The sequence below is a fragment of the Bariatricus sp. HCP28S3_A4 genome, from assembly GCF_052066395.1.
GTDB lineage: Bacteria > Bacillota > Clostridia > Lachnospirales > Lachnospiraceae > Allocoprococcus.
Map to the genome: position 1 here is coordinate 1 of NZ_JBQHSE010000025.1, position 53,435 is coordinate 53,435.

General features: G+C 42.1%; 56 protein-coding genes and 1 pseudogene. 39 read left to right on the plus strand and 18 right to left on the minus strand.

Annotation, left to right across the window (positions count from 1 at the left end; translation table 11 throughout):
• The first annotated feature begins 540 nt into the window (after window positions 1–540).
• The 8 genes from ACTNBF_RS12080 to ACTNBF_RS12115 all read left to right on the plus strand — a co-directional run bounded on the left by ACTNBF_RS12080 (window position 541) and on the right by ACTNBF_RS12115 (window position 7,167).
• Window positions 541–1,098, plus strand: coding sequence for a CDP-alcohol phosphatidyltransferase family protein (locus ACTNBF_RS12080; protein ID WP_441029902.1), 558 nt, complete (start codon window positions 541–543; stop codon window positions 1,096–1,098).
• Between the two features lie 54 nt (window positions 1,099–1,152).
• Window positions 1,153–1,551, plus strand: a complete 399-nt coding sequence (locus tag ACTNBF_RS12085) for a hypothetical protein (RefSeq protein ID WP_441089341.1) — start codon at window positions 1,153–1,155, stop codon at window positions 1,549–1,551.
• Between the two features lie 15 nt (window positions 1,552–1,566).
• Complete coding sequence (locus tag ACTNBF_RS12090) at window positions 1,567–1,989, plus strand: hypothetical protein (protein WP_441025516.1); 423 nt, start codon at window positions 1,567–1,569, stop codon at window positions 1,987–1,989.
• Window positions 1,990–2,070: 81 nt separating this feature from the next.
• A complete protein-coding gene (locus ACTNBF_RS12095; protein WP_427806907.1) occupies window positions 2,071–2,259 on the plus strand; it encodes a DUF2871 family protein in 189 nt (62 codons plus the stop codon).
• A 137-nt stretch (window positions 2,260–2,396) separates the two neighbouring features.
• On the plus strand, window positions 2,397–3,977 hold the full coding sequence (locus ACTNBF_RS12100) for a glucose-6-phosphate isomerase (RefSeq protein WP_441029901.1): 1,581 nt from the start codon (window positions 2,397–2,399) through the stop codon (window positions 3,975–3,977).
• Window positions 3,978–4,172: 195 nt separating this feature from the next.
• Entirely contained in the window at window positions 4,173–5,450 is a 1,278-nt protein-coding gene (locus tag ACTNBF_RS12105) for a sugar ABC transporter substrate-binding protein (protein WP_427806903.1), read from the plus strand.
• A 53-nt stretch (window positions 5,451–5,503) separates the two neighbouring features.
• Window positions 5,504–6,331 carry a carbohydrate ABC transporter permease gene (locus ACTNBF_RS12110; RefSeq protein WP_427806901.1) on the plus strand — a complete coding sequence of 276 codons (828 nt, stop codon included), beginning with the start codon at window positions 5,504–5,506 and terminating at the stop codon, window positions 6,329–6,331.
• Window positions 6,331–7,167, plus strand: a complete 837-nt coding sequence (locus tag ACTNBF_RS12115; RefSeq protein ID WP_441025505.1) for a carbohydrate ABC transporter permease — start codon at window positions 6,331–6,333, stop codon at window positions 7,165–7,167. The genes ACTNBF_RS12110 and ACTNBF_RS12115 overlap by 1 nt, the downstream gene beginning before the upstream one ends.
• 45 nt (window positions 7,168–7,212) lie before the next feature.
• On the opposite strand, the gene ACTNBF_RS12120 is transcribed toward ACTNBF_RS12115, so the two are convergent.
• From ACTNBF_RS12120 to ACTNBF_RS12165, 10 genes are all read right to left on the minus strand, one after another.
• On the minus strand, window positions 7,213–8,565 hold the full coding sequence (locus ACTNBF_RS12120; protein ID WP_427819945.1) for a putative ABC transporter permease: 1,353 nt from the start codon (window positions 8,563–8,565) through the stop codon (window positions 7,213–7,215).
• A gap of 65 nt (window positions 8,566–8,630) precedes the next feature.
• The gene (locus ACTNBF_RS12125) at window positions 8,631–8,927 is read right to left on the minus strand and encodes a hypothetical protein (RefSeq protein ID WP_427806896.1); all 297 of its coding nucleotides are present in this window, start codon (window positions 8,925–8,927) and stop codon (window positions 8,631–8,633) included.
• A gap of 83 nt (window positions 8,928–9,010) precedes the next feature.
• Window positions 9,011–9,268: an alpha-E domain-containing protein gene (locus ACTNBF_RS12130; RefSeq protein ID WP_441089342.1), complete on the minus strand. Its 258-nt coding sequence runs from the start codon at window positions 9,266–9,268 to the stop codon at window positions 9,011–9,013.
• Between the two features lie 252 nt (window positions 9,269–9,520).
• Window positions 9,521–10,462: a hypothetical protein gene (locus ACTNBF_RS12135; protein ID WP_441089343.1), complete on the minus strand. Its 942-nt coding sequence runs from the start codon at window positions 10,460–10,462 to the stop codon at window positions 9,521–9,523.
• 45 nt (window positions 10,463–10,507) lie between these two features.
• A complete protein-coding gene (locus ACTNBF_RS12140) occupies window positions 10,508–11,029 on the minus strand; it encodes a hypothetical protein (RefSeq protein WP_441089344.1) in 522 nt (173 codons plus the stop codon).
• A 152-nt stretch (window positions 11,030–11,181) separates the two neighbouring features.
• On the minus strand, window positions 11,182–13,440 hold the full coding sequence (locus tag ACTNBF_RS12145; RefSeq protein WP_441018218.1) for a glycogen/starch/alpha-glucan phosphorylase: 2,259 nt from the start codon (window positions 13,438–13,440) through the stop codon (window positions 11,182–11,184).
• A gap of 95 nt (window positions 13,441–13,535) precedes the next feature.
• Window positions 13,536–14,426 carry an AraC family transcriptional regulator gene (locus ACTNBF_RS12150; protein ID WP_427806890.1) on the minus strand — a complete coding sequence of 297 codons (891 nt, stop codon included), beginning with the start codon at window positions 14,424–14,426 and terminating at the stop codon, window positions 13,536–13,538.
• Entirely contained in the window at window positions 14,399–15,328 is a 930-nt protein-coding gene (locus ACTNBF_RS12155; protein ID WP_441018214.1) for an AraC family transcriptional regulator, read from the minus strand. The genes ACTNBF_RS12150 and ACTNBF_RS12155 overlap by 28 nt, the downstream gene beginning before the upstream one ends.
• A gap of 90 nt (window positions 15,329–15,418) precedes the next feature.
• A complete protein-coding gene (locus tag ACTNBF_RS12160; protein ID WP_427806888.1) occupies window positions 15,419–16,279 on the minus strand; it encodes a phosphoribosylaminoimidazolesuccinocarboxamide synthase in 861 nt (286 codons plus the stop codon).
• A gap of 102 nt (window positions 16,280–16,381) precedes the next feature.
• Window positions 16,382–17,698: a Na+/H+ antiporter NhaC family protein gene (locus ACTNBF_RS12165; RefSeq protein ID WP_441089345.1), complete on the minus strand. Its 1,317-nt coding sequence runs from the start codon at window positions 17,696–17,698 to the stop codon at window positions 16,382–16,384.
• Window positions 17,699–17,921: 223 nt separating this feature from the next.
• Between ACTNBF_RS12165 and ACTNBF_RS12170 the strand changes: the two genes are divergently transcribed.
• The 6 genes from ACTNBF_RS12170 to rpsR all read left to right on the plus strand — a co-directional run bounded on the left by ACTNBF_RS12170 (window position 17,922) and on the right by rpsR (window position 20,943).
• Window positions 17,922–18,338 (plus strand): hypothetical protein, encoded by a 417-nt coding sequence (locus ACTNBF_RS12170; protein WP_427806885.1) that lies wholly within the window; start codon window positions 17,922–17,924, stop codon window positions 18,336–18,338.
• A 144-nt stretch (window positions 18,339–18,482) separates the two neighbouring features.
• Window positions 18,483–19,601 (plus strand): class B sortase, encoded by a 1,119-nt coding sequence (gene srtB, locus ACTNBF_RS12175; RefSeq protein WP_441089346.1) that lies wholly within the window; start codon window positions 18,483–18,485, stop codon window positions 19,599–19,601.
• 29 nt (window positions 19,602–19,630) lie between these two features.
• Window positions 19,631–19,825, plus strand: coding sequence for a DUF951 domain-containing protein (locus ACTNBF_RS12180; RefSeq protein WP_427806882.1), 195 nt, complete (start codon window positions 19,631–19,633; stop codon window positions 19,823–19,825).
• A 101-nt stretch (window positions 19,826–19,926) separates the two neighbouring features.
• A complete protein-coding gene (gene rpsF, locus ACTNBF_RS12185; RefSeq protein ID WP_427806881.1) occupies window positions 19,927–20,214 on the plus strand; it encodes a 30S ribosomal protein S6 in 288 nt (95 codons plus the stop codon).
• Window positions 20,215–20,227: 13 nt separating this feature from the next.
• On the plus strand, window positions 20,228–20,662 hold the full coding sequence (locus ACTNBF_RS12190) for a single-stranded DNA-binding protein (RefSeq protein WP_427806880.1): 435 nt from the start codon (window positions 20,228–20,230) through the stop codon (window positions 20,660–20,662).
• A gap of 17 nt (window positions 20,663–20,679) precedes the next feature.
• A complete protein-coding gene (rpsR, locus tag ACTNBF_RS12195) occupies window positions 20,680–20,943 on the plus strand; it encodes a 30S ribosomal protein S18 (RefSeq protein ID WP_441089347.1) in 264 nt (87 codons plus the stop codon).
• Between the two features lie 69 nt (window positions 20,944–21,012).
• Here the strand turns inward: rpsR and ACTNBF_RS12200 are convergent, their stop codons facing one another.
• Window positions 21,013–21,930, minus strand: a complete 918-nt coding sequence (locus tag ACTNBF_RS12200) for an AraC family transcriptional regulator (RefSeq protein WP_427806879.1) — start codon at window positions 21,928–21,930, stop codon at window positions 21,013–21,015.
• Between the two features lie 311 nt (window positions 21,931–22,241).
• Between ACTNBF_RS12200 and ACTNBF_RS12205 the strand changes: the two genes are divergently transcribed.
• The 7 genes from ACTNBF_RS12205 (at window position 22,242) to dnaB (ending at window position 30,020) form a co-directional block, all read left to right on the plus strand.
• Window positions 22,242–23,168: a nucleotidyltransferase family protein gene (locus ACTNBF_RS12205; protein ID WP_427806878.1), complete on the plus strand. Its 927-nt coding sequence runs from the start codon at window positions 22,242–22,244 to the stop codon at window positions 23,166–23,168.
• Window positions 23,168–24,271 (plus strand): phosphotransferase enzyme family protein, encoded by a 1,104-nt coding sequence (locus ACTNBF_RS12210; protein ID WP_427819951.1) that lies wholly within the window; start codon window positions 23,168–23,170, stop codon window positions 24,269–24,271. Before ACTNBF_RS12205 ends, ACTNBF_RS12210 begins: the two co-directional genes overlap by 1 nt.
• Window positions 24,272–24,457: 186 nt before the next feature.
• Window positions 24,458–25,477, plus strand: coding sequence for a UDP-glucose 4-epimerase GalE (gene galE / locus ACTNBF_RS12215; RefSeq protein WP_427806876.1), 1,020 nt, complete (start codon window positions 24,458–24,460; stop codon window positions 25,475–25,477).
• A gap of 504 nt (window positions 25,478–25,981) precedes the next feature.
• Window positions 25,982–26,269: a hypothetical protein gene (locus ACTNBF_RS12220; protein ID WP_427819953.1), complete on the plus strand. Its 288-nt coding sequence runs from the start codon at window positions 25,982–25,984 to the stop codon at window positions 26,267–26,269.
• A complete protein-coding gene (locus tag ACTNBF_RS12225) occupies window positions 26,160–28,208 on the plus strand; it encodes a DHH family phosphoesterase (RefSeq protein WP_427806874.1) in 2,049 nt (682 codons plus the stop codon). The genes ACTNBF_RS12220 and ACTNBF_RS12225 overlap by 110 nt, the downstream gene beginning before the upstream one ends.
• On the plus strand, window positions 28,209–28,655 hold the full coding sequence (gene rplI / locus ACTNBF_RS12230) for a 50S ribosomal protein L9 (protein WP_427819954.1): 447 nt from the start codon (window positions 28,209–28,211) through the stop codon (window positions 28,653–28,655).
• A gap of 12 nt (window positions 28,656–28,667) precedes the next feature.
• The gene (gene dnaB / locus ACTNBF_RS12235; protein ID WP_427806872.1) at window positions 28,668–30,020 is read left to right on the plus strand and encodes a replicative DNA helicase; all 1,353 of its coding nucleotides are present in this window, start codon (window positions 28,668–28,670) and stop codon (window positions 30,018–30,020) included.
• 56 nt (window positions 30,021–30,076) lie between these two features.
• Here dnaB and ACTNBF_RS12240 read toward each other — a convergent pair whose 3' ends face one another.
• On the minus strand, window positions 30,077–30,673 hold the full coding sequence (locus tag ACTNBF_RS12240) for a helix-turn-helix domain-containing protein (protein WP_441089348.1): 597 nt from the start codon (window positions 30,671–30,673) through the stop codon (window positions 30,077–30,079).
• Between the two features lie 193 nt (window positions 30,674–30,866).
• A complete protein-coding gene (locus tag ACTNBF_RS12245; protein ID WP_427806869.1) occupies window positions 30,867–31,037 on the minus strand; it encodes a DUF362 domain-containing protein in 171 nt (56 codons plus the stop codon).
• 304 nt (window positions 31,038–31,341) lie between these two features.
• Between ACTNBF_RS12245 and ACTNBF_RS12250 the strand changes: the two genes are divergently transcribed.
• Complete coding sequence (locus tag ACTNBF_RS12250; protein ID WP_427806868.1) at window positions 31,342–32,565, plus strand: substrate-binding domain-containing protein; 1,224 nt, start codon at window positions 31,342–31,344, stop codon at window positions 32,563–32,565.
• 92 nt (window positions 32,566–32,657) lie between these two features.
• On the opposite strand, the gene ACTNBF_RS12255 is transcribed toward ACTNBF_RS12250, so the two are convergent.
• From ACTNBF_RS12255 to ACTNBF_RS12265, 3 genes are read right to left on the minus strand one after another with little or no spacing between them, the layout of a single operon-like run.
• Complete coding sequence (locus tag ACTNBF_RS12255; RefSeq protein ID WP_441089349.1) at window positions 32,658–34,064, minus strand: sensor histidine kinase; 1,407 nt, start codon at window positions 34,062–34,064, stop codon at window positions 32,658–32,660.
• Complete coding sequence (locus ACTNBF_RS12260; protein WP_427806866.1) at window positions 34,061–34,765, minus strand: response regulator; 705 nt, start codon at window positions 34,763–34,765, stop codon at window positions 34,061–34,063. The genes ACTNBF_RS12255 and ACTNBF_RS12260 overlap by 4 nt, the downstream gene beginning before the upstream one ends.
• A 54-nt stretch (window positions 34,766–34,819) precedes the next feature.
• Window positions 34,820–37,195 carry an endonuclease MutS2 gene (locus ACTNBF_RS12265; protein ID WP_441089350.1) on the minus strand — a complete coding sequence of 792 codons (2,376 nt, stop codon included), beginning with the start codon at window positions 37,193–37,195 and terminating at the stop codon, window positions 34,820–34,822.
• 158 nt (window positions 37,196–37,353) lie between these two features.
• Here ACTNBF_RS12265 and ACTNBF_RS12270 point away from each other — a divergent pair, with 158 nt between their 5' ends.
• The 17 genes and pseudogenes from ACTNBF_RS12270 to ACTNBF_RS12350 all read left to right on the plus strand — a co-directional run bounded on the left by ACTNBF_RS12270 (window position 37,354) and on the right by ACTNBF_RS12350 (window position 52,667).
• Window positions 37,354–38,688 carry a S1C family serine protease gene (locus ACTNBF_RS12270; RefSeq protein ID WP_441089351.1) on the plus strand — a complete coding sequence of 445 codons (1,335 nt, stop codon included), beginning with the start codon at window positions 37,354–37,356 and terminating at the stop codon, window positions 38,686–38,688.
• A 19-nt stretch (window positions 38,689–38,707) separates the two neighbouring features.
• Window positions 38,708–39,649, plus strand: coding sequence for a 3'-5' exoribonuclease YhaM family protein (locus ACTNBF_RS12275; protein ID WP_441049843.1), 942 nt, complete (start codon window positions 38,708–38,710; stop codon window positions 39,647–39,649).
• 64 nt (window positions 39,650–39,713) lie between these two features.
• A complete protein-coding gene (gene rlmD, locus ACTNBF_RS12280) occupies window positions 39,714–41,108 on the plus strand; it encodes a 23S rRNA (uracil(1939)-C(5))-methyltransferase RlmD (RefSeq protein WP_441089352.1) in 1,395 nt (464 codons plus the stop codon).
• 461 nt (window positions 41,109–41,569) lie between these two features.
• The gene (locus ACTNBF_RS12285) at window positions 41,570–41,761 is read left to right on the plus strand and encodes a SymE family type I addiction module toxin (protein WP_441089353.1); all 192 of its coding nucleotides are present in this window, start codon (window positions 41,570–41,572) and stop codon (window positions 41,759–41,761) included.
• Window positions 41,762–41,903: 142 nt separating this feature from the next.
• Window positions 41,904–43,853, plus strand: coding sequence for an AIPR family protein (locus ACTNBF_RS12290; protein ID WP_441089354.1), 1,950 nt, complete (start codon window positions 41,904–41,906; stop codon window positions 43,851–43,853).
• Window positions 43,854–43,968: 115 nt separating this feature from the next.
• A pseudogene (locus ACTNBF_RS12295) lies at window positions 43,969–44,082 on the plus strand (phage holin family protein); the annotation flags it as partial.
• On the plus strand, window positions 44,082–44,525 hold the full coding sequence (locus ACTNBF_RS12300) for an N-acetylmuramoyl-L-alanine amidase (protein WP_441089355.1): 444 nt from the start codon (window positions 44,082–44,084) through the stop codon (window positions 44,523–44,525). The pseudogene ACTNBF_RS12295 and the gene ACTNBF_RS12300, both read left to right, overlap by 1 nt.
• A gap of 92 nt (window positions 44,526–44,617) precedes the next feature.
• Complete coding sequence (locus tag ACTNBF_RS12305; RefSeq protein WP_441089356.1) at window positions 44,618–44,797, plus strand: hypothetical protein; 180 nt, start codon at window positions 44,618–44,620, stop codon at window positions 44,795–44,797.
• 143 nt (window positions 44,798–44,940) lie between these two features.
• Window positions 44,941–45,423: a helix-turn-helix transcriptional regulator gene (locus ACTNBF_RS12310; protein WP_441089357.1), complete on the plus strand. Its 483-nt coding sequence runs from the start codon at window positions 44,941–44,943 to the stop codon at window positions 45,421–45,423.
• Window positions 45,424–45,455: 32 nt separating this feature from the next.
• On the plus strand, window positions 45,456–45,680 hold the full coding sequence (locus ACTNBF_RS12315; protein ID WP_441089358.1) for a hypothetical protein: 225 nt from the start codon (window positions 45,456–45,458) through the stop codon (window positions 45,678–45,680).
• Between the two features lie 12 nt (window positions 45,681–45,692).
• Window positions 45,693–45,950, plus strand: a complete 258-nt coding sequence (locus ACTNBF_RS12320; RefSeq protein ID WP_441089359.1) for a hypothetical protein — start codon at window positions 45,693–45,695, stop codon at window positions 45,948–45,950.
• On the plus strand, window positions 45,951–46,181 hold the full coding sequence (locus tag ACTNBF_RS12325) for an HNH endonuclease (protein ID WP_441089360.1): 231 nt from the start codon (window positions 45,951–45,953) through the stop codon (window positions 46,179–46,181).
• Window positions 46,182–46,217: 36 nt separating this feature from the next.
• Window positions 46,218–47,654, plus strand: coding sequence for a hypothetical protein (locus tag ACTNBF_RS12330; RefSeq protein ID WP_441089361.1), 1,437 nt, complete (start codon window positions 46,218–46,220; stop codon window positions 47,652–47,654).
• Between the two features lie 37 nt (window positions 47,655–47,691).
• The gene (locus ACTNBF_RS12335) at window positions 47,692–48,015 is read left to right on the plus strand and encodes a hypothetical protein (protein ID WP_441089362.1); all 324 of its coding nucleotides are present in this window, start codon (window positions 47,692–47,694) and stop codon (window positions 48,013–48,015) included.
• A complete protein-coding gene (locus ACTNBF_RS12340) occupies window positions 47,999–49,126 on the plus strand; it encodes a hypothetical protein (RefSeq protein ID WP_441089363.1) in 1,128 nt (375 codons plus the stop codon). The genes ACTNBF_RS12335 and ACTNBF_RS12340 overlap by 17 nt, the downstream gene beginning before the upstream one ends.
• Before the next feature lie 516 nt (window positions 49,127–49,642).
• Window positions 49,643–51,592, plus strand: coding sequence for an HsdM family class I SAM-dependent methyltransferase (locus ACTNBF_RS12345; protein WP_441089364.1), 1,950 nt, complete (start codon window positions 49,643–49,645; stop codon window positions 51,590–51,592).
• On the plus strand, window positions 51,579–52,667 hold the full coding sequence (locus tag ACTNBF_RS12350; RefSeq protein WP_441089365.1) for a hypothetical protein: 1,089 nt from the start codon (window positions 51,579–51,581) through the stop codon (window positions 52,665–52,667). The genes ACTNBF_RS12345 and ACTNBF_RS12350 overlap by 14 nt, the downstream gene beginning before the upstream one ends.
• A gap of 288 nt (window positions 52,668–52,955) precedes the next feature.
• Here ACTNBF_RS12350 and ACTNBF_RS12355 read toward each other — a convergent pair whose 3' ends face one another.
• Both ACTNBF_RS12355 and ACTNBF_RS12360 read right to left on the minus strand, forming a co-directional pair.
• Window positions 52,956–53,153, minus strand: coding sequence for a phage major capsid protein (locus ACTNBF_RS12355; protein ID WP_441089366.1), 198 nt, complete (start codon window positions 53,151–53,153; stop codon window positions 52,956–52,958).
• The coding region (locus ACTNBF_RS12360) for an ATP-binding protein (protein WP_441089367.1) at window positions 53,069–53,435 on the minus strand (367 nt) is incomplete at its 5' end. The genes ACTNBF_RS12355 and ACTNBF_RS12360, both read right to left, overlap by 85 nt.

The window sequence follows — 53,435 nt, forward strand, 5'->3', positions numbered from 1 at the left end:
CCATACATTGCAATAAAATACAATACAATAAAACCAAAAAGTTGACACAAAAAAAGCAGGTTTTATGCGGCCTGCAAGTGCTTTTCCTATTGTTTAACTGTCAAACTCCCGGGAAAAATATATAAGAGGGAAAAGTGTTTCTTGCCAAAAAATGTGGAGGTCTTAGTAGTTTCAAAATACTTCGTGAAACAACCCTGACCTGGACTTTCCTTCATATTTACTTTTTTCGCCTAAATGCTATAATATAAGTGAAACTCATTAGCTCATAACATGAACATATTTCTAAACACACAAAACATCTATAATGTTTTTAACAACATTATAGATACAAAATTAGAGTGACCAGGGAACCCGTCCCCCTAGTACACCGAATAATAAGTAACTGACACCTTGACTTGTCTGATTTTTCATCTGCAGCGTTGTCGTCAATCGACGTAGCCACCGCTACGCCTCATTCTTCCGCCTTGCATATGAAACAATCATCCTGCGTCAATGTATCAGAAACTTATTTTTCGGTGTACTAGTCACTAGGAGGATACGATGATGAAAGAAAGGAAAAAAGAACTATTTTCAATACCAAATATGCTCGGATATTTTCGTATACTGATGCTGCCGGTGTTTTTGATATGCTATTACCGGGCTAAAACAAGGGAAGAATTTACTATAACGTTTGTGATTCTGGGACTGATCTTTTTGTCAGATGCTCTGGATGGCTTTATCGCGAGAAGATTTAACATGATTACAAATTTTGGAAAAATTTTGGATCCAGTGGCGGACAAATTGGTTCAGGGAACACTTGCCCTTGCGGTTGCGCTCAGACATCCATGGATGAAAGTGTTTTTTATTGTGTTTTTGGTCAAAGAAATCTATATGGCGGTCATGGGGATTTATTTGCTGAAGGTGAAAAAAACGTTAAATGGTGCACAGTGGTACGGAAAAGTGTGTACTGCAGTGGTGGACGTTTGCATTCTGGTTCTCCTGTTTATACCGAATATTCCGGATGCGGTAGGCAATGCGATGATTGTTCTGATGATCGGGCTGGAAGTATTTGCAATCATGATGTACTTGAAATTTCATTCGCAGTTACTTTGTAAGTAAATTTGTTGTGAATCGAGCCCGCGTTTATAGACATGGAAGCAAAATAGTGGCATTATGAACATTGTTCATGTTGGAGGTAAGTGGAATGAATACGAGCATCACATCGAAGGAAGCGATTTTTCGTTTTCCGGATATGTTAGGTATTTGTTTGAATGCGTACAGAAGGGAGTCGGGGAATACCCGGATTTTTTTGCCACCCATTCAATCAGCCTTGCGAATTCGGAAAAAGGGAAAGCAAAACGCACTATGCAGCGTTATTTCACGCATATGAATGCGGGACTTTTGAATGTACTGCACGCAGATCAGGCAGTTGCCAAAGGCGCATTTTCGGAGTCATTTACTGAGGAGACGTTTGTTGGATTTGTGCTCGACAATATATTGCTTCTTCTTATACAAGGAAACGGAAACTGTGACACACTTGTTGAGATCATAAGCAGAGTTCTTTACCGGTAACATAATTCCCGCCAGATGGCGGTCATTCTGGGGTGTGGCGATGCGTTTCACCTCGTACCGAGAGCGATTGCACTTTGCACGACGGGGCTGGAAAATTATACGACAGCGCTCGGCAGAATTGTGTTGTGTCTCATGCCGCAAAATGAATGGACCAGTGCCGAGGCACCACTGTCCTGGGGGATTTACCGGAATATTCCGTTTACCATTCTTGGTATATTAATTGTGATTTTGTTCTGTCAAAGTGCAGAGAAGACGAAGGATGAAGCGTTCCGGTTTTTGTATCTTGCTGTGATCTTTAGTTTCGCTTGTTATATTCCGGTTGTGCTGTTTGCGGATACAGTGCCGCCTGTAGGGATGCTGATGATTCCGAAGACATGCGCCTATGTCTGGGTTGTTCTGATTGGTTACAAAGCGATGAAAGGAAGCGAGAATTATTGAAAAAATATTTGAATTTTTCACTGGGATACGCGATTGCTGCTATGGCAGGAGCTGCAGAAAGTGAAAAGTTTCCGGGTATTTATGTGGATTTATAATATCGGAGTTCCGCTCACAGCGGTAATGATGTTGGTGCGCGGTGTGACACAGGTACTCGGTTTGTCACTTTCATCTGCGCTTAGCGCCTCCATTTCAGGGATTGCTGGAATTGGGCATATTTTGACCGGAGTGGGAATTGTTTTATTATTGATTTCGTTAAAGAAGACAGTATAAGGGGGAATAATATATGCATCTTGTACCTGTTAAGAAACTTGCGGCCCGCAGTCTTGAATTCAGAGCCTATTAATAGTATAATTATAAGAGTTCATGAGAATTTATAAGTCAATATCTTTATTAAGGAGGAAACTATTATGGTTACCTGGAAGAACTTAGATACCCTTGCTTCCTATCAGGAATTGGAAAATGTGGATCGTGTGAATCTGGCGGAAGTGATGAGCGGTGAAAATGGTGCAGAACGTGTAAGAAATTATAGTATACCGATGGCTGCAGGGCTTACTTATAATTATGCGGCGAAGCAGGTAGATGATGATGTATTAAACGCTCTTGCTAAACTGGCCAAGGAGGCACAGCTTACGGAGAAATTCAAAGCTCTTTATAATGGTGAAGTGATCAATACAGGGGAAAAACGTCTTGTGCTTCATCAGTTGACACGCGGACAGTTGGGTGATCCGGTAGTGGCAGACGGCGTTGACAAACGTGCATTTTATGTAGAGCAGCAGGATAAGATTGCTGATTTTGCAAATAAAGTACATGCGGGAGAGATTACGAACGCAGCAGGAGAAAAATTTACAACGGTTGTACAGATTGGTATCGGCGGAAGTGACCTTGGTCCGCGTGCGATGTACCTGGCACTTGAGAACTGGGCAAAGAAGAACGGCAAGTTCAAGATGGAAGCGAAATTCATCAGCAACGTAGACCCGGACGACGCGGCAGCAGTTCTGAATTCTATTGATGTTGCACATTCTATTTTCGTACTGGTTTCTAAGTCAGGTACAACTCTTGAAACTCTGACAAATGAATCCTTTGTGAAGGATGCTCTGAAAAATGCAGGACTGGATGCTTCAAAGCATATGATTGCTGTTACCAGTGAAACATCTCCGCTTGCAAAGAGTGATGATTACCTCGCAGCATTCTTTATGGATGACTATATCGGCGGACGTTTTTCTTCTACATCCGCAGTTGGTGGCGCTGTATTATCTTTGGCATTTGGACCGGAAGTATTTGCAGAGTTCCTGGAAGGCGCGGCAGAAGAAGACAAGCTTTCTATGAATGAAGATGTATTGAAGAATCCGGAAATGCTGGATGCACTTATTGGTGTTTATGAGCGTAATGTTCTTGGATATCCGGCAACAACTGTCCTTCCATACTCTCAGGCACTGAGCCGTTTCCCGGCACATCTGCAGCAGCTTGATATGGAATCCAACGGTAAATCCGTAAACCGTTTTGGAGAACCTGTAAACTATCCGACCGGTCCGGTGATCTTCGGCGAACCGGGAACGAACGGACAGCATTCTTTCTATCAGCTCCTTCATCAGGGAACTGATATTGTACCGCTTCAGTTCGTGGGATTTAAGAACAGCCAGATCGGCACAGATGTTGTGATCCAGGACAGCACAAGCCAGCAGAAGCTCTGCGCTAACGTAGTGGCTCAGATCGTTGCATTTGCATGTGGAAAAGCAGATGAGAACCGTAATAAGAACTTTGAAGGCGGCCGTCCGTCAAGCATTATCATCGGTGATCAGCTTGACCCGAAGGCGTTGGGCGCACTTCTGGCACACTTTGAAAATAAGATCATGTTCCAGGGATTCGTATGGAATGTGAACAGCTTCGACCAGGAAGGCGTACAGCTTGGTAAAGTGCTGGCGAAGAGAGTTCTGGCACATGATACAGATGGTGCATTGAAGGAATATAGTGATCTGCTGAATATTTAAGCATATTTTACAAAGACTTATACATAGAAGGGGGCTTTCTTAATGAAGGCTCCCTTTTGGTATTTTGCTCATTCTGATGGGAATTATGAATAGATAAAATCTATAAATAATTGGTATATAGATTTTATCTATTTGATATACGGTAAATGTATTGATAGTATATATAAAAGAGATAGTCTATGGGAGGATGAAATTATGAAAAAAAGACTAATGAGCATACTGTTGATCACTTCGATGATTGGTGTCATGCTTACCGGATGTGGCGGAAAGAGCGGAAGTGGTGACAGTGAACAAAAAGAAGAGGAAGGAACAGCCAAAGAAACGATTACCTTTATGGCACCGGATTGGGCAATCCCGACGGACGATCAGCTTGCGGCTTTCACAGAGGAAACCGGAATTGAAGTTGAGATTTCTGAAGTGGGATGGGATGATATCCGCGAAAAACTGGCGACTGCATCATCAGCAGGACAATGCGCAGCGGATGTAGTAGAGGTTGATTGGTCCTGGGTAGGAGAGTTCTATGCGGCAGACTGGCTGGAACCATTGGAAGTATCAGATGCGGACAAAGCAGACATGCCTACTCTTGAGACATTTACAAAAGACGGACAAGTCCTGGCGATACCATATGCAAATGACTATCGTCTTTCATACTACAACACGAAACAGTTTGAAGAGGCCGGTATCACTGAGGAGCCGCAGACATGGGATGACGTATTGGAAGCCTGCAGAACTTTGAAATCTACCGGAACGGCAGAGTATCCGTTTGCAATCGCTTTAAATGCGGAAGAAAAGACATCAACATGCCTGATGTGGCTTGCCTATACCATGAACGGCGTTGTATGGAACGAAGACGGAACCTTCAACGAAGAATCCGTAATGGAAGCTCTTAAGTATATGGAAACGCTTGTAAAGGAAGAACTGGTAGCACCGGAAGACAAGACATCTTCAGGAATGGATGCTTACAAACGTATTTGCTCCGGAAGCGCAAGCTTTCTGACCGGACCGACTTCTTTTGTATCCAGAACAAATAATGAAGAAGAGTGCAGCGTTGTCGGTGAGATCGCGCCGATTCTTGTCCCGGGAAAAGATGCAAAAGCAACGCAGACAATGGCATTGCCGGAGGCTATTGGTGTAACAAAAACTTCAGAACACAAAGAAGCTGCAAAGAAATTTGTGGAATGGTATACCTCTGCTGATATGCAGAAGCAGTTAAATGAAACAAATAGTGCAATTCCAACACGTAATTCGGTTTTGGAAGAACTGATCAATGACGGAACGATTCAGAATGCGGGAGCAATGCTGGAACAGGCACAGTTGATCGCTTCTCCGTTCCCGAACGGTGTACCTTCTTACTATGCAGAAATGAGCAGTGCAATGTATAATGCAATCAACAAAATGGCACTCGGCGAACTTACAGCAGAAGAAGCTTTCAATGAAATGGAAACAGCGCTGGAAAAGTTAATTAACGAATAGTTAGGAAATAAATAATGAAAAAAAAGATATTACCTTATCTTTTACTAACACCCATGATTCTCATCATGGGTGTATTAGTATTTTATCCGATTATTGCGACATTTTCATATAGTTTAAAGAAATGGAAACTGACGGCCCCGGGAGATATCCATTTTGTGGGAATCAAGAATTATCTTGATATAATTCAGTCGGACTCATTCTGGTACAGTATGCAGAATACAATATTTATTCTGGTCTTTGTTGTGGTCTTTACTACTTTGATCGGATATCTTGTGGCATCATTTTTGAATGTAGATGTGAAATGGTCAGGTATTTTGCTATCATTGTCTATATTGCCATGGGCGTTGCCGCCGTATGTAAATGGAGTATTGTGGAAGTTTGTATTTTTCTCCGGATATGGATTCTTGAATAAACTTTTGATAGGCCTTGGGACCACTAGTAAACCAATCGAATTTCTTGGATCGAGATGGACGCTTCTGCTGGTGATTTCCATTGTGGTGGTCTGGAGGAGCATTCCTTTTATGGCCTTGGTTTGTCTGGCGGGAAGACAGTCGATTCCGGTGGACTTTTATGAGGCGGCTAAGATGGACGGCGGAACACCGGGAATGATTTTCAGATATATTACTATGCCTCTCATGAGACCGTTTATTGCGGTGGGTATCACATCGACATCCGTAACAGCGATCAATGTATTTGATGAAATTGTTGCACTTTCAGGATATAGCGATCTGGGAAAAAATATATTGATGGAGAGCTATCTTACGACATTTACGTTCCTGAATTTTGGAAAAGGAAGTGCCATGACCTATATCGTCATGTTTTTTGCGTTGATTCTTGGAGTATTCTACTTGCGCAGCCTGAATAAGGAGGTGGAATACTAGTGAAATATGTAAAAAGAGCAGGGTACTTTCTGGCAACGATTCTGTTTCTGATATTTACAGTCGGCCCATTCGTCTGGACATTCATGATATCTGTTACACCGGATTATGCGATTTTTGCTCCGACTTCTAAAATGCTGCCGGAGAGTATTACATTTGCTAATTATGTAGAATTGTTTTCAGGAAGTCGAAGAGGAAATGCGTTTTTTAAAGGAATGTATAATTCGATGAGGGCAGTAGGTATTACACTCGTTATTGGAATCCCGATTGCAATGATGAGTGCCTATGCTTTAAGCAGGATGGAGTTCAAGGGGAGAAAGGTGATCAAGAATCTTTTCCTGATCACGATGGTGATTCCGGTAATGGCAACGATCATTCCCCTTTATCGTATGTTTGCAGCAGGAAAAATGCTGGATCATATTTTCTGGCTCAGCATGGTGTATGTCAGTTCCTATCTGCCGATGGCTTCATGGCTGATATCCAACTATTTTGCGACGATTCCAAAAGAGCTGGAAGAGGCAGCTATGATAGATGGATGTGGAAGAGGAGCGGCATTTTCCCGGATCATCTTACCTCTTTCCCGCCCGATTATTCTTTCCGTGACATTGATTATGTTTTTGAATACATGGAGTCAGTTTCAGATACCGCTTATTCTGGCTTCATCCATGGAGACAAAGCCGATGGCGATTGTTGTGTCGGAATTTATGACGAAAGACTCTATTCAATATGGATTGATTGCCGCGGCCGGAATGACCGCATTGATTCCACCGGCGCTCACAGCTATGCTGTTTAGGAAATATCTGATTTCCGGAATGATGGGAGGGTCTGTGAAGGGATAAGCGAATATGATACATGCAAAAGGCTGCCGTTTGGCAGCCTTAATTCTATTCAACAATAATTGCATTTGGATAAATCCGTTCCATTCGCTCATCTGGGAAATGTTCATCCAGAAAATATTCGAGCCCTGTCGATGCTTTCACACCTTCGGTCTGCCGGATGGAATAGCGCGCCATCGCAAGCCCGGACATGATCATATCAAAAATCATAAAGACAATCATCACCCAAGTCAAAGTTACGCCGATTTTCTTCGGAATCTTTTCAATCCAGCCTGAGAACAGCGGGTAGAGGATTTTCAGCCACACAACGGCGGCGATACCCCAGAAAAAGCAGTACAGCAGGTTGATTCGGCCGCCCAGATTGAACGGGATATGGCTGTAGTCCCAGAATACCGTGCCGAAAACAATCTCAGTGAAGACACTGCAGATGTATTCGTAGGCCCCGCCGAGTATAGTGCCGAATACGAAAATATAGCTGTCGCTGCGGGTCCGGTACTGATATAAAATGGCTGTAAGCAGCACACATCCGAGTCCCCAGACAATGCTGAACGGGCCATAAACCACACTGCTTCGGCTCATTAGTTTCCCGGCAGTGATCAGACAGAAGATGGTTTCGGTGATATCCCCCAGGAAAGCCCCGAGAAAGAACAGGCATACCAGTTTATAGAACGAGCATCCAACGGCAAATACGCCGGCTTTCTCTTTGGCTGCTTCCAGTTCACGTTCTTTCTCAAGTTTCGCCTGCAGCAGAGCTTTTTCGTCCAGATTCGGATAGGCTTTTTTCAGATGCTTCAGTGTCCAGCCGGTCAGATCTTCTCCCAGTGTGTCCGCTGCATTCTGGAGGTCTTCAGAAATCCTGTATACAATAGACGCTTTATTTACACGGGAGCGCACGGTCAGAATGCCGCTGATGGTTCCGATCAGGTCAATGCCGAGAATGATTCCGGCTATGATCAAGATCAGTTCGCCGATGCTTCTTGGGATCAGATGCATCAGATCTGTAAGAAGCGGATTGGCAAATGAAACGCAGAATACAGCGATCAGTCCCCAGAGAACTGTGTAAGGAAGTGTGACGTAGCCTCCGAACTGGAAACGCTTTCTGGAATAGTCCCACCATTTTCTATGGAAAATACGTTCTAAGACAAAACCGGTTCCAATCGTTACGAAGAAAGAAAGGACGGTTCCTCCCAGAAACAGGAAGAACAGATTATTTTTCAGCTCCGACAGAAAGACCGCAAATAGTAGGGCGCTGATACCGTAGGACGGACAGTAGGGACCGAACAGAAAACCGATATCGACAAACTTCTTCTCTCTTACAGCAGCCGCGGCTGTGCCAAGCGCCCATCCTGCCAGGGAATACAGAATAAAAAACCATAGCAGTTCATACATTGAATAACTCATCTTTTGTGCCTCCATTTCTTCCTATCACTATAGCAGAAGAGAGAAGGAAGTGCAAGAAGCGGTGATTAACGTTCCTCCCGAATCAGTTTAAGAACAGCGGTATGTTCATAAGTCATTGCCTCATCGTGGACAAAAGCGACTGTCCCATGCACCGGAGCGCAAAGTGTGCTGCGCACCGTGCCAAGATATGGATCATGGATCCGTGCAAGAACTTGCCCTTTTTTGATTTCATCACCGGCTTTTACGAAAGACTCAAAGAAACCTGCATCCGCCGCCCGCACCGGTATAAAGTCCTCGCTTTCGATGACCTGTGAGAGATATCCGTTCTTTCCGTTGTAGCGAATGATGTGCTGCTTGGACATAAAGTTCAGGATGCCCTGCAGTGGATCGACGATCTGACCGATTTCGTCTCCCTTCCGGACAAAACCACCATGAGAGCGTGTCTTTACGAAAATGCCGGATCATCTGCAATACCCCAGAACGCGAGGATATTGTCCATGACTTTTTGAAGCTCGATAAGCGGTGACTGTGAAACGCGCGCCTTGTTTAGCTCATAAACTGCAAGCTGAATATAAGAAAGTGTTTCGCTTCCGATGGATTCGTGCAATGTGATGCCATTGTCGTACGCGCGCATCAGATTGGAATAAATGGAATTCATATCATCTGCGTCAAAGCAGTAACGCTGGATGAAATTCTCGCTCATGGAATACGTTATTTTTATAAATACCAAACTTGACACCATACCGGGCGAGCAGTTCGTTTACCGTATCGGTGTGCCTGTAAAGATCCATTTCCTGCATAATTCTCCTCCTCCTTTGTAATTCCTAATAGAAAAGGCGCTTTGCATAATTATGCAAAACGCCTTTGTTTAATACAACTCTTATAGTACCGGAGAATGCCGGGAGTCAATCTGTTTTTTTCTTTTCTTATAATTTGGCAAAAACCGGTCGTTTCTTTATTCCTGAAGATCATGAATCAGGGCGTTGATCTGCATGCGGGCTTTCGTACGCTGCATGCCGTCGCAGTATTGTTCGGCCATACGCAGAAGATGTTCACGGCAGGCGGTTACGATTTCCGGTCTTTTCAGCTCTATGATCAGCGTCGGAGCAGTATTGCGGACAAGAAGAGCCATTCCTTCTTTTTTGACGAAGAGATTGTAATCATGTCTGGTGTCCGGTTTAGAAGGAATGAAATAGTAATTTTCATAGGTATCCATCAAGCGAAGAATGTTCTTTAAATGAAGCACATAGGTTTCCGGGGTATACATAGACTGCCCGTCGTATGTTTTGTAAGGCGCTGCAATCGGAATCATCCCGGAACGAATATCCTTCGGGTCGGACAGCTCGCATATGTCGATAAAAGGGGTATGCTTCAAATGCTCTTCAAAAGAGGATAGTTCGTTTAAATTCTTTTCATAAGCAGTCTTCCATAATACATGATCGGTCTTATCTCGAAGCTGTTCCAGAATCTCTCTCGGGATTGTAGTTGCTGAAATAGGAAAGACTTTCTGGACGATGGATCCCGGCTGTGAAAAGAAATCCTCAAAACAATCCATAAGTTCTTCCGAAGTGTTGTGTACAGTCAGTGCCGGCTGGCAGAGGGACAGATAATCTTTATACTGTCCGGTGTATGCGTAAACGAGAGACGGATTGGTGGTAAGTAGTGTGATTGGGTTGCTTGTCATCCCGACACACGTAGAGAAGATTGCAAAATGACCGGGCAAAACGATCATGGAATGACGGTACAGATTATCGCGCAGTCGGGGATAATAATATACCTTCGTCTGGCCTGTTACATAAAGCGGAAGCCAGTAACGCAGAGATTCGACATAACGATTCATAAAATTGATAGATGGCATGATCTGGCATATCGTGAAGCCTCTGGTGATAATTTCCATTAAGCTGGACTGAAGTTCAAGGGTGAAGGAATAGTCCTCGAACAGCTATTCCAGATTGTTGTCATAAGCAAACAGAATCGTAGAAGGTTGCTCAAGCGTTTGCATGAGGCCGAGTAATCGATGAATGGCTTCTCTTTTTCCGCTGTTGCCATAAAAATATTCTGTTTCATCATTAGAAGACGAAATGTAGTTCGATGCTGAAATGTTGTGTTTTGGTTCAGGGACAGCCGGAGTGTGAGATATCCTGCTCAGTGTATTTTCAACAATATCGTAATCATCGGAAAGCCATTTAAAGATATATTCAGCCAACGCAGATGAGGGCATGGAAGAACGCAGAATACTCTGCTCCAGCATTTCAGAAAGCGCATGACGCTGAAAGTCAGCTACACAGTGTTTGGAAAAGAAATAAGCCATACGTGAAATGTGCTCGCGGTTTCGAGGCATTCCTCGTTTTCCTGTGCGAAGAAGGCTGATCAAAGAGCAATCCACCGAAATGGCGGCCGCAAGTTCTTTGTTTGAAGTCTGTGTGAGATTCATTAGAAAATTCAATTTATCCGAAAATAGCATAGTAGTACCTCCCGATTATAATTGTATTGTATCAAAATCGGGGATCCTGTGCCAGTGATTTGACGAGAATTTGTCAGATTATTAAAACGAACAATAACAAGCGCGGATCCGTGTAAAACACATTCAGTAGGATCCGCGCTGCTTTGCATTTCTTAGTTCAAATGCCAGATATCTTTGTTATATTGTTCAATTGTTCTGTCAGATGAGAAAAATCCGGCTTTCGCAATATTTACCAACATCATTTTGGCCCATGCAGTTCTGTCGCTGTAATCGGCGAGCATGCGTTCTTTGGTCTCGGTGTAATCGTTGAAATCAAGAAGGGTCATGAACCAGTCTTTGTGAACCAGCTCATCGTGAAGTCTGGTCAGGTTTTCTTCATTTCCAATCTTTTTCATTTCGTCTCCAACGATGAAATCCACACATGTCTTGATGCGTTCGTCAGAAGAGTAGATTGCGTAAGCATTGTAGTCACTCTTTGCGTAGTGCTCAATCACAGCCTCGCTTGATTCTCCGAAGATATAAATGTTCTCAGGGCCTACAAGATCGCTGATCTCTACATTTGCACCATCCATGGTTCCGAGTGTGACAGCACCGTTCAGCATGAACTTCATATTTCCGGTTCCGCTCGCTTCTTTTGATGCAAGTGAGATCTGTTCGGAAATATCGCAGGCCGGAATTAATTTTTCGGCAGCGGTTACATTGTAGTTTTCCACCATAACGAGTTTTATGTATGGAGCAACTTCCGGATCGTTTGCAATCAGCTCCTGCAGGCAGAGGAGAAGATGAATAATGTCTTTTGCAATTACATAAGCCGGAGCAGCCTTTGCGCCGAAAATGAAAGTGATTGGCTGTTCGGGTTTGTTGCCTGCCTTAATATCCAGATATTTATTAATGATGTACAGAGCATTCAGCTGCTGGCGTTTGTACTCATGCAGACGTTTGATCTGAATGTCGAAGATGCTGTTTTCGTTAATTTCGACACCGGTATTTTCCAGAATAAAGTCTTTGCATACTTTCTTCGCATTTGTTTTGATTTCAAGAAGTGTATTTAAAACATCTTCGTTTTCTTTGTATTTCAGAAGGTTCTCGAGAGCGGAGGCATCTTTCTTATAATCTGTACCGATCAGGCTGGAAATATAATCGCTCAGTGCATGATTGCAGTGAAGCAGCCAGCGACGGAAAGTGATTCCGTTGGTTTTGTTATTGAATTTTTCCGGGTAAATATCATAAAAAGCTTTTAATTCACTGCTTTTCAGGATTTCCGTATGAAGCGCAGCCACACCGTTAATTGAGAATCCATAATGAATATCCATATGTGCCATATGAACCAGATTGTTTTTGTCGATGATGGCAACGGCTTCCTGCGGATACTGCATCTTGACACGTTCATCCAGGCGGCGGATGATCGGCATCAGGTGAGGAACAACTTCTTCCAGATAGCTGATTGGCCATTTCTCCAGTGCTTCGGCCAGAATCGTGTGGTTGGTGTAAGCACATACGTGTGTCACGATATCGCAGGCTTCCTCGAATTCAATTCCCCTTTCGGTAAGGAGACGGATGAATTCCGGAATGATCATACTTGGATGTGTATCATTGATCTGGACAACAGCATAGTCTGCAAGATCGTGCAGGTTACATCCTTTACTTACTGCTTCATCGAGGATCAGCTGTGCAGCGTTGCTGACCATAAAATACTGCTGGTAGATCCGCAGTTTTCTTCCGGCATCGTCGCTGTCATCCGGATAGAGGAATAAGGTCAGATTGTGGAGAATATCATTTTTGTCAAATGTAATTCCATCGCCGACAATACTTTCCTCTGCGATGTCGATATCAAAGAGGCGCAGACGGATGGATTTGTTTTGATATCCGGCTACATCAATGTCATATAAAGATGATTTGAGCATAAAGCCGCGGTAAGGAACCATATAGGAAATGCCGGTCGGTGTTAACCAGCTTTCGTCTGTCAGCCATGGATTTGGAGTTTCTTTCTGCAGGTGGTTCTCGAATACCTGCTTGAAAAGTCCAAGGTGATAATTGAGACCGATTCCTTCACCCGGAAGTCCAAGTGTGGCGATGGAGTCAAGGAAGCATGCCGCCAGTCGTCCAAGGCCACCGTTTCCGAGAGATGGCTCCGGTTCCACTTCTTCGATTTTTGAAATAGATTTGCCATTTTCTTCAAGGAATTTTGCAACCTCATCATAAATACCGAGATTGATCAGGTTATTGGAAAGCAGCTTTCCAATCAGAAATTCTGCAGAAATATAGTAAATTTTCTTTTTGCCATCCTGATAGCCTTTCTCAGAAAGTGCTTTTTTTGTATAAACTAATAATGCATGGTAAATTTCTTCATCTGAACACTGTGAACAGTCTTTTCCAAACATGTCAAAAATTAAATTTTCTAATGATTTCATTGTTGTATCTCCTTTCAGGGGTAAATGTCTGTTTACTGTGTATGTATAGACTATAGCACGCCCTGAAAGGTGAAAAATACAACAAAATTGTTCTGTTATGACATGTTCTTGCGAAATTTGTGGGGAGAGATTCCGTTTGCCTGCTGGAATTTCTTGATGTAGTAGCTTGTGTTGTTAAATCCGCATTCCAGCGCGATTTCTGTGACGGAGTCATCGGAATGCAGAAGAAGCGTCTTTGATTTTTCCAGACGTAGGTCATTGATATATTCAATCAGAGTTTTTCCGGTATACTGGCGGAATAGTTTCATGAAATAGTATTCGCTGTAGTTGGAAAGCCCTGCCAGTTCTTTGGCATTCAACGGTTCATTGTAATGTGAGTTGATGTAGTCCAGCACATTTTTTATAGAAGAAAGACTCTTATTCTGCTCAGCGTGGTCTGAGGTGATGATGTAATTTCCTGCGAGCATTTCATAGAAAAATGCGTAGAATAGTGCCTTGAGACGTACATAATAATAAGGTTCCTTTTTGTCAAGGCAAGAGTGGATTTGACCGAAAATCTCCATAAGGCGGTCGTAGCCGGAGACATCCGGCGTGATACGATGAACAAATTCCGCCTGATTTGCCGCCAGCGGAGCGATTAGACGCTCTTGACATAAGTCCCCGGCGGTTCCTGCAAGATAATTCAGATCAAAAACAATGCTTTTATAGTAGAGGATGTGGCGTGGATCCGTTTTCATGGAATGCAGGACCCCACGGTTCACAATCAGCAGATCACCTTCTCTGACACGGAGTGCCTCTCGGTTTAACCGTACCAGTCCGCTTCCGGATTCGATGAAGATAAATTCCATTTCTTCATGCCAGTGCAGGTAGAGAGAACGGAAGATCTCGCAGTTGTCGGTGTAGGTTTCTACTGGTAGTTCAAAGGATCCATGAGAGCCGAGCTCTTTTAAAGTATTGTCTACCTGCTGAGAGATGGTTCCTGACATAATTGCTCCTTTCTGTCACTTGATCGGCGGTATTTCAAAGGTGTCATCTGATATTGCCTGCGAAATAACCGGATGAAATATGAGTGATTTTCAAAACCGGTATTTTCAGAAATTTCAATCACGCTTAAATCGGTGGTAAGAAGCAGTTCGCACGCTTTTTCCAGACGATAATGGTTCATGTATTCAACCAGGGTCATTCCGGTAAATGACTTGAAGAACTTTGTAAAATAAGAGACACTGTAGCCGCAGAAATCAGCGGCTCCCTTAAGAGACAAGGGACTCGCATAATTCGAGTGGATAAAAAGAAGTAGTTCTTTTATCTTTTTAATCTGGGTGAGCTGTGAATGGTCGGGAGGAGCATGTAATGTTCGCCCTTCCAGTGATTCGAACAGCCAGAAAATCCGGTAAAGCTGAGACTTCACGAATAGTTCGTATCCATGGGAGGACTCGGAGATAGTCTGTGTAAGGGAAGTCAGTATCTCGGAAATCCGGTCGTGTTGTGGATGGTTGGAAGGAATCCGGAAAGGAAGGGAAATCTGCTCGTCCAGATAAGGCTTTATATATGTAGTGTAACAGTAGTCGGAAGGCGAATCTTGTCCCAACATCTTTAGATCAAATAAAATACTGAAGTACTCACAGGTTTCTTCATGGAGTTGTTCAATGGCGTGCAGCATCCCGGGAAGGATTGGCACGATATCCCCTGTGTGGACAGTAAAAGGCACTTTGTTCAGTGTAACGGTACAGCATCCGCTCTGAACAAACATCAATTCCATCTCATCGTGCCAGTGCATAGGGCAGGAATACAGGGAAACCGGAATTTGAAAATGATAGACAACATAAGGGAATTCCAGCGTTCCATGTTGTCTGTATTCATAGAGAGAGGAAATGTGCGTATCTGACATGATTCAAGAACCTCCTTTTATTGGTGTAAAAATACGAGAATCTTCCATATTATGTTACAGTGGGAAGATTCTCGTAATGTTTCTTATATATTAAAGTGTTTTGCCTGTAAGCATTTCGTAGCTCTGCAAATATTTATCGATTGTTTTCTGAACAATCTCATCCGGAAGAGTCCAGTCATTATCCGGATTCGCTTTCAGCCAGTCGCGGGCAAACTGTTTGTCGAAGGAGGGCTGACTATGGCCTGGTTCATATCCTTCAGCAGGCCAGAAACGAGAGCTATCCGGAGTCAGCATCTCATCACCGATCACCAGATTTCCTTCTTCATCCAGACCGAATTCAAACTTGGTGTCTGCAATGATGATTCCGCGGTTTAGTGCATAATCTGCACATTTCTTATAAAGTGCAATAGTGTTGTCACGAAGCTTTGCGGCATATTCTTCCCCTTTTCCCGGGAAATATTTTTCCAGATGAGTAATACTTTGTTCATAAGAAATATTTTCATCATGGTCACCGATCTCGGCTTTGGTAGATGGTGTGTAAATAGGTTCCGGAAGTTTATCGGATTCTTTTAAACCTTCCGGAAGTTTGATTCCGCATACGGTTCCGTTTTCCTGATAGCTTGCCCAGCCACTTCCGGTGATATATCCACGCACGATACATTCAATCGGGAGCATGTTCAGTTTACGGCACATCATGCTGTTACCGTCAAACTGTGGCTGCTGGAAGTATTCCGGCATATCCTTTACATCTACAGAAATCATATGGTTTGGAAGAATATCCTGAGTCAGATCAAACCAGAATTTGGACATCTGAGTCAGAACAGTTCCTTTCTTGGTCACTGTGTTGTTCAAAATCACATCAAAACAACTGATACGGTCTGTTGCAACCATAATCAGGCTATCGCCGTTATCATAAATCTCACGGACTTTTCCTTCTTTGATAGGTTTCATTTTTCTACACCTCGCTAAGTTGAAATTAATATGTATTCTACTTAATAGATAAACAGATTTTGAAACAAAATGCAATCCTATTTTGAAATTTTGTGCAATCCGTTATCTATTTGTATCCCGTTCCGGAACAAGAAAGATAAACACCAGGGAACTGATCAGCAGAAGATAGGGGTAATAAAGATTCGGCATAATGTCAAATGCTGAAATCTCATATCCTAGTCCTGCAGCTGCCGAGATTGCCACAAGCATCTGTGCACCGTATGGGATAATCCCCTGGAAGATGCAGGAAAATGTATCCAGTATAGAAGCGGCATTTTGGGGAGAGATCTGATAATCTTCAGCCATTTCGCGCGCAATCGGGTTAGCCATGACGATTGCCACGGTATTATTTGCGGTGGCAATGTCCATTGCACCAACAAGAAGCCCCATGCCAAGCTTTCCGCTTTTCCTGCTTTTGAATATGCGTTTGACCAGACCGAGAAGGGCGGTGAATCCTCCGTATTCGTGAATCAGAGCACAGAGGGTGGCAACGAGGATAGCGACCATGGTAGTCTCATACATGCTGGAAACACCGTCTCCCATGTGGCTCAGAAGTTCTGTGGCCTTTGTGGTGCCTGTCGCGAGCATGATGACGGAGCCGGATGCAATGCCAATCAAAAGGACAACAAATACATTGATGCCGATGATTCCACCAATCAGGACGAGCAGATAAGGAATAACCTGGATCAGGTTGTAATCGGTATGAAAATTCGTAGATCCTGCATGCCCTGAGGTGCGGATAAAGAACACGAACAGAGTGATCAACGCCGCAGGAAGGGCAATGGCAAAATTGGCACGGAATTTGTCTTTCATTTCACAGCCCTGTCCATTGCAGGCGGCGATCGTGGTATCGGAAATGAAAGATAGGTTGTCACCGAACATGGCACCGCTCATGACAGAACCGATACAGAGTGGTGCGGCAAAACCGGAACCTTCAGCTACGGCGAGAGCAATCGGTGTGATTAAAGTGATCGTTCCGACGGAGGTTCCCATGGCAAGAGATACAAAACAGCTGACTATAAAAAGTACAATAACTGCATAGCGCGCGGGAATCAGTGAAAGCAGAAAATAGGCAACGCTTTCAGCACTGCTTCTGCCGACAACACCGACAAAAATTCCGGCGGTCATGAAAATAAGAATCATAGTGATGATATCCTTATCCCCGACTCCTTTTGCCATGACCTTCAGCTTTTCATCAAAACTCAGTTTTGGATTCTGAAGGCAGGCGACCAGAAGAGCAGCCAGAAAACAGACTACTATGGGAATATTATAGAAGCCCATTGTGATATGCAGCCCGTATTCAAAAAGAATTCCCAGGCCTAGATACATGATCAGGAAGACTCCGATCGGAAGAAGTGCTTTCCAATTTCCTTTTTTCATATAAAATCTCCTTTTTTGTGTTTTTGCGCAATACACCAATGGTGTAAGGCAACGCTATGCATAAGTATAACATATCTATACGAAAATGGGGAAAAGAGTTGAAGCAAAAAAATCTGTAGTGATATAATGATATTTCAGAAAGAAACAAAACGAAATATCAACAGAATGATGCCGAAAATATATAGATTAAGGGAGCATGTGATATGCTCCCTTAAATTATGTATTGAAATTAAGAATATCAGCTGCGTTTAATAAAGGTAGTCTGACATTTCGGACAGCGAATTTCAATCTTGCCCTTTCCTCTTGGAACACGGATTTTCTGTTTGCAGGAAGGACATTTATAGATATGATGCGTCTTACGCTGCTTGAAAAGTTTTTTTTGGTTCCACCAGAAGTTCCGAATGCCTGCGGTCGCTTTCAGAAAAGATTGATTCTCGGAGGATCTCTTGTAAATGTTTCTGGAGAACATTCTGAAATAAGTATAAATAAGTATTACCAACGCCAGATAGTACAAAAAGTTCCATCGAAAAAAGCCGGAAAGAAGAAACATGATAATTCCGGTCCACATCATAAATCTTCCAAAAGAATCGACCCCATAGCGACCATACATAAAACGCATAAATTTTTCTTTCATTTCTAATCATCCAATCTTTATAGTAGTGTTGTGGTAAAAGGTATATTATTATTTTACACAGACTTTCTGTGGAATCAATAAACTTCTTATTAAAAAAGTCTAAAAAGTGTGTTATACTTCTGGTTATAACAAGATTCCCGGGAGGCAGTAATGGAAGAAGAAAAAAATAGGGAAATAAAAAAAGAAGATATACAGAAAGAAAATAGAAAAAAGCGTCCGGAAGGGGCAGGAGAAGAACGTCGTAGGAAGCGTCCGGAAGGAGCAGGAGAAGAACGTCGTAGGAAGCGTCCGGAAGGAGCGGGAGAAGAACGTCGGCGAAAACATTCGGAAGGTATGATGAATGAACGCCCGAAAAGACGCCCGGAAGGAATGAACGAAGAACAGCGTAGAAAACGTCCGAAAAAAGAGTATGCGGAGCATACCGGCATACAGGAAAAAGAAATGCAATCAGAGCATATGGCTGGAAAAAGCACGGGACACAAAAAGAAAACGCACAGAAGAGGCCCAAGGAAACGGCACAGTAAAGGCTCAAAGGCGGCTGGAGTTATCAGCAAGATCATTTTGATTATTGCTCTGGCAGTTTTTGCATACTCAGCTTATCAGTTGTTTGATATTTATTATGGATATCACAAAGGAGAAGCAGAATATGACGAAATTGAGAAAACGGTTGTGAGCATTGATCAAGAGGAAGCGGATCGTTATCAGGTGGACTTTGACGCGTTGAAGGAAATCAACCCGGACGTCGTGGCATGGATTCGTTTCGATGAACCTGCGATTATAAATTATCCGGTAGTTCAGGGAAAAGACAACAGTGAATATTTGTCGAAGACGTTTAAGGGGTATGAGAATACGGTTGGAACGATTTTCGTTAATGTGGATAATAATCCGGATTTTACTGACAGAAATACAATTATTTACGGACATCATATGAATAACGGGACGATGTTTAATGAACTGGATGAATATGAAAGTGAAGAGTTCTGGAAGAAATATCCTTGCTTTTATATTTATACTCCGGATGGCGCACAGCTGAAATATCAGATCTATTCTGCGGGCATTGTAAAAGATATAGCTGAGAATTATACATATGAATTTGCGGATGATGAGGCGTTCCGGTCATTCCTTCAAATAACAAAAGAATCCAGCTTTTACGATACAGGTGTGGAACCGGATCTGGATTCCAAAATTGTAACGCTTTCAACCTGTACAAAGGCGAATAATGATGAACGTTTAGTCGTTCACGGGATGCTGGTTGAGGCCAAAAATTAGGAAACAAAATTGAAAAACAGGAGGAGAAGATGGCTATAGATGTAAAATTCGAAGTGGGAGACATCATCCGGATGAAAAAGCCACATCCCTGCGGAAACTCGGAGTGGGAGATCTTGCGTGTGGGAGCAGATTTCCGGCTGAAATGCCAGGGATGCGGACATCAGGTGATGGTTTCCAGAAAACTTGTGGAGAAAAATACAAAAGAAATTAGAAAAAAAGCTTGAAACGTGTGTTGATTTATGGTATCATACCAACTTGTGATATACTATTTTTATCCTTGTTCCCGGCGAATCCGGGAGCCAGAGACCATAAGGAGGTGCAGGACATGAGCAAATATGAATTAGCAGTTGTTGTCAGCGCAAAACTCGAAGACGACGCCAGAGCAGAAGTTATCGAAAAGGTGAAAGCACTTGTAACACGTTTCGGCGGTAACGTAACTGACGTTGATGAATGGGGAAAGAGAAGATTAGCTTACGAAATCCAGAAAATGAAAGAAGCTTATTACTACTTTGTCCACTTCGAATCTGATACAACTACACCGGGCGAAGTTGAGAAGAGAATCCGTATCATGGACGGTGTAATCAGATATTTATGCGTGAAAGACGAAGCTTAGAAAGAGGCAGCGTATGAATAAAGTGGTTTTAATGGGACGTTTGACAAGAGATCCTGAAGTAAGATATTCACAAGGTGAGAATGCTCTCGCTATTGCAAGATATACATTGGCTGTAGACCGTAGATTCAAGCGTGACGGAGAACAGAGTGCAGATTTTATCAACTGTGTTGTTTTCGGTAAGAGCGCAGAATTTACAGAACGTTATTTCCGTCAGGGAATGCGCGTTACGGTCTGCGGACGAATCCAGACCGGAAGCTATACCAACAGAGATGGTGTGAAGGTCTATACAACAGAGGTTGTTGTTGAGGAGCAGGAATTTGCAGAAAGCAAGAATGCGAGCGGCGCACAGTCTTATCAGAACGCCCCGGCTCCGGCACCAAGCGTAGATGCTGGTGACGGCTTCATGAATATTCCGGACGGAATTGATGAGGAATTACCTTTTAACTAGGAAAGGAGATGTGCAAAATGGCATTCGAAAAAGGAAACAGACCAGATTCTCCGATGAGGAGAAGAGGCGGACGCAGAAGAAAAAAAGTTTGTGTATTCTGTGGTAAAGAGAACAACGAAATCGATTATAAAGATGTAGCAAAATTAAAGAAATATGTTTCTGAAAGAGGAAAGATCCTTCCGAGAAGAATCACAGGAAACTGTGCAAAACATCAGAGAGCTCTTACAGTAGCAATCAAGAGAGCAAGACATATCGCTTTAATGCCATACGTTCAGGATTAATTAAAATATTAAGGCTGAATCTCGGGAAATTTTCCGGGAATTCAGCCTTTTTGTTTTGCGTGTATTCGGTTAATCATCAAAACTGCCGCCTGCCATGGCCTTGATCGAAGAGGCATATTCGGAAGGAGTCATCCCGGTGATTTTCTTAAACTGCCGGGAAAAATAATGAATCGAAGTATAACCGAGCTGTTCGGAAATCTGGGTGAAGTTCATGTGATTTGTTCGGATCATCTGCTTGGCCACATCGATTTTCATGGATGAGAAGTATTCGATGACTCCCTTGGAACATTTTTCGCGGAAAATCTTCTGAAGCTGCGAACGTCCGATCAGATTATCGCGGCAGATCTGCTCTATGGTCACATGCGAGTGAATATGGGCTTCCAGATAATTTACCACCCGGTTGAAAATCTCGGTATCGCTCCGGCTTGTGGTTGACTTGGGAGGGAGTTTGGGGAAATTTTTCTTAAAAACAATCGGATTGGTATTATGGCGGACCAGATGAATCAGCAGGTGCTCCAGATCAAGTCGTATCATCTGTTCTGCCCCGAAAGAATTCGGTGTTTTCTTTTCCATATGCTGCAGATACGGATTATCCAGGCGACACGCGAAGCAGTCTCTTGCTTCGATGATCGTATCTGCCAGAAGGTTTCGCTCCAACTCATCAATTCGCAGGATCTTACCGGCAAAAAAATTCATGGCTGGCGATTTCGATGCAAATGATACCACGACCAGATTGGGGGCAGAATCACCGGTTGCCTTTACTGCGTGGAACTCATTGGGCTGATGGAAAATAATATCGCCCTTTTTTAGCAGGTGGTAGGTCGTTTCCGTAATGACACCGACTTCTCCTTTGTCTACATAGAGAAACTCCCAGAAATTGTGGGATTCACCTGCAAAAGAAAAATTATTCATGTACTCAAAATAATGAACAGTGTATAATTCATCAATATGAATGGAATCTTCAAGTTGTACGCCAATATAACCCATATATTGCCTCCAGTGTGACGGTGCGAATGATAAATAATCAGAGTCATTGAACCGAAATATATATTCTCAATAAGTATATTAAACCAATGCTCGGAAAAAATCAATCATAAGTGGCTGATAGTGCAAAATGATAAAAAGATAATATAAATGAATTTTTCACATATGTGCAAATAATCGGAAATAATCTATATATAAGGATATAATAAGACAAATTTAGAGATTGATTATATAAAGACGAAAGAGAGAAAAAGTTATATTATGGACTTAGTTAAAGTAAGTAAAACGAAAATAAAAGTAGGGAGAGATGGAAAATGAAAAAACCAGTATTAGTAATCATGGCGGCAGGAATGGGAAGTCGTTACGGTGGACTCAAACAGATTGATCCGGTAGATGAGCAGGGACATATCATCATGGACTTCTCCATCTTTGACGCAAAGCGCGCAGGCTTTGAAAAAGTTGTTTTCATTATCAAAAAAGAAAATGAAGCAGATTTTAAAGAGGCTGTCGGAAATCGTATGGCAGAGCAGATGGAGGTTGCTTATGTATATCAGGATCTGCACAATATTCCGGAAGGATTTGAAGTGCCGGAAGGACGTGTGAAACCGTGGGGAACGGCTCATGCGGTTCTGAGCGCGATCGATGAGATAGACGGGCCATTCGCTGTAATTAATGCAGATGACTACTATGGAAGAGATGCGTTCCAGGTTATCTATGATTATCTTGCAACTCATGAGGATGATGATAAATATCGTTACACGATGGTAGGATATAAGCTGGAAAATACGGTTACGGACAATGGTCATGTGGCACGTGGAGTGTGTGATACGAATGAGGCCGGAGAACTGGTACGCATCACAGAAAGAACACGTATTGAGAAGAGAAACGGTGGAATCGCTTATTCTGAAGATGATGGAGCGTCATGGACCGAACTTCCGGGAGATACACTGGTGTCTATGAATATGTGGGGATTCACACGCAGCATTCTAGATGAAATCAAGGCTGGATTCCCGGCATTTCTGGAAAAGGGACTTGTATCAAATCCGATGAAGTGTGAATATTTCCTTCCGGCTGTCGTAAGTACACTTCTGGAAGAAGGACGTGCAACGGTTGCAGTTCTGGCTTCTGCAGATAAATGGTATGGAGTGACTTATAAAGAAGACAAACCGGTTGTAGTTCAGGCAATTAAGAAAATGAAGGCAGAAGGACGTTATCCTGAGAAACTTTGGGGGGAAGCATAATGGGAAAAGGAAAAATTGATGAAGCGATAGGCCAGTTCCGGTATGAAGGCGTGCTGATCGATGAAAGACCTTATGGTAGCGGGCATATTAATGATACATATCTGTTGACATTTGAAATCGCAGAAATGGGAACGATCAAGGTTATTTTACAGAGAATGAACAAGAACATTTTCACAAAACCGATAGAACTTATGGAGAATATCCTGAACGTGACTTCTTATCTGCGCAAGAAGATTATTGAAAACGGAGGGGATCCGGACCGTGAGACACTGAATGTGATCCGTACCGTTGATAATATGCCATATTTTGTAGACTCTGAAGGTGAATACTGGAGATCTTACAAATTCATTACGGATGCAACCAGTTACGATCAGGTAGAAAGTCCGGAAGACTTTTATCAGAGTGCAGTCGCTTTTGGTAATTTCCAGAGACTCCTTGCAGAATATCCGGCAGAAACGCTTCATGAGACGATTGAAGGATTCCATGATACAAAAGCAAGATTCCAGGTATTTAAGAAAGCGGTGGAAGATGATGTATGCGGACGTGCTGCTTCTGTACAGAAGGAGATTCAGTTTGTTCTGGAGCATGAACATCTGGCAAATGTGTTCGCGGATCTGCTGGAAAAGAAAGAGATCCCGCTCCGTGTTACGCACAATGATACGAAGCTGAACAATATCATGATTGATAACAAGACAAGGAAAGGCATCTGTGTAATCGACCTGGATACGGTTATGCCTGGACTTGCCATGAATGATTTCGGTGATTCGATCCGTTTCGGAGCGAGTACAGCTACGGAAGATGAACAGGATCTTTCGAAAGTTTCCTGCGATATGGAACTCTTCGATCTCTATGCAAAGGGATTTATTGAGGGTTGTGGAGGTAAACTGACAGAGAAGGAAATCGACCTGATGCCAACGGGCGCTATGGTCATGACCTTTGAATGTGGTATGCGTTTCCTGACCGATTACCTGCAGGGGGATACTTATTTTAAGATCCATCGCGAAAATCATAACCTGGATCGCTGCAGAACTCAGTTCAAGTTGGTTAAGGATATGGAAGCTAAATGGGATACCATGCGTGAGATTATTGATAAGTACAAATAAAGATAGAGAGCCCGTGCTTGTCCGGCAAGGGCTTTTATCTTATATAAAAGGATGGGTGTTTAGTAAAACGACCAATATTTTTAGTAAATATAATTGAAAAATTTAGTAAAAAGTATTCCCTATTTCAGAAAAGTATGATATAGTAAGTTTAGAAGAAATGATTCGAACATATAGGAGGATTAGATCATGGCAATTTTAGTAACGGGTGGAGCTGGATTTATTGGAAGTCATACATGCGTAGAACTTTTAAATGCAGGCTATGACGTAGTTGTTGTGGACAACTTATGCAATTCTTCTGAGGAAGCACTTAGACGTGTGGAGAAGATTACCGGGAAAAAGGTAACTTTCTATCAGGCAGATATCAGGGACGGAGCTGCGCTGGATGAGATTTTCTCAAAAGAAAGCATAGATTCCGTTATTCATTTCGCCGGACTGAAAGCAGTAGGTGAGTCTGTAGCAAAACCGTTGGAATACTATCAGAATAACATCGGCGGAACGCTCACTCTTTGTGAAGTGATGCGCAATCATGGCGTTAAAAATATTATCTTCAGCTCTTCAGCTACTGTTTACGGAGATCCGGCATTCATTCCGATCACAGAGGAATGCCCGAAAGGAACCTGTACCAATCCATACGGATGGACAAAATGGATGCTTGAACAGATTCTGACAGATTTGCATACTGCAGACCCGGAATGGAATGTAGTGCTTCTTCGCTACTTCAACCCGATTGGAGCGCATAAGAGCGGTCTGATGGGAGAAGATCCGAAGGGAATTCCGAACAATCTGATTCCGTATATCACTCAGGTTGCTATCGGCAAGCTGGAGTGCCTCGGCGTATTCGGCGACGATTACGATACACATGACGGAACCGGCGTGCGTGATTACATCCATGTTGTAGACCTTGCAATCGGCCACGTAAAAGCACTTAAGAAGATTGAAGAAAAAGCCGGTGTATGCGTGTACAATCTTGGAACCGGAACCGGATATTCCGTATTGGATATGGTTCATGCATTTGAAAAAGCATGTGGAAAACCGATTCCTTACCAGATCAAAGCAAGAAGACCTGGCGATATCGCAACCTGCTATTCTGATGCAACGAAGGCAAAAGAAGAACTCGGATGGGTTGCAGAGCGCGGACTCGAAGAAATGTGTGAAGACTCATGGAGATGGCAGAGCCAGAATCCAGATGGATATAATACAAAATAATAAAAAGTGTTTTTTTGAATAAGGGACGCCCGAAGAAGGGCGCATAGATTGATAGCGAACGTCGTGACGCTGCGGTGAACTAGTTGCTAACGCAGACTAAGGTGCTCGGGAATGCCCTCGCACCTAAGACTGCGTAAGCACCGGATTTCACCTCCGCTAAGCACGACTGGATTGTTCGATATCAATCTATGCGCCCTTCTTCGGGCTGACTTTTTCAAATGGGGAGGGAACTCTGAGAAGTCGCGGAGGTGGAATTGTGGTGTTGGATACATGATGGCTTGAATTAGATGAGTTCATTGTGTGGATTATATAGACCATCCTGATACCAAACAAAACTTCACGCCAGCACACTAGAATAAAGATACAAAATCATTTCTACTTCCCTAAACAAAAGAAAGGTGTTATAATGTTCAAGTAGGCAATGAGCCGTGCGAAAATCAAAGACAGCAAGATGCCTGCTGGCAGGCAAGCTTGCGGGCTATGATTTTCATAGGGCGAAAGCCCGTGAGCGAAAGAACGAAGTTCTTGAGCTTGGCACGGCGGGGAAAAACCAAACGAAAACCAAAAGTGACAGACTGCCTGCTGGCAGGCAAGCTTGCGGGCTATGATTTTCATAGGGCGAAAGCCCGTGAGCGAAAGAACGAAGTTCAACCAGTACAGCTGATTATGAGGAATGACTATTATGAAGCAGGATATCAAATTACAAGGACAATTAAAATTTTATATGCAGTGGCCGTCAATCATGACGCTATTTCTGATAGCGATGAATATCTGGATTTTCTGGATCGATAAGAAAGCCGGAATCGTCATGGGCGTATTTGTTCTCGTGTATGCTGCGTGTGTGACTGTCATGTACTTTTACAGTAAATCGCTGGTACTGGCGGACATGGTGGAGTTCGCTGCGCAGTACAGCGTAGTCCAGAATACACTGTTAAAGGAATTGTCTATACCATATGCAATATTGCAAAGTGATGGTAAGATTATCTGGACCAATACACAGTTTGACGATGTGTTGGGAGAAGAAAAGAGAAAAGATGCGTATTTGAGCAGATATATTCCGGAACTGAACCGAAGTGCTTTCCCGAAGGAAGAAGGGGAGACGGTCAATCTGGAATTCGGTTACAAGGACAAGGATTATCAGGCAGAAATCCAATATGTATCTGTGGAGGATTTTAATGAATCTGAACAGTTGCTGGAATTTCCGGAAGAGAAGGAATATTTCGTTGCAGTTCATTTGCAGGATGTAACCGAATTGAATGCTTATATTCGTGAAAATGAGGAACAGCGCCTTGTTGCCGGACTGATTTACATCGATAATTATGATGAAGTGATGGAGAGTGTGGAAGAGGTTCGTCAGTCTCTTCTGGTGGCTCTGATCGACCGTAAGATCAACCAGTATATTGCAAATCTGAATGGTATTGCAAAGAAGCTGGAGAAAGATAAGTATTTTATTGTAATTAAGAAGGAAAGTTTCAATCGGATGGAAGCGGACCGGTTCTCGCTTCTGGACGATGTGAAGAACGTAAATATTGGAAATCAGGTTCCGGCTACGCTCAGTATCGGATTGGGACTGAGCAAGGACACATATTCGGCGGGGTATAACTATGCCCGCGTTGCAATTGATTTGGCTCTTGCCCGTGGTGGTGATCAGGCAGTTGTTAAAAATTGCAAAGGAATTACTTATTATGGCGGAAAACGTGAACAGACTTCCAGAAATACGCGTGTGAAAGCCCGTGTCAAGGCTGAGGCACTCCGGGAGTTTATCATTGCAAAAGAGCGTGTGATCGTAATGGGGCACAAGATACCGGATGTAGACTCTTTTGGCGCAGCAATCGGCATCTATCGTGCGGCATCTGCGATGGAGAAGAAGGTCAATATCGTGTTGGATGATATTTCGGTAACATTACGGCCATTGTATGAAGCATTTTCTAATAATACAGCATACCCGGAGGATCTGTTTGTCACCCCCCGAGAGGCGGAGGAACTGGCGGATGAAAATACGATGGTTGTTGTAGTGGATACGAATAAGCCAAAGATGACGGAATGCGAACGGCTTCTTCGCATGACGAAGACGATTGCGGTTCTGGATCATCACCGCCAGAGCGATGAAGTGATTGAAAATGCGGTTTTGTCTTATATTGAGCCGTATGCTTCTTCTGCCTGTGAAATGGTTGCAGAGGTTTTGCAGTATATTGCAGACGATTTGAAGATGACTGTGATGGAAGCAAACAGTCTGTATGCAGGTATTCTGGTTGATACGAATAATTTTATGAATCGGACAGGAGTACGTACATTCGAGGCGGCAGCATATTTGCGAAGATGTGGAGCGGATATTACCTATGTTCGCAAACTTCTCCGGGACGACATGGCTTCTTATAGAGCGAAAGCATCGGTTATCAGCAGTACAGAAGTTTACAGGGATGTTTATGCAATCGCCAGAGGAGAACATCTGGGAATTGAAAGCCCGACGATCATTGGTGCACAGGCGGCAAATGAACTTCTCAATATTGAGGAAATCAAAGCGTCCTTTGTACTTACTGTATATAACGGAAAGATTTATGTCAGCGCAAGATCGATTGATGAGGTAAATGTTCAGATCATTATGGAACGACTGGGCGGAGGCGGACATATCAATACAGCCGGGGCGCAGTTCGAACATACCGATATGGTGAAAGCAATCGAGACACTTAAGAAAACAATTGATATTATGATTGAAGAAGGAGATATCTAGATGAAAGTTATTTTAATGCAGGACGTGAAGTCTCTTGGGAAAAAAGGAGAAATTGTAAATGTAAATGACGGATATGCAAGAAACTTTATTTTACCGAAAAAGCTTGGGGTTGAAGCAAATGGAAAGAATTTGAATGATCTGAAGCTGAAAAAGCAGAATGAGGAAAAAGTTGCTCAGGAAAATCTTGATGCTGCAAAGGAACTGGCAGCAAAACTTGGAGAAGGTAAAGTAGAACTGAAGATCAAAACCGGGGAAGGCGGCAAGACATTTGGTTCTGTTTCATCAAAGGAGATTGCAGTTGCTGTCAAAGAGCAGATGGGAATTGATATCGATAAAAAGAAAATTCAATTAAAAGAATCGATAAAAACACTTGGAATGCATCTTGTGCCGGTAAAATTGCATCCGAAAGTAACGGCAGAGCTGAAAGTACATGTAGGAGAGGCATAGGGGGAGCTGTGAATGGATGAAGCGCTTATCAAGCGGGTACCGCCGCACAGTATAGAAGCAGAACAGTCTGTTGTCGGTGCTATGCTGATGGACCGGGATGCGATCACAACGGCTTCCGAGATTATTTGTGGAGATGATTTCTATCAGACCGCTTATGGAGTGATCTTTGATTCGGTGGTGGAGTTGTTCAACGAAGGAAAGCCTGTTGATTTGATCACGTTGCAGAACCGTTTGAAAGAGAAGGATGTTCCTGAGGAAATCAGCAGTCTGGAATTTGTGCGGGATCTGCTCGCTGCTGTGCCGACTTCGGCAAATGTGAAGTATTATGCGGAGATTGTTGCTGAAAAGTCAACACTTCGCAAAATGATCAAGATGAATGAGGAAATCGCGAATGCCTGTTATCTGGCTAAGGAACCGGTAGAAGCGATTATGGAACGGACTGAGAAAAAAGTATTCGAACTGGTTCAGAATCGAAATAACGGGGATTTCGTACCAATCAAGCAGGTTGTATTAAATGCATTGGAGAAAATTGAAAAATCTTCGAAAAGCAAAGGTACGGTTACCGGAATCCCGACGGGTTTCATTGATCTGGATTACAAGACATCCGGACTTCAGCCGTCCGACCTGATTCTGGTTGCAGCCAGACCGTCTATGGGAAAGACGGCATTTGTCCTGAATATCGCGCAGCATGTTGCGTTCAGGCAGAATAAAACCGTAGCTATTTTCAGTCTCGAGATGTCAAAGGAACAGCTGGTAAATCGATTATTTTCTTTGGAATCTTATGTGGATGCACAGCTTCTGAGAACCGGTAATCTAAAAGATTCCGACTGGGAGAAGCTGATCGAGGGTGCAGGAATCATCGGACGATCCAATCTGATCATTGACGATACTCCTGGAATTTCTATTTCGGAAATGCGTTCCAAATGTAGAAAATACAAACTGGAACACAATCTGGAACTGATCATTATCGACTACCTGCAGCTTATGAGCGGAAGTGTAGGAGGAAGAAGTGAGTCGCGTCAGCAGGAAATTTCCGACATTTCCCGTTCACTGAAAGCTCTTGCGAGAGAACTGCATGTTCCGGTTATTTCGTTATCACAGCTCAGCCGTGCGGTAGAGCAGAGACCGGATCATCGTCCGATGCTCTCGGATCTTCGTGAATCCGGGGCGATCGAGCAGGATGCGGATGTGGTTATGTTTATTTACCGAGACGATTACTATAATAAAGATACAGAACATGTGAATGAGGCAGAGATCATTATTGCCAAGCAGAGAAATGGTCCGATCGGTACGGTTACACTGACCTGGCTGCCACAATACACGAAATTTGCAAATTCACAGAGAAAACAGGATTATGACGAGTAAAAAGATTGCACCGTGGTGCAATCTTTTTGTGTAAGTGCCTAATATGAAAATAAGATTTAGGTTTCTCCAAAGATTTTGTGCAGATATCGTACAGGAGCAGGTCTTGCTGCCTCGCGTCGACTATTCTGCTGTTGCCGGATCAAGTGATCCAGTTTTCGAAACCGGTCTTCTTCCTGGCGCTCTTTCGCCTGAAGAAGAAAATCCATGTTTTTGTTTACTTTTTCAGAGACACTTCTGGTAATGAGCTCTTCCAGAACTTTATTGTTTCCGGTAATGATTTCCTGTACTACTGCGAGAAATGCAAGAGTTGGGTCCTGGACGGGAGTGCCGGTACCGCTTTCAGAAGGAAGTGGCTCAGAGGTTCGGCCTTTAAGATCCGGATCTTCTTTGGGGTGATTATTTTTGGCTTTCAGTATTTCCCGGGTACGAATCAGGTCAGGAATTAATCCTTTAAGATCCTTTAGTTGTATACCCTGATTTTTCAGTTCTTTGATACAGCAAAAAAGCTGTATATCCTCCTTCGTATAGTGTCGATGCCCCATATCAGTGCGTCCGATCGGGAGATTCAGTTCTTCTTCCCAATAACGCAGGACGTGGGATTCCACGCCTACTTGTTTTGCCGCTTCTGATATCATATAATGAACGTCGCCCATACGATACCCCCTTATTCTATTAATGACCTTCAGAAAACAAAAAAGTTTCTGAAGCTAGTACATGTAACACTTACATTGTAGCATAGAATATTGAAAATGGAGGAAAAATCGTTCGACAAATCCTGCAAAAAAGGCAGCGGATTCTAAAATCCACTGCCTTTTACTTTGCTACATCAGAGTTGCAGAAAGCTGATTATTCAGCGCTGATAGCTCCTGTAGGACAAGCTGCTTCGCAAGCGCCGCAATCAACACAAGCGTCAGCGTTGATCTGCATATGATCATCACCCATAGCGATAGCTCCTACTGGGCATTCGCTTTCGCAAGCGCCACAGCTTACACATTCATCAGAAATTACATGTGCCATAGTTATGTATCCTCCTTTTATATAAAAGTTTTGCTGTTCAGCATGATTCTATTCTAATACATCATTCGTAAATATACAAGGGAATTTATGCTTTAAATTATGAACATTGCATAACCTTGCTCATATTTTTGTAAATTATGCATAGAATCTTTACGAAATCTTAAGAAAAAATTTCTCCCTATTTTTAGGGTTTTGGTGTATAGTGGTTAGTATATGAACAAGCGGATTTACGGTTCTGCCGAGTCGAACTTGATATTTACACGAAGAGAAAGAATACTGGACAGACGAAATGGAGCGAGGTTATATGAGAAAACGATGGAATAGTTTAGCTGTGATCTTGTGCGTATCTTTGTTTGTAATGGGATGCAGTGAACAGGCGCAGAATACTGGAAATGACAGCAATACTGCTACGAATAAGACAGAAGTGCAGACCAATGAAAAGCAGAGCAATCTGGATGTATTGCAGCCGATGGCTTATGGAAATGTACAGGGGCTTACGCTTGAGAAGGGAACAAGCATTTCCATTATTGGAAGAGGCAGTTCATCTGCTTATTGGACAGAAATCAAGGCAGGAGCTCAGAGAGCCATTGATGATATGAACAGTATGTTGGGATATAAGGGTGATGATAAAGTCAAGCTGACGTATTCTGCACCGGCGATGGAAGATGATGTGGATGACCAGGTAAATATTCTGGATGAAGAACTGGCACGCTATCCGTCAGCAATAGGAATTGCGGCAGTTGACTCTGGGGCCTGTGAAGTACAGTTTGATCTGGCGGCTGAAAATGGAATTCCGGTAGTAGCATTTGATTCGGGGACAGATTATCAGGATATCGTATGTATGATCGATACAAATAACATGGAAGCAGCGGCCATGGCGGCGAATAAGCTTTGCGATATGATTGATAATGAGGGCGAAGTAATTGCTGTGATGCATGATAACAAATCAACCTCAGCAAAAGAGAGAGAAGAAGGATTCCAAAATACGATTCAGCAGAAGCATTCGAATGTGCAGGTGGTAGAAAAGTATCACCTGGATGATCTGGAAGATTTACAGAAGCAGATTGAACTGGAACAAAAAGAAGAAGATAAGACAGAGGACAATGGCAGCAGCGAGCCGGAGAAAGATGGTGAAGACAGTGATACTCCGGACGTGGACGAGGCTGCTGCAAGTATGACTCAGGAAGATGCAGTGAAGTATATATTGGAAAAACACCCGGATGTGAAGGGAATCTATACAACGAATGAAACGACGGCAAAACTGGTACTCAGTGTTCTGGAGGAGTTGGATGGAAATGATGTCAAAGTGGTCAGCTTTGATGGCGGGAAGGAACAGCTGGAGCGTCTGGAAGAAGGTTCATTGGATGGCTTGATTGTTCAGAATCCATACGGAATCGGTTACGCTACAGTCGTAGCCTGCGCACGCGCGATCCTCAGTCAGGGCAATGAAGCAGAAGTGAATGCAGGATTCACCTGGGTGACAAGAGATAATATGGACAGCGAAGCAATTCAGAAAATGATGTATTAACAATCAGAGAATCAGTCAGACATGATTAGCTATAGGAAAACCCGCCGTATCAAGACTCAGCGAGAAGCTGGATCGGGATACGGCGGGTTTCTTTATCCTCTCTGCAAAGAGATAATAAATTCAGTTCCAACGCCTTCTGTACTGATCACGTTGATGTTTTCATTGTGAGCCTGGATGATTTCTTTTACGATGGAAAGACCAAGTCCGGTTCCTTTTTTGTCTTTCCCCCGTGAAGCGTCTGTTTTATAGAAACGTTCCCATATCTTATTCAGACTGGATCTGGGAATGCCGATTCCGTTATCTTTTACAGAAACGAACACTTTTTCTCCGCGCTCAGTGGTTTCGACGGTAATCGAGGAATCCGTGCCGCTGAACTTAATTGCATTGTCCAGAAGGTTGTAGAGTACCTGTTGGATTTTGCGTTTGTCAGCATAAACATGCAGTTTGCGAGAAGCAAACAGAAGCTCAATCGTAATTTTCTTTGCCGTGCAGGTTCCTTCGAAGGATTCGGCTGTGTTTCGTATGACTTCATGAATATCGAAAGATGTCTTATCCAGAAGAAGGTCTTTGGTGTCAAATTCGTTCAAGGTGAGCAAATCTCGGGTAAGATCTGTCAGACGTTCCGTTTCGAACAGAATGATCTTCAAGTATTTATCCTGCATTTCCGGAGGGATTGTGCCATCGGCCATGGCTTCCACGTAACCTTTGATGGAAGTCAGAGGGGAACGGAAATCGTGTGAGACATTCGCCACAAATTTTTTCTGGTAATCTTCCATATCTTTTAGTTGAGAAGACATGTAATTCAGGGAAGCGGATAGGTAGCCCATTTCATCCTGAGTATCAACCGGAATCACGACGTCCAGATTGCCGGAAGCATATTGCTTGGCGGCATCCGTGATTTTACAGAGCGGACGGTAGATGAAAAAATGTATTCCCATAAAAATCATGAAAGACAACAAATATACAACTAATACTATAATTGCGGTGTTCCGGGTAATGATGGAACGATTTTGATCTATGTCGCGATAAGGCTTATGGATCAGCAGATACCCCTTGGTAGAAAATTTCTGTGTTACAGGTGCGATCACAGTGATCATTTTCTGATCAAAATATCCGTGATAATCACCAATCAGATACTGACTGCTTCCCGCTTCAGCCGGATCAAAATCCTCAATGTAAGAAGGAATATAGGAAGCATCTTCGCTTTTGGCAGATGCGATCATGTTTCCTTCTTTGTCAACAAACCAGATCGTTGAATCCAGATAAGAGCGCATTCCGTTCAGCTGTGTGTAGACATCCGCGGTAGAAATCTGTTCCGAAAAATATCTTGGAAGATAGTCGGAGGTGACCAGATTCGCCTCCTGATATAAATTTCCCGATATCTCACGTTCCAGATAACTGGAAGTCAGTGTCGATGAAAGTGCACTTACCGTAAAAAGACTCAAAAATCCGAAAATAGCATATAAAAGCACAAATTTCATGTAGAGAGTACTTTTCATTCTTTCACCTCGAATTTATAGCCTATGCCCCAGACCGTGCTCAGTCTCCAGGACGGATGGTCCTTTATCTTTTCACGAAGACGTTTGATGTGTACGTCGACCGTGCGGGTATCTCCGATGTATTCATATCCCCAAATCTGATCCAGAAGCTGTTCCCTGGTAAATACCTGATTGGGAGAAGAAGCAAGAAAATACAGAAGTTCCAGCTCCTTCGGCGGCATGTCAACATTTACACCGTCCACCATGACGGAATAGTTGGTAAGATTGATCACGATGCCGGGGTATTCCACACATTTTCCACGGTCCGGAGTATTTTGTTCCGATTTTGCAGGGTGATAACGTCTTAAAACAGCTTTGATACGTGCGACCAGCTCTTTGGAATCAAAGGGTTTGAGTACGTAATCATCAGCTCCGAGTTCCAGACCGAGTACTTTATCGAAAACCTCCCCTTTTGCAGAGAGCATGATGATCGGTGTGCTGGATTTGCTGCGGATTTCACGACATACCTGATAGCCGTCAATTCCCGGAAGCATGAGATCCAGAAGAACTAAGTTCGGATGGTAGCTGTCAAACGCAGTCAGAGCATCTTCACCATCGTGTACCATCATTGTGTCAAAGCATTCCTTCGTCAGGTAGAGAGAAATCAGCTCTGCAATATTTTCATCATCATCTACAATTAAAATTTTCTGTTTTGTTACCATGATTTATGTCCTTTCAATGAGATAGCATACCTGTGGTTTACTGTTCGCACAGTCTTATTTGAATTCTACAATCGTTACACCGGCATCTCCCTCGCCAAATGCTCCGAGACGGAAGGATTTGACATGCTTTTGACGGCGCAGATATTGATGGATGCCATTGCGCAGTGCACCGGTTCCCTTTCCGTGTACAATGCGGACCGGGCTTAAATGGGCAAGATACGCATCATCCAGGTATTTGTCGAGTTCAGCAACGGCTTCATCCACCGTTTTACCGAGAAGATTAATCTCGGAACTGATGTGCATGGATTTGTTCATTTTCATTTTGCCGCTGGAAGTACGCCGCATCTGTTTTGCGGTAATTGTCAGTGGTTCTTCAATGATTTCAAGGTCCGACATGGATACCTGGGAGCGCAAGATTCCCATCTGTACGAAAAGATTACCTTTTGCGTCAGGAAGGGAGCTCACTGTTCCGGTAAGATTCATACTGAGTACCTTGACGGAATCTCCGAGGTGGAAATCAGAAGCCTTGTGCTCCTTTTTCGGTTTTGCCGGTTCGATACGGGAAGAATTCTGTGTCTTTGCCAGTTGTTTACGGATGCGTTCCCGTTCTTTCTCCATCTCGGCAGCAGACACATTTTCCTTGCCGAATTTGCGGAAATTTTTCATAGTCTCATCGGCAAAATCCTTCGCTTCTCTTACAATAGCGCTTGCTTTTTCGTTGGCTTCCCGGAGAATCTTGTCGCGCTGTGCGTCCAGTTTATCCTGCTTGATCTTCATTTCGGATTTCATGCGTTCCATCTCCCGACGGTAGGAAGCAACTTCATCCCGCTCTTTTTCAATGGTTTTGCGGCTTGCCTCCAGATCGGTCAGCAGATCCTCAAAGGATTCGTCCTCCTCACTCAGACGGCTTTTGGCATCCTGAATGATGTAAGAGGGGAGTCCGAGCTTCTCAGAAATTGCAAACGCGTTACTCTTTCCGGGAATTCCGATCAGTAGATGGTAGGTGGGACTTAAGGTTTCAACATCGAACTCGCAGCAGGCATTTTCCACGCCCGGTGTCGAGAGTGCAAATACCTTCAGTTCGCTGTAGTGTGTGGTAGCCATGGTGCGAATTCCCCGATTATGCAGATAAGACAAAATTGCAATGGCAAGTGCAGCACCTTCTGTCGGATCTGTTCCTGCGCCAAGCTCATCGAAAAGTACCAGCGAATCTTCATCTACGTGTTTCAAGAACGATACGATGTTCGTCATGTGGGAAGAAAACGTACTCAGAGACTGTTCGATGCTCTGCTCATCCCCAATATCCGCGAAAACCTGCCGGAATACAGAAAGTTCTGAACGGTCAAGTGCCGGAATGTGAAGTCCGGCCTGCCCCATCAGAGTAAACAGCCCAACCGTTTTCAAAGAAACCGTCTTGCCGCCGGTATTTGGTCCTGTGACGATGAGCAGATCAAAAGTATCTCCTAACGTAACACTGATCGGCACAACTTTTTTCTTGTCAAGAAGAGGATGTCGACCCTCACGGATTCGGATTCGCCCTTTTGTATTAAAAGTGGGACGACTTGCGTTCATATCCAGTGCCAGAGCACCTTTTGCAAAAATCATATCCAGTTCGGTCATGACGCGGTAATCGGTGCGTATCTCTTCGGTATATTCAGCCACATCCGCACTGATCCGGGCGAGAATGACCTGAATTTCCTCCTGTTCCTGGGCATAAAGCTCCTTCAAATCGTTATTCAATTTTACAACCGCCATTGGTTCGATGAACAAAGTAGAGCCGGTAGAGGATTGATCGTGGATCATGCCCTGTACCTGACTGCGGTACTCTGCTTTCACCGGAAGGCAATACCGGTCACCACGCATCGTGATGATGGCATCCTGCAAATAGGAACGAAGTGAGCCGTTTAACAGTCCGTTTAATGTGGAATGGATTTTGTCATTCATTCCAGAAATGCTGCGGCGTATCTGCTTCAGCTTTGAACTGGCATCATCGCTGATTTCGTCTTCGCTGATAATACAACGATCAATTTCGGCGCAGACCGGGGCAAGCGGAGAAATCTGTTCAAAGTATGCATCCAGGCAATCCGCGCATTCTTCCACAGTATCGTGTTTGCCGTAAACCTTTGCCCGTGCCGCTACTTTCAGAAGCTTCCCGATTCGAAGAAGCTCTGCTGCATTCAAAGCACTTCCGATTTCCAGACGCTTCAGAGAATCGGTCACGGCATAGCAGCCGCTGAAAGAAAGATGTCCTTTCTTGATCATTCGGGTAAATGCGGCGGCAGTCTGTTCCTGCGCGGTTTCAATTGCACCGATATCGGTCATTGGTTTCAACTTCTGGCAGGCCTGTTTTCCTCCCGGGGAGGAGGCGTGCCCGGTAAGTATATCAATAATTTTATCAAATTCAAGTTTATATAAAGTTTTCTTGTTCATAATTACACCTCATATTTCATCTGTTTCTATTCTACAGTATTTATATTGGAAATGAAAGTGAAAAGGATAAATTTATTATCATTGAACATTGAAGCAGAATCATGTATACTACTAAAGAGAGCATTGAACGAAACGCTTTGAATTGAAGGAGAAATAACATGTTCAAAAAGCGGGATGAAGATCAGAAAGTGCAAGAATCTATGTCACAGAATCCGGAAGCGTCCGATCATGAAGAAGAGGAACATTATTCTTTTCTTCAGGAGACGTTTAAAGATGAACAGATGACTGGGAAAAAGCTAAGAAATATAATCTGTAAAACAGCAGGCAAAGGCTTGATATTCGGTCTTACTGCCTGTCTGGCATTTTGTGCGGCAAGACCGTGGGCTGAAGTTATTTTTTCAGGAAAAAGCGGCACCGTTTCGATTCCCGAAGATACGGATGAAGATGTGACGGAGAAGGATCCGACGGGGGAAGGAGAAGGAGACGTACAGCAGGAAGAAGCGGTTACATATCCTGCCCTGACGGTCGATAATTACCGGGAAATGAGCCGGGCACTCTATCAGGTGGCTTCTCAGGCAAACAAATGTGTCGTGGAGGTCAGTGCAGTAAAGAATGAGGATAACTGGGAAAATATTGTCTATGATGATGTGAACAGTGTTTCCGGCACCATTGTATGGGAGAATGCACTGGAAATCATAATTCTGGCACCTGCGAGAATCATGAAGGATGCCCAAAGCCTGAATGTGACATTTTCAGACGGTGTAACGTATCCGGCATCACTAAAGAAACAGGATCGAAATCTGGGAATGGCAGTATTCTCTGTTGAACGAAGGTTGCTTTCCAGTTCGACAGCAGGGCAGATTGTCGCGGCAACGCTTGGAAACTCCAACATTGTAGGAAAAGGAGACCCTGTAATTGCACTTGGCAAACAATTTGGATACGCGGGAGGTACCGGATATGGCATTATCAGTTCTGTGAAAAACCGGGTGGCCGTGGCGGACGGTGAGTACAGGCTGCTTACGACTGATATAGCGGCAGCTCCGGGAGGAAGCGGAGCTTTGTTTAATACGAATGGGGAAGTTATCGGGATTATCGATCAGAAGATTACCGATAATGAAAGCATGAATCTGGTTACTGCTTATGCGGTTTCTGATTTGAAACAGTATATAGAACAGCTCTCCAATGGGAAAGCAATTCCATATCTGGGAGTAAAGGGAGTGGAAGTGCCGGACAGCGTTTCGGAAGAAGACGGACTCCCGGAAGGCATTTACGTCAAAGAAGTAGAAGCCGACTCACCGGTGATGAAAGCCGGAATCCAGAGTGGAGATATTCTTATAGAAATGAATAAGAATCAGGTGAAGACCGTTTCTGGTTTCGGAAAGCGTCTGATGGAATGCGAAGTCGGGCAGCAGATCAAAGTAAAGGGCATGCGTCAGGGAGCTTCCGGATATGTGGATATAGAATTTAACGTTACGGTCGGAAGTAAAGAATAGAGTTAGAAAGAGGATTGACATGAGATACATCAATACATTACATGAAGGCGAGACAATCAGGACAATTTATCTTTGCAAAGGAAAAAGAAGCGCGGAGACCAGAAATGGGAAACCATATGACAATCTGATCCTGCAGGATAAAACAGGTACTTTGGACGGTAAAGTCTGGGATCCGAACTCCAACGGAATTGCGGACTATGATGAGAAGGATTTCGTGGAAGTATTTGGTGAAGTAATCAGTTATAATGGAAATCTTCAGCTGAACATCCGGCAGCTGAGAGTAGCCGGTGAGGGCGAATATAATCCGGCGGATTACATGCCTACCAGCGAAAAGAGTGTAGACGGAATGTACGAAGAACTGATGCATTACGGGGCACAGGTAAAGAATCCATATCTGCAACAGGTAATCCAGTACTATTTCGTGAAAGACGAAGCATTTATCCGGCGATTCAAAAGCCATTCTGCAGCGAAAACCGTACATCATGGATTTGCGGGAGGGCTTCTGGAGCATACTCTCAGCGTCGTCAAGATGTGTGAATACATGGTGGGAGCATATCCTATTTTAAATAAAGATCTTCTGTATACCGCGGCAATGTGCCATGATATCGGAAAGACACAGGAACTCTCTTCATTCCCGGACAATGATTACACGGATGACGGGCAGCTGCTGGGACATATCGTGATCGGAGTGGAAATGCTGGATGACGCGATTCGTGAGATCCCGGATTTCCCGAAAAAGCTTTCAAGTGAGCTGAAGCATTGTATTATCGCACATCACGGTGAGCTGGAATATGGTTCCCCGAAGAAACCGGCGCTTGCCGAGGCGGTGGCACTGAATTTTGCAGATTGTACCGATGCAAAAATGCAGACGCTGACTGAGATTTTCAAAGATAAAAATACAACAGACTGGCTTGGCTACAACAGGTTGTTTGAATCGAACCTGCGGAAGACTAGTATATAACATAGAATGATGAGGGCGAAAGAAGAATCTTTCGTCCTTTATTGAATCAGTGAAGGAGAACAGTATGTTAAAGAAAAATGATATGGCAGTTGTGACAATTTCCGACATGGGCGTAGACGGTGAAGGAATCGGAAAAGTAGACGGTTATACCCTGTTCGTGAAAGACGCCGTGATCGGAGACGTCGTAAATGTAAAAGTGATGAAGGCAAAAAAACAGTACGGCTATGCAAGGTTGATGGGAATCGTAGAACCGTCCCCACATCGCGTGAAACCCGTTTGTCCGGTCGCGAGACAATGCGGCGGATGCCAGATCCAGAGTCTTGCCTATGAAAAACAGCTGGAATTCAAGAGCAATAAAGTCCGCGGCAATCTGATTCGGATCGGAGGATTCGAAGAGGATCAAATTGACCGTATTATGGAGCCGATCGCCGGAATGAAAGAGCCATACCATTATAGAAATAAAGCCCAGTATCCGATCGGAAAGGACAAAGAAGGCAATCTGACCGCCGGGTTCTACGCAGGACGGACTCATCAGATCATTTCTAACCTGGACTGCGCACTGGGAATGCCGGTGAATCGTCAGATCCTGGAAAAAGTACTGTCATATATGGAAGAAAATCACATCAGCGCCTATGATGAAACAACCGGAAAAGGCCTGGTGCGCCATGTGCTGATCCGCTGCGGATTTACCACAGATGAAATTATGGTTTGCATTGTAATCAATGGAAACAAGCTTCCTCGTGGCGAAAAACTCGCAGAATCCCTTGCAGAGATTCCGGGAATGAAGAGTATCACCTATAATATTAACCAGGAAAATACAAATGTGATCATGGGCAAGGAAGTGCGGCTGCTCTGGGGGCAGGAGTATATTACGGATTATATAGGAAATGTCAAATATCAGATTTCTCCTCTCTCTTTCTTCCAGGTCAATCCGGTTCAGACGAACGTACTGTACGGACAGGCATTGGAATATGCGGGGCTTACCGGAAATGAGACGGTGTGGGACGTTTACTGCGGAATCGGAACCATTTCCTTGTTCCTCGCACAGAAAGCCGGGAAAGTATATGGCGTGGAAATCGTGCCTCAGGCAATTGAGGATGCAAAGAAGAACGCACAGATAAACGGGATTCAAAACGCGGAATTCTTTGTCGGAAAGGCAGAAGATGTGCTGCCGGATTACTATGCGCAGTATGCAAAAGAACATCCGGGAGAAACGGCTCACGCGGATGTGATCGTGGTGGATCCGCCTCGGAAAGGCTGCGAAGAGAGCGTGCTGGAGACGATGGTGAATATGGGGCCGGAAAGGATTGTGTATGTGAGCTGCGATTCGGCGACTTTGGCGAGGGATCTTAAGTACTTGTGCGGGAAGGGGTATGAACTGGAGAAAGTAAGGGCGGTGGATATGTTTCCTATGACGGGGCACGTTGAGACAGTAGTATTGATGTCAAAAGTAAAGTAAATATCGCCAGAAATGGCTTGTTTTAGCGGAATTGTGACCGGTAGGAGCCCGTGACGGGGTGCTTACCGGTTTTTTCTGTTTCTGTCTGCGGAAACATATCAACCGACCAGAGAACAGGGAATTAGGGGAGGGTTGAAGCTACGGAATGGATAATGAGCTTATTGAGGCTACAGAAATGTTAAAATGCGATTATTGAGGCTACGGAAATGTTAATGGTAAATGCCGAGGCTATGAAAATGTTATAAGTTCCGCTTGCTGGATTTAGCTGATTTGGCTATTATAGTTGTAGAGGCTAACTCTTCCTTTCAAATGAACGATCGATATTCTTCTTCTGGCCGTTCATATCACTTTTTACTGCGTAAGCAGTTCCAGTGCCAATCGGCACAATTTTCACCAAAGATAAAATGAAACAATTCAAACAAGTAGCAGGAGCATATCTATGCCCAGGAAGGAGTATTTTATTGAGTTACAAGAAAGACAGACGATTAAAGGTTTATGAAATTAGCGGACCGAAGTACAAGCCTACACCAACAATCATGCTTAAGGGAGAATGGCTGAAGGAGCTGGGCTTTGATTGCGGTGATCGTATCAACGTTGAGTGCCAGGGTGGAAAGTTGATTATCACAAAGACCGATGAGGTTATTGTGGAATAATAGGAAATAGACATTAGCATTACTATTAAAAGAGCCAAAGATTTCAAAGGATGAGTATATAAAATAGTGCATTATTCTGGCGGGTAGTCTAAAAATGTGATATGATGAAGAATAAAAACAAAAGTGAAAAAAGGTGATGTTAATGTCTGAAAATAAGATAAAAAGTTTAGTAGATAATTTTTATAGAGAGTTTGCAGGATTACCTAATCATAGAGCGATTGTACGTAATAATACACCTGAGGACGCCTTTACTTTAGCAATCTTAAAAGTTATGTACGGAGAAACACTCGATTATGAGGTGGTTCCAGAAAACGTGGATAAAATTTCAAAAGTAATTGTTGCTCCGCCTGATAGTGGAATAGATTTGTTCATCGAAATTGAAGATGGAGATGAATATTATTATGATATTATTCAGTCAAAGTATAGTGAGCTTACTGAAGAAGAGATTAGGGCTTGTTTCCTTGGCATGAGAGATTCTATTAAACAGTATTTGAAGAATCCTAATAACGTAAAGCCAAATTTAAGGGACGTCATTGCAGAAACAAATTTCAACTCTTCTTTTAAGAATAACTGCACTTATTATGTATACCATACTGGAACTTTAAATTATGGTAAAAATTTTAAAGCAACAGAGAAAATAGTAACAATCAGTGAGATGGAAGTTGTGCTGGGAAGTCTGGGTAGAGCTGACCATGTTTTAAAAGTCCCTTTTGCAGAGTTTACTTCCGATATGTTTAATAACTATATTCTCTATGAAAATGCATCGGACAATGCGATGCTTTGTAATATTAGAGGCTATGATCTTGCGGTTCTTTGCAATAAATACATAAGTTCATCTATGGGACGTAATATTTTATTTGGTCAGAATCTTAGAGATTCCTTGGATCAGAAAAAATCAAAAACCTATGATGCAATGATGGAAACTATCAAGGAAGAGCCAGAGAGATTCTGGAATTATAATAATGGTATTACGATCTTATGCGAGGAGCTAGATGCACATCGTAAGGGAAGAAATGGTGATGTAGATTTAATAGAGATTACCAATTTTTCTATTATTAACGGAGCCCAAACAACCAATGCTCTTGGTGCATTCTTAAGAAATGCGCTCATTAATAATGAGCCTGAAGCTATAGAGCAATTGAAAAAGGTGTATGTCCTTGTGCGCATAATGCAGGTTAATAATGAAAAACTAAGCGGAAATATCTCCATATATAACAACTTACAGAATCCAATTTCATCAAGAGATATGGTTGCCAATAACTACGAGCAGAAAAAATTACAGACTATGCTTATGACAGGTGAGGCTCCGTATGTATTTGTTGAAATAAGAAGAGGACAAACTGTACCACCGCAGCCAAGATTTGAAAAGCACCAGCGAATTACAAATGAGGATCTTGCGCAGCTGGCTTTTTCTGCATTCCTCCAGGCTCCATTTAAGGCTAAGGACAAGAAAAAAACGTTGTTTAATAAAGACGGGTCCGATGCGGAGTATTTAATAAATGAATATTACGATGAAATTTTTTATCTTTCCGAAGAAGACGATAAAAAAGGCATTTTGTTCCAGAGAAGTAAAGAAGAAATCGATGAAGCTTTGTTCATAAAATATTTGTATGTTCAGGCAAGAAATAAAATGAAAAAGACATACGATGAAAATATTGCAAAGTGTAATCAAAGAATAGCGGCTAATTCTGGAAATGCAGAACAGCAACAGAAAATGATCCAGCTGTATCAAAGGAATAAAGAAGTAAATAATACATGTATGTTTTACTGTATTGCATTGTATTTTACTCTCAAGGAGAACTTTGGATCTGTTGGGGATAAAAATTCATTTGATTATTTTAGTTTTTACCGTGACAATAGGAATTCCAGCTATAAGGATGATATTATAGAGTATTTTGCAAAGACATTTTTACAGGCTACGGTTAAGATAATGTCTAAATTACTTATGGCATCCGGAAGTGGTAGTGCAACGAACTGGCTGAAGCGAGTTCAGAGCCAAACAGATTTTTTTGATGTATTATCAGAAGAAATGGCTGGAGACTTATCTTATCAGGAAATGTATACAGAGTTTGTAAATAAATTTGTAGTATAGGAAAATTCAGTAGGATTGGAGAGAAAAATGTATTACTTAGATACACAGACAATTGAAAATGCATACAATTCACTTACTTCCTTAGAATTAGGTGATCAAGGTGCAAATGCCATGTGTATCCCTCCTGGAGAATGCCGCGCATCTCGGACTTCCGGTACCCGAGGCAATCAAGGTTGTATTAGAGCAGCTTCATGATCGCTCTGAAGAAAAGAAGGATGGTGATATGTAATGAAACTTGTACAGAGTATTCTGACAAAAAATCCTTGCTATACTGCAGGGAGAAAAATTACTGTAAAAGGACTGATGCTTCATTCGGTTGGTTGTTCCCAGCCGAAGGCATCAGTCTTTATTAATTCATGGAACAGTGCATCCTATTCGAATGCCTGTGTTCATGGTTTTATCGATGGCAATGATGGAACAGTTTATCAGACGCTTCCTTGGAACCATCGAGGCTGGCATGCAGGTGGTGATGCAAATAATACTCATATCGGAGTAGAAATGTGTGAGCCGGCATGCATTAAGTATACGGGTGGAAGTACCTTTACTTGTTCTGACATGGCAACTGCAAAGGCATGCGCTGAGAGAACATACCAGGCAGCAGTTGAGCTGTTTGCTATGCAGAACTTGAAACGATCGACCAGCAGCTTGAGGCAAAACAGAAGGAGCTGGTAGACCGAGCTCTCAAGAAACTCGACTATGAGGAATTAGCAGATGAAGTAGAAGCATTAAAGGATGCCAAGCAGCAGATTCTTTTAGGGAAGGCCGTGGACAATAATCAGCAGATCAAGAGGGACGAGATGATTTCATTCTTGCAGGAGCAGCAAGCGGAGATCGCAGAATACGATGATCAGATGGTACGCAGGATGATTGAAGGGGTTACGATCCATGAGAATGGTAGCTTGACGGTGATCTTTAAGAGTGGGACTGTGACGGAAATAGCATAAGAAGAGATTATTACTAAAGGTTAAAGTGCTCGGCTTCTATCGGACACTTTTTTCTTGTTGACAGGACATTACAAAATGTAAAATCTAAAGTCTTGACAAAATATAGTCACATGGATATAGTGTATATTACAGGAGGTGACAAAATGAACGAGATTGAAAGAATGCAAAAATACCTTCAGCTTATTAGAAGAGCGGTGGGATGGAGTGCAGAAGAGTTCGGAGAGCGTATCGGTGTTACCAGACAGACGATCAATAACATTGAAGCTCCTAATCCAAGAAGTAAACTAACCAAAACGCAGTACATTGCTATGAGAAGCGTTCTGGATGTTGAGATTCATCAACACCCAGAAGACACAGCGATGCTCCGTTTGATTTTGGACGTTTTTGTGGATCATCCGGAGAATTACAACGAAGACGAGAAGAAGGCTCTACTTGCTAAGGCCAATATGCTTACACCTTCTATTTTAGCAGGAACCACTACCAGAGAAGCAGTTTCAGAAGAACTCACGGGTGCGGCAGTTGCCTCTGGTATCATTACCGGTGCAATGTTAGGAACAATCGGCCTGGTTATGGCAGATGCTATTAGCGATTGGCTGATCAAGGCTATTTTTGATAGAAAAAAGTAACAGTGACAAGTTATGACGAAAGGACAATGATCATGCAGATTAAATTTGGAATTTTAAAGAAGGGTGACACCGTTTTAAACGTTTGGGATAATCACATTGCTGTTAAGAAGAAAAACGGTGATGTTGAAATTTATCAGTTCTACCTCGATGATGAGGGGCTTCCTAGATTAGCTGAAAACACTGTGTTAGTAACGCAGGGAGATGGAAGCATCTCTGCAAAAGCGGGGGATGGTTCAGTAGAAGTTATGACGTTTTAAGGAGGGCTGCATATGAGATGTTCAAAATGCGGTAGTCCTGATCATAATGTTCGTACATGTCCATATAGAGATCAGGATGTTCCACGAAATCGTGCGTTATGGGTTAAAGTAGACAATCTTACTGAACGTGAGGAAGCAGACCTTCTTTCTGGTATTGTAAAACTTAAGAAAAAGGTAGCACCGAAAGGTCGTGCAACTTCGGCTAACGGAGATGTGAAAGAACTTCCTGGACGTATTCGCGACGCTCTTAAATTGCTGGGAGGAAACTAAATGGCTCAGAAGAGAGACGCTGCTCATATCCGAGCACAGAAAGCTGGGAAAGAAGTTGATCAGTATGTGTGCTTTTTATGTCTGAGACAATTTCATGGAAATCACGGTCACCATATCATGCTTTACAGTGAAGGAGGAGAGCCTTCTGTAAATAACATGGTGACCCTTTGCCCGGAATGTCATAGAGAGTATCATAGTGGCAAGTTAAACATTGACCTCCTTCGCTTTTAGCGGAGGGGGATTACTTAGGATAAAAGAGGGACAAAGATGCTATTATTCTCGACAATTCTTGAAATTGAAAATAAGCTGACAAAGGATGATTTTATTCGGCTGGTCATAGAATGGAACCAGAATGGCCATCCATCTAGTGTCATTGCCGATATCGAGTGGAACGGGGAAAGAAATATCCGTTTCGAGGATGCCAATAAATGGCTAGAGATACAGGAATATCGCAACAAAAATATAATTGCGGTACGTTATGAAAAAAGGGAAGAAGATGGTGCGGTTTGGGACACAGACTACATCATGAATTTTAGTTCCATGAAAATGGCGGTCAGATTAGATCGTAGCTATATGGAAGAATCTCTGACAGTCGATGCGAAGTTCTATACCCCGTTTTTTATATCTCTTCTGATTGACAGGGGATACATAAAGAAGGATGGTAATCTCGAAATAAGACGTAGGCCACTGATGATTACGGATGAAAATCTGGATCTGCTTGTTAATGTTATCAATGGTAAGTCGAAATACAGATTGCCTGTGGTAATAATAACAAAGACCTTTTATGATGAGGATCCGGTTGACGTAGCAAAGCTGTCTAAAGAACTAAAGGGTGTAGCTCATGTATTTGTACAGGAGACTAACTGCACCAATCCGAAAATTAAAGAAATGTGCGATGGTCGTAATGAGTACTATGGTGCAATCGGTATATATCATCCGAATCCGGTTATTGGCCACCGCAGATACCTATACAGAATGTCAGAGGGAATAGATACTATCCTCTCTGAGAAGGTTACCAAGACCGTGATGCAATATAGCAACACTCAACTGGTAGGACCTTTGTTTACGTGGTTTGGTGTTAACAATGCAATTCTGCAGGATCGGTTAACTAGTAAGCGAGCTGAAAATGCTGAAGCTGAAGCTGGCAGAAGGATGGCTATGTATGAGCTGCTTATGCTGAAGTCCGATCTGGATCAGAAGAAAGAGAGCATGCGACAGCAGGCATTGGAAGAGGCAAAGGCTGAGGCAGATGCCATTCTTGATGGATTTGAAGCAGACCTGCAGAAAAAGGATAGCGAGATTGAAAGGCTGACAGGTGAGCTTGAGAAGAAAGAACGAGAACTATCTTGGCTGAAAGCAAAGATGGATTCTATGACTCAAGTTCCAATAATATATGCAGGAGACGAAGATGATTTTTATCCGGGTGAAGCTAAAGATTTTGTTCTGTCCGCTGTAAGAAGAGATCTTGCTAAAACTGAGCAGAGAGCTGCGGAAGCAAAGAGACTTCTTAGGAACTATTCTAGAATGACCCCAAAGATACGAAAAGGACTAGAGGATATAGGTTTCATATTCGATAAATCAGACCATCAAAAAATAAAATATTATGGGGATGATCGATACACCGTTATTTATGCCAGCACTTCGAGTGATCAAGGCTGCGGTGGAGAGAATAACGTACATACTACAATAAAGAAAGCGTTCTGATTTTAATATAATCAGAGATGTTAGAATGGAGGTAAATATGGCAGCTATTAATGATGACGTATATTTTATGGTTGATAAATATGACCAAGAGGCGGTTAACCTGATAAAAGAAGCATTCGGAGAATGTGAGGCTGTGGAGGAAGAAAGCTTTGCTGGAGGAGCGGTCATTGTTTTTATTGTTTCTTCTGTAATTGCATTAGCAAATACTAAAGCAGCAAAATCAATTATTGATGGATTGTTTGAGAAGGACAAAATTAAGGTTGAGTATAACGGAATTAAAATTGAAGGATCTTATGATAATGTCCAGGCAACAATAAGAAGAATTCAGAGAGAGGAACGCTCTCATGGTGGAAATCAATAAATATCTCAACAGATATACATTACTGCACAAACCTACGTACACTAGGTTAAGAGAAATCATTGAAGGTTTTCCTCAAGTGATAAAGGGTAAATATGAATCCAGGTTTGTTGAAATATATAGTGCTTCCATTTTCCCAAGAATAATCAAGTTAAATGGTGAACAATATATTATCATAGATCATCACTTTGAAAATCTATTTGCCCATTATTCTTTAGCATATCTATGCGAGGTGGGTAGAATTAATGCTAACATTGATAACGAGTATTTACGACATATAATGAAAAGCCTTATACTGTTATCGCAGGCAAGTCTACAAGAGGAAATACCAAGTTTAGCTTTAAGCTTTGCACAAGAATATGTAAATAGCGGGGCTTTTTTGGGAAGATATGATTCGCTTCTCAATTTATCGGGGAAGGATGAGGCTCTGAATGAGGTAGAGATTTTTTCTAATATGTTTACTATTCTTCATGAAATAGGTCATCTCAGGTACAATGATCTGCAAGAAAATGAAAACGGTTTTTTGGGGTTTCGTGAAATGTTGAAAAAAACAGTCGAATTTGATAGCTCAGAAAGCAGTCAAGATATTATCAACATGCTTATAGCATTGAAGGCCGATAATAAGACCGATACTGAGGAATTGTATTGTGATCTGGTAGCTGTTTTGGAATTAACAGATGTGATCGAAAAAGTATTTGGCTCTACTATGAGTAGCAGAGAAAAAGCGACAATTACGATAGAGGCTGTCATGTTATCGATTGGCTTTCAAGCACTATTAATTCAGAATAATCTTTACTGGAAACTAATGTATTATCAACGGAAAGGACTGAATGAAAAAGCTGGAAAAGTACAAGGGATGATAGAAAAGAAATTTAATCAACTGCAGATAAGAGGGTCGTTCATGTATACTCTTGCTCATGGGATTATTTGTAGAAAGCATAAAATGGATTATACAAAAAGCTATTTTTTGCGGTCTTCTGCTTTTGATGATGTTTCTTTTGAAATGTTTCAGCTTTACGCAGACAGGATATTAAACCGTGCCCTATGGTATGAACAAAACTATTCAATTGAGAAAATGAAGGAAACCAGAAATAAATTACTGAAATGGAGCTAGTAATTTGATATGTTCCCACGAACGGAAGTATACTTGGACATGTTCCCACGAACGGAACTAGCCAGTGGATATGTTCCCACAAACGGACGTTGGCAATGGATATGTTCCCTAAAACGGAAGTACCATATAATTGGCTTGGGGCGACATTCATACCATTGTCTCAAGCCATGTGGAGACGGTATGTTTGCTGAGTAGGGCGAAATAACTATTTGGCAAAAGGGTAGAAATACGTTACAATATAAGGGAACTTTGCGACTTAAGAGGGGTAAGCAAAAGCCTTGGTTTTATGTGGAAAAGCGGAGTTTTCACTTCGCTTTTTTTGATGGCATAGTTACAAATATAGATGAAAACAGTGAGGGTAAAAACAGCATTGTATATGGAAACAGAAATGTATGTTTGAGTTTGTTTGTTAAATATATACGGAAGGAGAATAATCGTGGCAACAAAATGGAAATTGGAAGATGATGTGAACGATTATGTGAAAAGTACACTTGAGGCATTAGGATTAAAAAATTAGTGGATTATAATGTGGAATCAGGAATGTCTGATTATATGAAAGAAGCTTTGAAGGGGTCTGCTAAGACAAAAAATAAAAGTAATTTTGGGAAGCCAGATTTTCATGTCGAAAAATATAAAATACCAGTTGTAATAGAAGATAAGTTGGGTGGAAATAAGTTGATTTCTAGGACAAAAGCTGGTTTGAAAATGGATGAGAAATCAATAAAAAACTATGCTGTGAATGGTGCCGTTTATTATGCACAAAATATGATTGCATCTGATAAATATTCAGAAGTAATTGCAATAGGAATAGCAGGAGATAATGAAGAAAACGTTGAAATTGATGTGTATTATGTTTTTGCATCTTCAGCTACACCAAAACATATGAACGAGTACAAAAAATTGGATTTTTTGGAGAGTAGGGATAGTTTTGAGAGTTTTTATGAAGATGCGGTTTTAAGTGAAGAAGACAAACATCGGATTTTGATTGCATCACAGGTGCAATTACAAAAGCATGCAAATTGTTTGAATTCATTGATGAATAATCATAATATTCCTGTGGATCAGAGAGTCGTATATGTTTCGGGAATGTTATTAGCGATGCAAGATATCATTGATTATGATGGAAATAGAATAGATGTAGGGCTTGTTCCAGATGATTTGAAAGGAATTCAGACAGCTACTAAAAGAGATGGGGTAAAAATAGTAAATCAAATTAAGGAATATTTGGAACAAAAAGAAATACCGCAGCAAAAGAGAGAATTAATGTTAGGTTCTTTTAGAGAATCTATATCGTTGGATAGTGACAGAGATATAGTTATTGAATTGGATAAGCAGGTATCGACTTTGCTGAGCGAAAAAGCTTCTGTTACAAAACAAATCTTTGTTTATATATATGAAAATGTATATTTGGCAATTGATGGAACAGCAGGTCATCTTGATATAATGGGAGAAATGTATAGTGTATTTTTAAAATATGCTCTTGGAGATGGCAAAGAGATTGGAATTGTACTTACACCACCTTATGTTACAAAAATGATGGCAGAAATACTTGGTGTGGACAGGAATTCTAAGGTAATGGATTTGGCTACAGGTAGTGCTGGATTTTTGATTGCTTCAATGGAAATTATGATTCAAGATGCGGAACATGTGTATGGAAAAAAGACGTCCCGAGCAGAAGAAAAGATTAAAAAAATAAAAAAAGAACAATTATTAGGGATTGAGTTGAATGCGAAAATGTTTACGTTGGCTTCAACTAATATGATATTACGAGGAGATGGTTCTAGCAATATTCAAAAAGGGAGTTCTTTTGATAGACCGAAAGCTTTATATGACAGTTTTAGCGCGAATAAGTTATTGCTCAATCCGCCGTTTACTTTTGAAGAAAATGGGATGCCATTTATGTTACATGGATTGAAAAATATGGAAAAGGGTGGAAAGGCAGCAATAATTATTCAAGACTCAGCAGGAAGTGGAAAAGCAACGAAATCAAACTTGGAGATATTGAAAAATAACCGTTTACTGGCAAGTATTAAAATGCCAGTCGATACTTTTCAACCGTCTGCAGGAGTCCAAACATCAATATATGTATTTGAAGCAGGCACACCTCATGATTATGCAAATCATCTTGTAAAGTTTATTGATTTTAGAAATGATGGTTGCAAGAGAACAAAAAGAGGACTTTTAGAAATAGATAATCCTACAGAACGTTATCAGGATATTATTAAAATTTATAATCTGGGATTAAATGCTGATAAAAATCCGGATTTTCATACGGAATTATGGGATTTGGATAAAATATTTGTTGAAGATTTAATAGATGAGTCTGGAAACGACTGGAATTTTGAAAAACATCAAGTGATTAATACAATTCCGTCAGAAGCCGATTTTATGAAATCTGTTAGTGATTATCTTTCGTGGGAAATCAATCAATTGATATGTGGAGGGAGAACATATGACTATTTTTAAGGAAAAGAAATTATCAGATGTTCTTAATTGGATTCCTAATATTAAAAGAATAAAGCCAATAGATATTAAAAGGTATACAGTAGAACAAGGCGAAAAGTATCCTTTTTATGGGCAACAGTTGATTAATAATGGGGTGGTAGATTATATTTCAGTTGATGAACGGTTCTTAAATAATAAAGAAAAGAATGTATACTTACTTATTGCGTCAAATAACCATTCTATTAGCATTGTCACAACACCATTTTATATAAAAGAAGACCATGCAGCAACTAGTACTTTGGGGCATCCTAGAGTGACCGTGAAAAGTGCATTATATATAAAAGGGAGTATACAAAAAGTATTTGATACATCATTTGACTATAATGCTAAAGCATTACAAGGAATTTTGCAAAATACAAAGGTGACTTTACCGTGTTCTGATGAAGATTCAAATGAGTTGGATTGGAAATATATGGAGTTGTATGTTGACGAGTTGAAAAATAAGAACATTAAGCAGATTAAAAAGTTTTTGTCTGACAAGGGATATGAAGGTGTAGAGAATACAAACTTAAAGGAAGAAGATTATGCTATTTTAGAAAAAAACAAAAAGATTCAGTTTCAATCATTTGGTTTGGGTGATTTGTTTGATACTATAAAAAGGGGAAAAAGAATTAAGTCTTTAGATAGAATTGAGGGAGAATTACCTTTCTTCACGGCAGGGGTTGAAGGCATGGGTTTTTCTGATTATATAGGAAATGAGGAGGCAGAAGTATTCCCTCAAAATAGTTTGACAATTGATATGTTCGGCAATACTTATTATAGAGGATATAAGTATGGAGCAGATGACCATGTAACAATACTTTATCATTCAAATAATATATATAGTAAAAGAGTGTTACAGTATATGCAAACTCAAATAAATCATACATTACACAATAAATTTAGTTATTCGCGGAATTTTTATCCTTCAGACGCGTATGATGTTGAAATAAAATTGCCAATTATTAAAAAAGATGTGATTGACTTTGTGTTTATTGAAAATTATATGATTATTATAGAAAAGAAGATACTTAATACTTTGCTTAATAAAATATAGGGGGCTATCAAATCTCTACAGACTTTTCAACTAAAGACCGTCGCCCCCTCAAACACGAATTTTCGCAGAATTAACGAGGGGGGATACCCAGGTATGAGCGATATAGGCAAAATAAGTGGAAAACAGATGATTTTTTCCAATATAGTTTTGTTATTTTGTTCCGATTTTCGCTTAAAAAGGATACGAAAAGTGGTAGAAAAACGTCTTGTTTTTATTATATTATTTAACAGAAGAAAATCGGGTTTATGATATGTATCGGGTTACCGCCGTGGCGGTAGCCCATATTTTTTACGGCATTTTTATTGTTTTCACGGCTTCTGGTCGGATGAGCATTCCATCGAGTCGTTCATGTGCTGCGTATCCTATTACGCCTTCATGAACGTAAAGTTCTGTCAGGACTTTTACGGAGAGAGGCTGTCTGATAAGAATCCAATAATAGGATAAATCTCCGAATGCAATCGGCATGGTACTGGTACATATCCCCATTCATCAAGGATAAGCAGATCCTGATTGTTCAGATCATTACGGAGTCGCTCAAGCGTACCATTCTTCCGTGCTTCTGAGAGTTTTAATACAAGCTCTGTTACCGTATAAAATCTGGTTTTATATCCCAACATACAGGCTTTGATACCTGCAGCTATCGCCATATGTGTTTTTCCAACTCCTACAGGTCCATACAGCACGAGATTCTGCTTCTGATTTATAAAACTGACATTTTCCAGTTCTTCTTTTGTGAGTGCTGGTGGAAGCTGCACCTGTTTATATGAA

What these genes read in the sequence shown, in the direction of transcription:
- ACTNBF_RS12080 (WP_441029902.1), top strand. Translation starts at nt 541, where the DNA reads ATGATGAAAGAAAGGAAAAAAGAACTATTTTCAATACCAAATATGCTC.
- ACTNBF_RS12085 (WP_441089341.1), top strand. Translation starts at nt 1,153, where the DNA reads ATGAACATTGTTCATGTTGGAGGTAAGTGGAATGAATACGAGCATCAC.
- ACTNBF_RS12090 (WP_441025516.1), top strand. Translation starts at nt 1,567, where the DNA reads ATGGCGGTCATTCTGGGGTGTGGCGATGCGTTTCACCTCGTACCGAGA.
- ACTNBF_RS12095 (WP_427806907.1), top strand. Translation starts at nt 2,071, where the DNA reads ATGTGGATTTATAATATCGGAGTTCCGCTCACAGCGGTAATGATGTTG.
- ACTNBF_RS12100 (WP_441029901.1), top strand. Translation starts at nt 2,397, where the DNA reads ATGGTTACCTGGAAGAACTTAGATACCCTTGCTTCCTATCAGGAATTG.
- ACTNBF_RS12105 (WP_427806903.1), top strand. Translation starts at nt 4,173, where the DNA reads ATGAAAAAAAGACTAATGAGCATACTGTTGATCACTTCGATGATTGGT.
- ACTNBF_RS12110 (WP_427806901.1), top strand. Translation starts at nt 5,504, where the DNA reads ATGATTCTCATCATGGGTGTATTAGTATTTTATCCGATTATTGCGACA.
- ACTNBF_RS12120 (WP_427819945.1), bottom strand. Translation starts at nt 8,565, where the DNA reads ATGAGTTATTCAATGTATGAACTGCTATGGTTTTTTATTCTGTATTCC.
- ACTNBF_RS12125 (WP_427806896.1), bottom strand. Translation starts at nt 8,927, where the DNA reads ATGTCCAAGCAGCACATCATTCGCTACAACGGAAAGAACGGATATCTC.
- ACTNBF_RS12130 (WP_441089342.1), bottom strand. Translation starts at nt 9,268, where the DNA reads ATGAGCGAGAATTTCATCCAGCGTTACTGCTTTGACGCAGATGATATG.
- ACTNBF_RS12135 (WP_441089343.1), bottom strand. Translation starts at nt 10,462, where the DNA reads ATGGAAATTATCACCAGAGGCTTCACGATATGCCAGATCATGCCATCT.
- ACTNBF_RS12140 (WP_441089344.1), bottom strand. Translation starts at nt 11,029, where the DNA reads ATGCTATTTTCGGATAAATTGAATTTTCTAATGAATCTCACACAGACT.
- ACTNBF_RS12145 (WP_441018218.1), bottom strand. Translation starts at nt 13,440, where the DNA reads ATGAAATCATTAGAAAATTTAATTTTTGACATGTTTGGAAAAGACTGT.
- ACTNBF_RS12150 (WP_427806890.1), bottom strand. Translation starts at nt 14,426, where the DNA reads ATGTCAGGAACCATCTCTCAGCAGGTAGACAATACTTTAAAAGAGCTC.
- ACTNBF_RS12155 (WP_441018214.1), bottom strand. Translation starts at nt 15,328, where the DNA reads ATGTCAGATACGCACATTTCCTCTCTCTATGAATACAGACAACATGGA.
- ACTNBF_RS12160 (WP_427806888.1), bottom strand. Translation starts at nt 16,279, where the DNA reads ATGAAACCTATCAAAGAAGGAAAAGTCCGTGAGATTTATGATAACGGC.
- ACTNBF_RS12165 (WP_441089345.1), bottom strand. Translation starts at nt 17,698, where the DNA reads ATGAAAAAAGGAAATTGGAAAGCACTTCTTCCGATCGGAGTCTTCCTG.
- srtB (WP_441089346.1), top strand. Translation starts at nt 18,483, where the DNA reads ATGGAAGAAGAAAAAAATAGGGAAATAAAAAAAGAAGATATACAGAAA.
- ACTNBF_RS12180 (WP_427806882.1), top strand. Translation starts at nt 19,631, where the DNA reads ATGGCTATAGATGTAAAATTCGAAGTGGGAGACATCATCCGGATGAAA.
- rpsF (WP_427806881.1), top strand. Translation starts at nt 19,927, where the DNA reads ATGAGCAAATATGAATTAGCAGTTGTTGTCAGCGCAAAACTCGAAGAC.
- ACTNBF_RS12190 (WP_427806880.1), top strand. Translation starts at nt 20,228, where the DNA reads ATGAATAAAGTGGTTTTAATGGGACGTTTGACAAGAGATCCTGAAGTA.
- rpsR (WP_441089347.1), top strand. Translation starts at nt 20,680, where the DNA reads ATGGCATTCGAAAAAGGAAACAGACCAGATTCTCCGATGAGGAGAAGA.
- ACTNBF_RS12200 (WP_427806879.1), bottom strand. Translation starts at nt 21,930, where the DNA reads ATGGGTTATATTGGCGTACAACTTGAAGATTCCATTCATATTGATGAA.
- ACTNBF_RS12205 (WP_427806878.1), top strand. Translation starts at nt 22,242, where the DNA reads ATGAAAAAACCAGTATTAGTAATCATGGCGGCAGGAATGGGAAGTCGT.
- ACTNBF_RS12210 (WP_427819951.1), top strand. Translation starts at nt 23,168, where the DNA reads ATGGGAAAAGGAAAAATTGATGAAGCGATAGGCCAGTTCCGGTATGAA.
- galE (WP_427806876.1), top strand. Translation starts at nt 24,458, where the DNA reads ATGGCAATTTTAGTAACGGGTGGAGCTGGATTTATTGGAAGTCATACA.
- ACTNBF_RS12225 (WP_427806874.1), top strand. Translation starts at nt 26,160, where the DNA reads ATGAAGCAGGATATCAAATTACAAGGACAATTAAAATTTTATATGCAG.
- rplI (WP_427819954.1), top strand. Translation starts at nt 28,209, where the DNA reads ATGAAAGTTATTTTAATGCAGGACGTGAAGTCTCTTGGGAAAAAAGGA.
- dnaB (WP_427806872.1), top strand. Translation starts at nt 28,668, where the DNA reads ATGGATGAAGCGCTTATCAAGCGGGTACCGCCGCACAGTATAGAAGCA.
- ACTNBF_RS12240 (WP_441089348.1), bottom strand. Translation starts at nt 30,673, where the DNA reads ATGGGCGACGTTCATTATATGATATCAGAAGCGGCAAAACAAGTAGGC.
- ACTNBF_RS12245 (WP_427806869.1), bottom strand. Translation starts at nt 31,037, where the DNA reads ATGGCACATGTAATTTCTGATGAATGTGTAAGCTGTGGCGCTTGCGAA.
- ACTNBF_RS12250 (WP_427806868.1), top strand. Translation starts at nt 31,342, where the DNA reads ATGAGAAAACGATGGAATAGTTTAGCTGTGATCTTGTGCGTATCTTTG.
- ACTNBF_RS12255 (WP_441089349.1), bottom strand. Translation starts at nt 34,064, where the DNA reads ATGAAAAGTACTCTCTACATGAAATTTGTGCTTTTATATGCTATTTTC.
- ACTNBF_RS12260 (WP_427806866.1), bottom strand. Translation starts at nt 34,765, where the DNA reads ATGGTAACAAAACAGAAAATTTTAATTGTAGATGATGATGAAAATATT.
- ACTNBF_RS12265 (WP_441089350.1), bottom strand. Translation starts at nt 37,195, where the DNA reads ATGAACAAGAAAACTTTATATAAACTTGAATTTGATAAAATTATTGAT.
- ACTNBF_RS12270 (WP_441089351.1), top strand. Translation starts at nt 37,354, where the DNA reads ATGTTCAAAAAGCGGGATGAAGATCAGAAAGTGCAAGAATCTATGTCA.
- ACTNBF_RS12275 (WP_441049843.1), top strand. Translation starts at nt 38,708, where the DNA reads ATGAGATACATCAATACATTACATGAAGGCGAGACAATCAGGACAATT.
- rlmD (WP_441089352.1), top strand. Translation starts at nt 39,714, where the DNA reads ATGTTAAAGAAAAATGATATGGCAGTTGTGACAATTTCCGACATGGGC.
- ACTNBF_RS12290 (WP_441089354.1), top strand. Translation starts at nt 41,904, where the DNA reads ATGTCTGAAAATAAGATAAAAAGTTTAGTAGATAATTTTTATAGAGAG.
- ACTNBF_RS12300 (WP_441089355.1), top strand. Translation starts at nt 44,082, where the DNA reads ATGAAACTTGTACAGAGTATTCTGACAAAAAATCCTTGCTATACTGCA.
- ACTNBF_RS12310 (WP_441089357.1), top strand. Translation starts at nt 44,941, where the DNA reads ATGAACGAGATTGAAAGAATGCAAAAATACCTTCAGCTTATTAGAAGA.
- ACTNBF_RS12315 (WP_441089358.1), top strand. Translation starts at nt 45,456, where the DNA reads ATGCAGATTAAATTTGGAATTTTAAAGAAGGGTGACACCGTTTTAAAC.
- ACTNBF_RS12320 (WP_441089359.1), top strand. Translation starts at nt 45,693, where the DNA reads ATGAGATGTTCAAAATGCGGTAGTCCTGATCATAATGTTCGTACATGT.
- ACTNBF_RS12325 (WP_441089360.1), top strand. Translation starts at nt 45,951, where the DNA reads ATGGCTCAGAAGAGAGACGCTGCTCATATCCGAGCACAGAAAGCTGGG.
- ACTNBF_RS12330 (WP_441089361.1), top strand. Translation starts at nt 46,218, where the DNA reads ATGCTATTATTCTCGACAATTCTTGAAATTGAAAATAAGCTGACAAAG.
- ACTNBF_RS12335 (WP_441089362.1), top strand. Translation starts at nt 47,692, where the DNA reads ATGGCAGCTATTAATGATGACGTATATTTTATGGTTGATAAATATGAC.
- ACTNBF_RS12340 (WP_441089363.1), top strand. Translation starts at nt 47,999, where the DNA reads ATGGTGGAAATCAATAAATATCTCAACAGATATACATTACTGCACAAA.
- ACTNBF_RS12350 (WP_441089365.1), top strand. Translation starts at nt 51,579, where the DNA reads ATGACTATTTTTAAGGAAAAGAAATTATCAGATGTTCTTAATTGGATT.
- ACTNBF_RS12355 (WP_441089366.1), bottom strand. Translation starts at nt 53,153, where the DNA reads ATGGGGATATGTACCAGTACCATGCCGATTGCATTCGGAGATTTATCC.